This window comes from Neolewinella aquimaris (assembly GCF_014197245.1).
GTDB classification, from domain to species: Bacteria; Bacteroidota; Bacteroidia; order Chitinophagales; family Saprospiraceae; genus Neolewinella; species Neolewinella aquimaris.
In genome coordinates, this window is sequence record NZ_JACIFF010000011.1 from 57,672 (window position 1) to 115,342 (window position 57,671).

The 57,671-nt window shown below is 58.5% G+C and carries 46 protein-coding genes and 1 tRNA gene (2 of these 47 cut by a window edge); 25 read left to right on the plus strand and 22 right to left on the minus strand.

The window, feature by feature from the left end:
- On the plus strand, nucleotides 1-834 hold the 3' portion of the coding sequence (locus GGR28_RS17980; RefSeq protein ID WP_183497218.1) for a CHAT domain-containing protein. 1,944 nt of this gene lie to the left of the window's left edge; only the last 834 of its 2,778 coding nucleotides appear in the window; its start codon lies off the left edge, out of view; its stop codon occupies nucleotides 832-834.
- On the opposite strand, the gene GGR28_RS17985 is transcribed toward GGR28_RS17980, so the two are convergent.
- The 5 genes from GGR28_RS17985 to ffh all read right to left on the minus strand — a co-directional run bounded on the left by GGR28_RS17985 (nucleotide 801) and on the right by ffh (nucleotide 6,831).
- On the minus strand, nucleotides 801-1,559 hold the full coding sequence (locus tag GGR28_RS17985; protein ID WP_183497219.1) for an anti-sigma factor: 759 nt from the start codon (nucleotides 1,557-1,559) through the stop codon (nucleotides 801-803). The two genes, GGR28_RS17980 and GGR28_RS17985, sit on opposite strands and share 34 nt — an antisense overlap.
- A gap of 2 nt (nucleotides 1,560-1,561) precedes the next feature.
- Nucleotides 1,562-2,392 (minus strand): RNA polymerase sigma factor, encoded by an 831-nt coding sequence (locus GGR28_RS17990; RefSeq protein WP_183497220.1) that lies wholly within the window; start codon nucleotides 2,390-2,392, stop codon nucleotides 1,562-1,564.
- A gap of 223 nt (nucleotides 2,393-2,615) precedes the next feature.
- Nucleotides 2,616-4,187 carry a hypothetical protein gene (locus GGR28_RS17995; RefSeq protein WP_183497221.1) on the minus strand — a complete coding sequence of 524 codons (1,572 nt, stop codon included), beginning with the start codon at nucleotides 4,185-4,187 and terminating at the stop codon, nucleotides 2,616-2,618.
- A gap of 278 nt (nucleotides 4,188-4,465) precedes the next feature.
- Entirely contained in the window at nucleotides 4,466-4,975 is a 510-nt protein-coding gene (locus GGR28_RS18000) for a hypothetical protein (RefSeq protein WP_183497222.1), read from the minus strand.
- A gap of 515 nt (nucleotides 4,976-5,490) precedes the next feature.
- Entirely contained in the window at nucleotides 5,491-6,831 is a 1,341-nt protein-coding gene (gene ffh / locus GGR28_RS18005) for a signal recognition particle protein (RefSeq protein WP_183497223.1), read from the minus strand.
- 95 nt (nucleotides 6,832-6,926) lie between these two features.
- Here ffh and GGR28_RS18010 point away from each other — a divergent pair, with 95 nt between their 5' ends.
- Complete coding sequence (locus GGR28_RS18010; RefSeq protein ID WP_183497224.1) at nucleotides 6,927-7,502, plus strand: OmpA family protein; 576 nt, start codon at nucleotides 6,927-6,929, stop codon at nucleotides 7,500-7,502.
- 28 nt (nucleotides 7,503-7,530) lie between these two features.
- A complete protein-coding gene (locus GGR28_RS18015) occupies nucleotides 7,531-8,139 on the plus strand; it encodes a hypothetical protein (RefSeq protein WP_183497225.1) in 609 nt (202 codons plus the stop codon).
- On the opposite strand, the gene GGR28_RS18020 is transcribed toward GGR28_RS18015, so the two are convergent.
- From GGR28_RS18020 to GGR28_RS18035, 4 genes are read right to left on the minus strand one after another with little or no spacing between them, the layout of a single operon-like run.
- Complete coding sequence (locus GGR28_RS18020; protein ID WP_183497226.1) at nucleotides 8,123-9,229, minus strand: MBL fold metallo-hydrolase; 1,107 nt, start codon at nucleotides 9,227-9,229, stop codon at nucleotides 8,123-8,125. The two genes, GGR28_RS18015 and GGR28_RS18020, sit on opposite strands and share 17 nt — an antisense overlap.
- A gap of 17 nt (nucleotides 9,230-9,246) precedes the next feature.
- A complete protein-coding gene (locus GGR28_RS18025; RefSeq protein WP_183497227.1) occupies nucleotides 9,247-10,968 on the minus strand; it encodes a sodium:solute symporter in 1,722 nt (573 codons plus the stop codon).
- A 37-nt stretch (nucleotides 10,969-11,005) separates the two neighbouring features.
- Nucleotides 11,006-11,155 carry a hypothetical protein gene (locus GGR28_RS18030; protein WP_183497228.1) on the minus strand — a complete coding sequence of 50 codons (150 nt, stop codon included), beginning with the start codon at nucleotides 11,153-11,155 and terminating at the stop codon, nucleotides 11,006-11,008.
- A gap of 15 nt (nucleotides 11,156-11,170) precedes the next feature.
- Nucleotides 11,171-14,104, minus strand: a complete 2,934-nt coding sequence (locus GGR28_RS18035; RefSeq protein ID WP_183497229.1) for a DEAD/DEAH box helicase — start codon at nucleotides 14,102-14,104, stop codon at nucleotides 11,171-11,173.
- 66 nt (nucleotides 14,105-14,170) lie between these two features.
- Here GGR28_RS18035 and GGR28_RS19410 point away from each other — a divergent pair, with 66 nt between their 5' ends.
- The 6 genes from GGR28_RS19410 (at nucleotide 14,171) to prfB (ending at nucleotide 17,060) form a co-directional block, all read left to right on the plus strand.
- A complete protein-coding gene (locus tag GGR28_RS19410; RefSeq protein WP_183497230.1) occupies nucleotides 14,171-14,881 on the plus strand; it encodes a CPBP family intramembrane glutamic endopeptidase in 711 nt (236 codons plus the stop codon).
- Between the two features lie 77 nt (nucleotides 14,882-14,958).
- Nucleotides 14,959-15,035: transfer RNA gene (locus GGR28_RS18045), tRNA-Arg, on the plus strand.
- Between the two features lie 51 nt (nucleotides 15,036-15,086).
- Entirely contained in the window at nucleotides 15,087-15,335 is a 249-nt protein-coding gene (gene rpmB / locus GGR28_RS18050; protein WP_183497231.1) for a 50S ribosomal protein L28, read from the plus strand.
- A gap of 12 nt (nucleotides 15,336-15,347) precedes the next feature.
- A complete protein-coding gene (gene rpmG, locus GGR28_RS18055) occupies nucleotides 15,348-15,536 on the plus strand; it encodes a 50S ribosomal protein L33 (RefSeq protein ID WP_183497232.1) in 189 nt (62 codons plus the stop codon).
- A gap of 53 nt (nucleotides 15,537-15,589) precedes the next feature.
- Nucleotides 15,590-15,763: a DUF4295 family protein gene (locus GGR28_RS18060; protein ID WP_183497233.1), complete on the plus strand. Its 174-nt coding sequence runs from the start codon at nucleotides 15,590-15,592 to the stop codon at nucleotides 15,761-15,763.
- A 207-nt stretch (nucleotides 15,764-15,970) separates the two neighbouring features.
- Nucleotides 15,971-17,060, plus strand: a protein-coding gene (gene prfB, locus GGR28_RS18065) for a peptide chain release factor 2 (RefSeq protein ID WP_183497234.1) whose coding sequence is annotated in 2 segments (ribosomal slippage) — nucleotides 15,971-16,030 and nucleotides 16,032-17,060 — 1,089 coding nt in all. Because the reading frame shifts where the segments join, the coding sequence is not laid out codon by codon here.
- 294 nt (nucleotides 17,061-17,354) lie between these two features.
- Here the strand turns inward: prfB and GGR28_RS18070 are convergent.
- From GGR28_RS18070 to GGR28_RS18085, 4 genes are all read right to left on the minus strand, one after another.
- Nucleotides 17,355-17,999, minus strand: coding sequence for a cytochrome c oxidase subunit 3 (locus GGR28_RS18070; protein WP_183497235.1), 645 nt, complete (start codon nucleotides 17,997-17,999; stop codon nucleotides 17,355-17,357).
- A 5-nt stretch (nucleotides 18,000-18,004) separates the two neighbouring features.
- Entirely contained in the window at nucleotides 18,005-18,142 is a 138-nt protein-coding gene (locus GGR28_RS18075; protein WP_183497236.1) for a DUF2256 domain-containing protein, read from the minus strand.
- Entirely contained in the window at nucleotides 18,123-18,305 is a 183-nt protein-coding gene (locus GGR28_RS18080; RefSeq protein ID WP_183497237.1) for a DUF6435 family protein, read from the minus strand. Before GGR28_RS18080 ends, GGR28_RS18075 begins: the two co-directional genes overlap by 20 nt.
- Before the next feature lie 117 nt (nucleotides 18,306-18,422).
- Entirely contained in the window at nucleotides 18,423-18,794 is a 372-nt protein-coding gene (locus GGR28_RS18085; protein ID WP_183497238.1) for a PRC-barrel domain-containing protein, read from the minus strand.
- A gap of 269 nt (nucleotides 18,795-19,063) precedes the next feature.
- Between GGR28_RS18085 and GGR28_RS18090 the strand changes: the two genes are divergently transcribed.
- From GGR28_RS18090 to GGR28_RS18110, 5 genes are all read left to right on the plus strand, one after another.
- Complete coding sequence (locus GGR28_RS18090; RefSeq protein WP_183497239.1) at nucleotides 19,064-22,753, plus strand: TonB-dependent receptor; 3,690 nt, start codon at nucleotides 19,064-19,066, stop codon at nucleotides 22,751-22,753.
- Nucleotides 22,754-22,800: 47 nt separating this feature from the next.
- On the plus strand, nucleotides 22,801-26,907 hold the full coding sequence (locus tag GGR28_RS18095; protein ID WP_183497240.1) for a hypothetical protein: 4,107 nt from the start codon (nucleotides 22,801-22,803) through the stop codon (nucleotides 26,905-26,907).
- A gap of 37 nt (nucleotides 26,908-26,944) precedes the next feature.
- Complete coding sequence (locus GGR28_RS18100) at nucleotides 26,945-28,009, plus strand: PorV/PorQ family protein (protein WP_183497241.1); 1,065 nt, start codon at nucleotides 26,945-26,947, stop codon at nucleotides 28,007-28,009.
- Nucleotides 28,010-28,239: 230 nt separating this feature from the next.
- Entirely contained in the window at nucleotides 28,240-28,713 is a 474-nt protein-coding gene (gene greA / locus GGR28_RS18105; protein ID WP_183497242.1) for a transcription elongation factor GreA, read from the plus strand.
- Nucleotides 28,713-29,108 carry an HIT family protein gene (locus GGR28_RS18110; RefSeq protein WP_183497243.1) on the plus strand — a complete coding sequence of 132 codons (396 nt, stop codon included), beginning with the start codon at nucleotides 28,713-28,715 and terminating at the stop codon, nucleotides 29,106-29,108. Before greA ends, GGR28_RS18110 begins: the two co-directional genes overlap by 1 nt.
- On the opposite strand, the gene GGR28_RS18115 is transcribed toward GGR28_RS18110, so the two are convergent.
- Nucleotides 29,105-29,740, minus strand: a complete 636-nt coding sequence (locus GGR28_RS18115) for an LON peptidase substrate-binding domain-containing protein (protein ID WP_183497244.1) — start codon at nucleotides 29,738-29,740, stop codon at nucleotides 29,105-29,107. The genes GGR28_RS18110 and GGR28_RS18115 overlap by 4 nt on opposite strands.
- 64 nt (nucleotides 29,741-29,804) lie before the next feature.
- Here GGR28_RS18115 and GGR28_RS18120 point away from each other — a divergent pair, with 64 nt between their 5' ends.
- The 6 genes from GGR28_RS18120 (at nucleotide 29,805) to GGR28_RS18145 (ending at nucleotide 44,084) form a co-directional block, all read left to right on the plus strand.
- The gene (locus tag GGR28_RS18120) at nucleotides 29,805-35,282 is read left to right on the plus strand and encodes an alpha-2-macroglobulin family protein (RefSeq protein WP_183497245.1); all 5,478 of its coding nucleotides are present in this window, start codon (nucleotides 29,805-29,807) and stop codon (nucleotides 35,280-35,282) included.
- Nucleotides 35,283-35,286: 4 nt separating this feature from the next.
- The gene (locus GGR28_RS18125; RefSeq protein ID WP_183497246.1) at nucleotides 35,287-36,669 is read left to right on the plus strand and encodes an ABC transporter permease; all 1,383 of its coding nucleotides are present in this window, start codon (nucleotides 35,287-35,289) and stop codon (nucleotides 36,667-36,669) included.
- Nucleotides 36,666-37,799 (plus strand): ABC transporter permease, encoded by a 1,134-nt coding sequence (locus tag GGR28_RS18130; RefSeq protein ID WP_183497247.1) that lies wholly within the window; start codon nucleotides 36,666-36,668, stop codon nucleotides 37,797-37,799. Before GGR28_RS18125 ends, GGR28_RS18130 begins: the two co-directional genes overlap by 4 nt.
- A 34-nt stretch (nucleotides 37,800-37,833) precedes the next feature.
- Nucleotides 37,834-38,727, plus strand: coding sequence for a cation diffusion facilitator family transporter (locus GGR28_RS18135; RefSeq protein WP_183497248.1), 894 nt, complete (start codon nucleotides 37,834-37,836; stop codon nucleotides 38,725-38,727).
- Nucleotides 38,728-38,742: 15 nt separating this feature from the next.
- Nucleotides 38,743-39,918, plus strand: a complete 1,176-nt coding sequence (locus GGR28_RS18140; protein ID WP_183497249.1) for an AIR synthase-related protein — start codon at nucleotides 38,743-38,745, stop codon at nucleotides 39,916-39,918.
- 167 nt (nucleotides 39,919-40,085) lie between these two features.
- Complete coding sequence (locus GGR28_RS18145) at nucleotides 40,086-44,084, plus strand: family 16 glycosylhydrolase (RefSeq protein ID WP_183497250.1); 3,999 nt, start codon at nucleotides 40,086-40,088, stop codon at nucleotides 44,082-44,084.
- A 27-nt stretch (nucleotides 44,085-44,111) separates the two neighbouring features.
- On the opposite strand, the gene GGR28_RS18150 is transcribed toward GGR28_RS18145, so the two are convergent.
- A complete protein-coding gene (locus GGR28_RS18150) occupies nucleotides 44,112-44,537 on the minus strand; it encodes a VOC family protein (protein WP_183497251.1) in 426 nt (141 codons plus the stop codon).
- Between the two features lie 216 nt (nucleotides 44,538-44,753).
- Here GGR28_RS18150 and GGR28_RS18155 point away from each other — a divergent pair, with 216 nt between their 5' ends.
- Together GGR28_RS18155 and GGR28_RS18160 are read left to right on the plus strand one after the other, a co-directional pair.
- The gene (locus GGR28_RS18155; protein ID WP_406603763.1) at nucleotides 44,754-46,187 is read left to right on the plus strand and encodes a sulfatase family protein; all 1,434 of its coding nucleotides are present in this window, start codon (nucleotides 44,754-44,756) and stop codon (nucleotides 46,185-46,187) included.
- Between the two features lie 152 nt (nucleotides 46,188-46,339).
- Nucleotides 46,340-47,689 carry a BNR-4 repeat-containing protein gene (locus tag GGR28_RS18160; protein WP_183497253.1) on the plus strand — a complete coding sequence of 450 codons (1,350 nt, stop codon included), beginning with the start codon at nucleotides 46,340-46,342 and terminating at the stop codon, nucleotides 47,687-47,689.
- Here GGR28_RS18160 and GGR28_RS18165 read toward each other — a convergent pair.
- Nucleotides 47,592-48,212, minus strand: a complete 621-nt coding sequence (locus tag GGR28_RS18165; RefSeq protein ID WP_183497254.1) for a TrmH family RNA methyltransferase — start codon at nucleotides 48,210-48,212, stop codon at nucleotides 47,592-47,594. The genes GGR28_RS18160 and GGR28_RS18165 overlap by 98 nt on opposite strands.
- Before the next feature lie 87 nt (nucleotides 48,213-48,299).
- Nucleotides 48,300-49,169 (minus strand): sigma-70 family RNA polymerase sigma factor, encoded by an 870-nt coding sequence (locus GGR28_RS18170; protein ID WP_099104997.1) that lies wholly within the window; start codon nucleotides 49,167-49,169, stop codon nucleotides 48,300-48,302.
- A gap of 193 nt (nucleotides 49,170-49,362) precedes the next feature.
- Here GGR28_RS18170 and GGR28_RS18175 point away from each other — a divergent pair, with 193 nt between their 5' ends.
- Nucleotides 49,363-49,743: an START-like domain-containing protein gene (locus tag GGR28_RS18175; protein WP_183497255.1), complete on the plus strand. Its 381-nt coding sequence runs from the start codon at nucleotides 49,363-49,365 to the stop codon at nucleotides 49,741-49,743.
- Complete coding sequence (locus tag GGR28_RS18180) at nucleotides 49,744-52,542, plus strand: PD-(D/E)XK nuclease family protein (RefSeq protein ID WP_183497256.1); 2,799 nt, start codon at nucleotides 49,744-49,746, stop codon at nucleotides 52,540-52,542.
- Between the two features lie 7 nt (nucleotides 52,543-52,549).
- Here GGR28_RS18180 and GGR28_RS18185 read toward each other — a convergent pair whose 3' ends face one another.
- From GGR28_RS18185 to GGR28_RS18195, 3 genes are all read right to left on the minus strand, one after another.
- On the minus strand, nucleotides 52,550-53,722 hold the full coding sequence (locus GGR28_RS18185) for a hypothetical protein (protein WP_246416841.1): 1,173 nt from the start codon (nucleotides 53,720-53,722) through the stop codon (nucleotides 52,550-52,552).
- Between the two features lie 89 nt (nucleotides 53,723-53,811).
- On the minus strand, nucleotides 53,812-54,798 hold the full coding sequence (gene pfkA / locus GGR28_RS18190) for a 6-phosphofructokinase (RefSeq protein WP_183497257.1): 987 nt from the start codon (nucleotides 54,796-54,798) through the stop codon (nucleotides 53,812-53,814).
- A 7-nt stretch (nucleotides 54,799-54,805) separates the two neighbouring features.
- Nucleotides 54,806-55,648, minus strand: coding sequence for a hypothetical protein (locus tag GGR28_RS18195; RefSeq protein WP_183497258.1), 843 nt, complete (start codon nucleotides 55,646-55,648; stop codon nucleotides 54,806-54,808).
- A 228-nt stretch (nucleotides 55,649-55,876) separates the two neighbouring features.
- On the opposite strand from GGR28_RS18195, the gene GGR28_RS18200 reads away from it, so the two are divergent.
- Entirely contained in the window at nucleotides 55,877-56,758 is an 882-nt protein-coding gene (locus tag GGR28_RS18200; protein WP_183497259.1) for a glycoside hydrolase family 73 protein, read from the plus strand.
- Between the two features lie 7 nt (nucleotides 56,759-56,765).
- Here the strand turns inward: GGR28_RS18200 and GGR28_RS18205 are convergent, their stop codons facing one another.
- Both GGR28_RS18205 and pxpB read right to left on the minus strand, forming a co-directional pair.
- Complete coding sequence (locus tag GGR28_RS18205) at nucleotides 56,766-57,614, minus strand: biotin-dependent carboxyltransferase family protein (RefSeq protein WP_183497260.1); 849 nt, start codon at nucleotides 57,612-57,614, stop codon at nucleotides 56,766-56,768.
- Nucleotides 57,599-57,671 carry the 3' portion of a 5-oxoprolinase subunit PxpB gene (gene pxpB, locus GGR28_RS18210; RefSeq protein ID WP_183497261.1) on the minus strand. The gene runs 620 nt beyond the window's last position, so the window shows 73 of its 693 coding nt (coding positions 621-693); the start codon falls outside the window, past its right edge — the gene reads right to left on this strand; it ends in the stop codon at nucleotides 57,599-57,601. The genes GGR28_RS18205 and pxpB overlap by 16 nt, the downstream gene beginning before the upstream one ends.

Sequence of the window (57,671 nt, forward strand, 5' to 3'; positions counted from 1 at the left end):
GTGCGCGATAAGGCCCTCGCCGGGATAGACTTTTCGATTCTTCCGGTCGGGCCGGTGGTCGATCACCTTAGCTGGACGCGTCACCAACTGGTGATCGATCGGGTCAACGTAGTGTACGGCTACAGTCTTTCGACCCTCCTTTCCGGACGCGACCTCCGGGAAAGCCGCCAAAAAACCGAACAACGCTGGGGCGTCTTCGCGGCGACCGGAGAGTTCACGGTCGGCGGACGTAAAATTAGCCCCCTCGACGAGTTGGGTGGCGCAATTCGTGACTTTGCGTCGACCTACTACTCCGGCGGCAACGACCGGGTCGTCCATCGGGCAACTGACCGGGAAGTGATCGAGGAATACGGCGATTCACGTTACGTGATGTTAGCGGCGCACGGGCACAGCGACGAGATCCTGCCCGAGCGGTACTACCTTCAGTTCTATCCGGACAGCAGCGGGAAGCAGGGTAGATTGACCACTCAGGACATCTACGATACCGACTTGAAAGCTGACCTGGTGCTATCCGTCAACTGCGAAAGCGGGCGGGGCACGGCCTTTACTAATGAGGGAGAGAAGAGTATTTCCCGCGCCCTGCTTTTTGCCGGCGCTACGGCCGTGATCGGTGGTAACGACCTGCTACAGGACAACGTCTACCCCGAAGTGCTCGATCTGTTTCACCGGTACTGGATTGTGGACCGCTACCCGGCCGCGCGGGCCCTGCGGATGGCAAAGCTGACCTACCGAAGCTGCAACTTCGATCAGGATCCCGCCCGGTGGGCCAGCCTGGTTTACTACGGCGATCCAAACATTTCCTACTCCGCAGAGACTGCCCTAAGCAGTCGGTAAGCTTCGGGCGGCAGACTGCCGGGGGGTAGATCGGCTGAATCGAACAGCTCGGCTGCGGCGCTCCGCTCGCCCTTGCCGAGGAGCAGTAGAATTTGGGGAACCATTAGCTGGTCCCTGAACCGTGGATCGGAGCTGTTGCGGACGCATGCTAAATGGTCCTCCGAGCTGCGGAGGTCCCGGCTGATGTAAAGCTCCAGCAGGCTGGCAAAGTATTCGTAGCGTACATTTTGGCAGGGCCGCCCCCGAGCAATTTCCGCCTTTAGTTGGGCGAGCGCGTCGCGGTAGTCCTGCGGTCCCTCGGCCCGCAGCAACTGGTTTTCCCAGCTGTCGCCGCCCGCGGTAATGCCGATCTGTCGGGTTACCTCATTTTCGTAGGATACTGCCCGGGCGAGTAATTCGGTTCCTTCCTCGGGCGAAAAAAGGTAGCCGTCCTGCTTGTTCCAGTACATTACCGCCAGGATGATGACCGCCACCGTACAGGCCGCGCCTAGGGCCCACCGTAGTCGAAGGGACCGTACGGGCGTGCCGTTCTTTTCCTGGTATGCTTCCTCCAACTCCGCCACGTAGTCTCGCTGTACCGACTGCCGAAGTGCCAGTTCGAAGCGCAGTTGTTCCACCAGGTCGGGGTCGGTTTCGAGTTCGTGGGAGAGGAGTTTTTTCTCCGCAGGGGTAATGCGCTGATCGAGCAGCTGATCGATCAGCCTATGTTTTTCCTCCTCGGACATGCTTAGGTACTTTGGTAACGCTCGCGCAATTCCTTGCGGCATTTTGAAATCTCATTCCTCAGGGAACCGGCTGTCTTCCTGAAAATTACGGCAAGTTCTTCATATGAGTAGCCCAGGTATCGCTTATGCAGCAGGGTATAGCAACGGCGGTGGTGGTGTTTGATGTGGTCCAGTGATTCCTGGGTAAGGACGGGCGGCGGGAACGTCAGCCGGGCAATTACCCCCTGATCGAATCCGGTAAGGTCGATGTCCGTAGCCGCCCGTTCCATGTGTTCCTTGTGGGTGAGGCGATGCCGGGACTGGGAGGCGCATTCCGTACGAAAAACCGCCCGCAGGTAGATGCCGGATCCCCGTTCGAAACTGAAGGCGGGGTCGAGCGCCTTTTGGTATAGACTGGTCATGGCATTATGGTATGCGTCCAGGCGGTTCGCAGCTTGCGGACAGCTCCGGCTGGCTTCCCCGTCGCGGTCGACCATCCAGCGGAAGGTCTCGTACCAGTAGCGGAAGATCTTTTCCCGCTGCACGGGGTCCTGGCGCACGCACGACAGCAGGCGGTTATCGAATTGACGGGCAAAGGTTCCTTTGATCCGCTTGATTTCGGTGAGTGTACCGGATTTAATGCCGCCCGCCAGTCCGGTGGCAACCTGCAGGGCTGGCCCCCCGGAAGGTGATGTATGGGCCAACCGGGAAATACGGCCGATCGGCTGGCGGTACCACTTAGCAATGAGTTGCAATACGGAATCGCGTATTTCTTCGAGGGTGTAGCGATCGGGAGCGGCAATGATCCGGGCCAGGGGGGGAGTGCCTCGAGAAAACGGATTGGTTCGGAACATATACGGGGCGTGGGGGGGGTGTCTCTGAATAAGAATGGGGGCGGGTACGCAGGAGCAGTCGTTGTAACTAGTCTGTGAAAAATAATATCAAATAAATGGGACCTACGATGACAAATTGAGATTGACCGCAGCAAACGGAGGTGACACTGATTTTTTCACCTCAATTCGTTCGCTATGCAATTTCTGCTTGATCTCTTTTTTCACGGTATTGTCACTGAAGACATTATCGTGGATTAAGCCACGGTTCCTTGCGATTCAGGGTGGGGCGGACTTCTCGGCCCCGTAAATTAAGCCCCGGTCGGAAGTGTAGCATGAGGCTTTGCAGCCACTCTCTGGCGTGCAGGGGTTGATCGGTTTCGATCAACCCCATTATTTTATCGTATTCCAACGTAAGCCGGTGCTGATTTTTCAGGGTATATATGCGCTGTGCGATGTTGGCAAATCGTTTGAAGTACTGTATTTTTTCTTCATTCACCCTTGTTGTACGGCTATTAAGTAGGCTGTGAAAATTGTTCATGGCCCGGGCGAATTCGTCCATGTATTCGTTCAGGTTAATGTACAGGCAGAGAGCGCTGCGGACCCTTAGGGAGATAAAGCGAAGTCCTTCGTCGTCCAGGTGTTCGTGTACCCGTTCGTCAGTTCCCAATTTTCCCAGCAGTTTAATGACGGCCCGGTGTTTGTCCTGGTAAAACATCAGCATGGTATTGGCCAACAGCAGGGTCGTTTGTCGCTGGTGAAAGGTGAGTTTGTGCTTCAGTAGCTCAATGAGTTTCTCAGCGAGGCCGATCTCACCAATGATGAAAGCAATTTGCAATTGATTATTGAAGAACTTCCGGGTAATGGCCGGATATTCCTCGTACAGACGGTGGTCGAGCATGAAGTTTACCCAGAAGGACCACTCCTTGTCCAGGCCGTGTGGAGCAATCAGATTCTTCCGGCAGAGGTAATTGTTGATCAACAGGTAAAAGACAAGGGAATGGTGGCGACTGAGTCGGGGATGGAGTGCCATGAAACCTTCCCTGAAGGATTGATAGGTGGCGTAATCGCCGTCTTCCGGCCCCGCTACGAGCGGTTCGACCAAGCGGTAGAGCTCAATGAGCTGCCGGTGTTCGTCGTGGATTGGAGCATTGTGCACGGCTGCCTCGGTGCTTCCGAAGATCCGATCGCGGTTGATTCTTTCGATACCGTACTGTGCGGTGTATAGGTCGTATACGTCCCGCAACCGCTGCATGGCCTGTGCGGGCTCACTCTGCACCTGTCGATCCTTACGTACGGAAAGCGAGAAGTGGGCGGCGTGCTCTGCCCTCCAGGACTGTACCGTTCGTTCCGATCCCAGGGGCAATTCGGCAATACTCGACCGCCATGACTCCACTGCCTTCACGTATATCTCCGGGTGGGTGCAGCCGTCGAGCTGGTCGACCAGCAGCCTGTCCCGCTGTGCCGGACAGCTCTGCACCCGCAATACCGCCAAAAAATTCAGAATAGCCTGAATCATTTGCCGGATGAGTTGTGCGATGGCGCGTTCGGGATCCGGACAGTTCCCCCCCGCAAAGAGTTTCCGTACCAGTGCCTTACCCTGTAAAAAACTTGCCGTCCCCTTACTTTTTTGGTAGAGGATAGGAAACAGGACCGATAACCGGCTGCTGTGCCCGAAAAAGGGGGACGCCAAATACTGCCGAAACGATTTGGCGCGGTCCTCAGTCAGTAAATCAAAATGACGGCAAAGGTCACCCAGCTCTCTACCCAGGCAAGCCTTGCCGTCGATAACAATGTGAAACGGATGCTGATACTCCACGGGATAGGGAGGTACTGAGCCGGCATCGCTCACCCGCTATTGAATTATAGCATTCGTGAGGCGATACAAATTCAATTAACCTACCTATGAAGATGCGATATGGATGTTAAAACGGCAAGCATCCGCCGAATTAATACCCCAATTGTTATGCTTTAAAAGCTGATTTTGTTCTCCCTCCCGGTAAATGGGTTTGCATCGATGATCTTCCCACGGTAAGTATGCTCGGATAATGTTGGAATTACCGTACCCAGTACGGGGATCATGAATACTGCCACGTCCTACCGTCCGAGAACGTACCGGGCACTGAGGGCGTAGTGACTACTGAAGGAACTCTCCAGGTATTCCTCGCCCACGAAGAAGGTGGGTACGTAGTCGATGCTTACGTTGATGGGGGTATCCGGGAAGGCATAGTCCAGGCCGATATTGCCGTGAGCCCCCACCCGAACGTCGCTGGAGCCGTCGCCGAAGATGTCGTCGTTCCATTTCCAGACGTAGGCACTGGCGCCACCCCCAATGTAGTAGCGCAGGCCGTCCAGGATCTGGGGATCACCGTGCCACTGCAGCAGCCCCCCGGCACTGTACTGGCTGTATTTGTAGCCGAAGTAATTGCGATTGCGGTAGCCAAGCATCGCTTCGATGGCCAGGTGGTCGTTGAAGGGAAAGGCCTTGAGGCTCAGCGCGAGGGGCGAACCCAGCCGGATGCCGACGGCCGTCTTGTACTCCTGGGCGGAGACTTCCGCCTGCCCAACGAAGAGGCAACAAAGCAATAGGGTAAAAATGAATTTCATAGTGCGTTAAATTGTGCCGGAACAAGACCGGCGGGTGAAAAATAGTGGAGGTAAAGCAAGGTTGAGTGATGCAAGCGATTGAAAATCAAATAAATAGGTGTAATTAGGTGATTAAATCCGGACGCATTTCAATGCCAAAAACTATATTCTTCTATCCGCTCCGCCGGGTATGCCGACCGGTCACGGACCGGCAGGGCACGACGGGATCGCGCGATCCCGGGATCGCTATTGCGTAATCGGCTTGGTGTGCGGAATTGGACGGCATCCGCGGCCCCGCCCCTGTGTTGGCAGACGCGCTGCCGAACTCGCCTCTCTAAGTGTTGCATAGCGTTGAATGATTCCTATCACCGAAATGACAGAACCCAACGCGATTATTTATGGATAGAAACCACCTGCTAAGGGGGATAAAATGCCGAAAAATTGGATTTTATCGTCCGCAAATGGTTGAAAGACAGCATACTGCCCGACCATCAGGATCGGGCAGTACTGGATAAAATTTTACCGGTTGAGCGCGATTACCGCCGCTTCCCGCCCTTAAAATTACCCGCCATCTGGGCCATCATCGGGTTATTCGACATTTTGTGCATCATTTTCCGCATGCCGTCGAACTGCTTGATGAAACGGTTCACATCCTCCATGCTTTGTCCGCAGCCGAGGGCGATCCGCTTTTTGCGACTCATGTTCAGCAGGGCGGGGTCGGCGCGTTCCTGCGGCGTCATGCTGTAGATGATGGCTTCGACGCGACCGAAGGCGGAATCGTCGATGTCGATGTTCTTCATGGCTTTCGACATGCCCGGGATCATGTTGAGCAGGCTCTTCATGTCGCCCATTTTCTTGAGCTGAGCCAGCTGGCTGAGAAAGTCGTTGAAGTCAAACTTGTTTTTCTTGATCTTCTTCTCCAGGCGCTTGGCCTCCTCCTCGTCGAACTGGTCCTGGGCGCGCTCCACGAAGGAGATGATGTCTCCCATGCCCAGGATTCGCTGGGCCATCCGGTCGGGGTAAAAAACATCGATGGCGTCCATCTTTTCGCCGGTGCTGACGAATTTGATGGGCTTGCCGACGGTATACTTCACCGACAGGGCCGCACCGCCGCGGGTATCGCCGTCGAGTTTGGTGAGTACGACGCCGTCGTAGTTGATGCGCTCGTTGAAGGCCTTGGCGGTGTTGACCGCATCCTGACCCGTCATGGAGTCGACGACGAAGAGCGTTTCGTTGGGGCTGATGGCCTCGCGTACGTCGCTGATCTCCTGCATCATCTTCTCGTCGACCGAAAGGCGGCCGGCGGTGTCGACGATGACGACGTCGAATTTGTTCTGCCGGGCGAAGTCGATGGCCTTCAGGGCGATCTCTACCGGGTTCTTGTTCTCGGGCTCCTTGTAGATCTCCGCGCCGACCTGTCCGGCGAGGACCGTAAGCTGGTCGATGGCCGCGGGCCGGTAGACGTCGCAGGCGGTGAGCAGCACCTTCATCTTGCGCTTTTCCTTCAGGTACTTGGCCAGTTTGCCGCTGAAGGTGGTCTTACCCGATCCCTGCAGACCGGCGATCAGCACTACGCCGGGCTCCCCCTTGACGTTGATGCCGACGGACTGTCCGCCCATCAGGTCCGTCAGTTCGTCCTGGACGATCTTGACCATCAGCTGGCCCGGCTTGACGGCCTTTAGTACGTTCTCCGTACCCAGGGCCTTTTCCTTCACCTTGTCGGTGAATTCCTTGGCAATTTTATAGTTCACGTCAGCGGCAACCAGGGCCCGGCGGATCTCCTTCAGGCTGGTTGCGACGTTGATTTCGGTAATCTTATTGTCGCCGGTCAGCGATTTAAAGGCGCCTTCGAGGCGGTCGCTCAGATTATCAAACATATACTTTCAACTTTGACCGACAAAGGTAAGAATTTAGGACACTTAAGCGCCCGGATGATTATATTGGGTTACCGCAACCAAAATCCACAGCGCTAATGTCTACTCCCCTGCGCGTGTTATGCATGGCCGCCGCCTGGTTCGTGTTTTACCTCGCGACTTACTACGGTTGTATCCGTTCACTCGCCGCTCTCCCGGTAGCGGAGGAGACCGTTTCGGCCCGACCCGAGAAAACGATCGATCCCCCTCCGGTCGACACTTCAATGGTTCCCGATACCGGACGCGTGGTTGCGGGCGGGGGCGCAGGAGCGGAGGCGGAAGTGATTCAGCTGAGTTCCACGGAATTCAAGCTGCGCTTTCCCTTTAATTCCGAGACCGAGACCATCTCTCCGGAAGTGGATGCGTACCTGGCGGAGATGGCCCGCAACATCGCCCGGGGGAAGGGTAGGGTGCGCATCGTCGGCCACACCGATGATATCGGCACCCCGGCCGACAACCTAAATCTCGGTCGCCGTCGCGCCGAATTCGTCAAGTCTCTGCTCGTCAGCCAGGGTGTTCCGGCCGATCGTATCGAGGTTTCCTCCCGGGGCGAGAGCCAGCCCGAGGCAACGAATGGTACCGAGGAGGGACGGCGGCGCAATCGCCGGGCAGTGATCACTTTCCTGCCGGAGTAATTCCATTCATAGGTCAAAGCAAACGATTATGAGTCCCCTTCTTCTCCAGATCAACGACACTTCCGACACCTGGCTGTGGTGGCTGCTGCTGTCGCTCGGTGCCTTCCTGCTCGGCTCTCTCCTCACCTGGCTCTTCACCCGGGTAGCCGCGGAAAGATTGGAGCAGAGTAATGCCGAAAGGGACCGTTACCACGCCAGTGCCACGAAGTGGGAAAAAGACTACCAGGGGGTCAAGTACCAGCTCGAGGAAGCCCACAAAATGGAAGCAGACCTACGGGCCAGCCTGCAGAGCTGCGAAGCCGACCGGCAAATGCTCCGTTACCGGGCGGAAAAGGCGGAAGCTTCCCTCACGGAGCACGCAACGGAGCAGGCGGGCGGTTTCTTCGAAGACGATAACCTGCGCATCATCTCCGGTATCGGCCCGGTAGCCAATGCCATCCTCCGCGATGCCGGTATCACGTCCTGGCGCGAACTGGCGGCCGCCGAAGTCACCACCCTGGGGGATATCCTCCGCACGGCCGATCATCCTTTCGATCCCGCCGAGCTCGATTCCTGGCCGAAGCAGGCTACCCTGGCCGCCGCCGGCAGGTGGGAAGAGCTGCGGGTTTTTCAGTGTCGTCTCAGGGACGAACGGTGATCGCTTCCCACCAGTGGTCGCGGTATTCGCCGGCCTCCGCTACGTTGAACCGCTGGCCGATCATGGGACTGATGGCCCGCTGGTGGGTGTCGGCGGTCATGATCCGGTCGATGGGGTCGTACCAGCTGTGGTCCGACAGGCTAAACCCGCCCCAGTGGATCGGCATCACGTGACGACCGCCCAGTTCTTCGTTTGCCTTCAGGGCTTCCTCCGGCTGCATGTGTACGTTCTTCCACCGCTTGTGGTACTGCCCCGAGTCCAGCATGGTCAGGTCAAAGGGACCGTAGCGGCGGCCGATCTCGCGGAAGTGCTGGCCGTAGCCGCTGTCTCCACCGAAGTAGAGTTTGTGGTTAGCCGTCTCGATCACGAAGCTGCACCACAGGGTTTTATTCCGGGTGGAGGGGCTACGTCCGCTGAAGTGGCGGGCCGGAGTAGCGGTGTACGTTATGCCGCCGATGGTTGCGGATTGCCACCAGTCGAGCTCGGTAATTTTGTCATCGGGAATACCCCAGTGCCGCAGGTGGGCGCCCATTCCCAGGGGGACTAGATAGGCCGCAGTACGGTCGCGTACGGCCATGAGCGTATCGTAGTCCAGGTGATCGTAGTGGTCGTGGGAGTATACGATCAGGTCGATCTCCCCGATGCTTTCCAGGGGGTGATAGTCCAGGTACGGAAACCGGTGCCCCAAAAACGGTACGGGTGCCACCCATTCGCCGAGCATGGGATCGAAGAGTACGGTATTGCCTCCGCTTTCGAGTCGCACGGCCGAGTGACCGTACCAGGTGAGCTGATCGGTCGCCGGATCGGGACGCAGCAGGGAATCGGTGACGGCTACGGGTAGGGGTAAGGTGGGTTGAGTCTGTTTGGCCTGTATGTAGCCGATGAGGTCGCCCATAAGGCTGCGAAAATCTTCCTGTAGCCGCGTTTTGTCGAGGTTGCGAAAGCGGCCCATTTTCCAGGCGGCCGTACCCTGGTAATCGCGCTCGGCCATTTGGGCGACGGAGGCGCCGAACTGCGGGTCCTTCCGGATCTTTCGGGCAACGTAGCCAATGGGCAGCATGGCCAGACCGATAAGCCAGTGGGGTTTCATAGCATGGCTTCTGAAGGTTAGGACAATTCCGGAGGAGATGGATCCTGCGTCTGGGCACCTTCCAGAACAACCGCTACGGCGATCGTGATCACGCAGCCGATAAGGTTCAGCCACAGAAAGGCCAGGTCGATGAACTCCACCCAATTGGCTACGAAAGTAAGGGTCACGAAGGTTTGCCCGATGATCGCGGCGCGGAATACGGCTTTTCCTCCCACGTACTTGAAGAAGAAGGCCACGGCAAACACCCCGAGAATCACCCCGTAGAACAGGGAGCCGATGATGTTGACGGCCTGAATCAGGTTGTCGAAAAGATTGGCTACCGCCGCGAACCCGAGGGCGACAACCCCCCAGAGAATGGTCAGCCACTTGCTGGCCGCAAAGTAGTGCTGGTCCGTGCGACCGGGTACCAACGACCTGCGGTAAATGTCGACGACGCTGGTGGTTGCCAGGGCGTTCAGTTCGGAGCTGGTACTGGACATAGCGGCCGAAAAGATGACCGCCAGCAGGAGGCCTACCAGCCCGACCGGCAGGTAGTTGATGATGAAAGTGATGAAAACGTAGTCGCGGTCCTCGGTAATGAGTTCGGGGTCATAGGAGGCCAACAGGCCGTCGACCGAACTGGCCACCGCCCGACGCTCGGCCAGGGTGCCCTCTACGGCCGTGCGGGCCGCGGCAATCGCACCCTCATCTTCGGTGCGCAGTGCATCGACCATGGTGAGGGTTGCCTGCTCGTTGCGCTGGTTGATCCTGGCGTAATCCTCCTCCAGTACGGTCAGTTCGGAGCCGTATTCGGAGTTGCGCAGTTTGTCCAAGTTCGCCGAGTTGAAGTGGACGGGCGGTGGCTGAAACAGAAAAAAAACGAAGACCAAAATACCCACCACCAGCACCAGGAACTGCATGGGTACCTTGAAGATCCCGTTGAAGAGCAAACCGAGTCGGCTTTCCGTCAGGCTCTTCCCCGATAGGTAGCGCTGCACCTGCGACTGGTCGGTGCCGAAGTACGACAAGAACAGGAAGGTACCCCCGAGCATGGCCGACCAAATATTGTAGCGGTCGTTGAGGTCGAATTCCAGGTCGACGATATTGAGCTTGCCCAGGTGGCCGGCCACGCCGATTGCATCCCCCAGACCGATGCCCGCCGGTAATTTGAGTACCACTACCGTACCCGCGGCAAACATGCCCAGCAGGATCACGATCATCTGCTGCTTCTGGGTGACGGACACCGCCTTGGTGCCCCCCATAACTGTGTAGAAGATCACCACAACGCCGATCAGGAGAATGGTGAGGCTCAGCGACCACTCCAGAATGGTGGACAAAATGATGGCGGGTGCGTAGATGGTGATCCCCGCCGCCAGCCCCCGCTGTATAAGAAAAAGGATGGCCGTGAGGGTTCTTACCCGTAAATCGAACCGCCCCTCCAGGTACTCGTAGGCCGTGTACACCTTTAGCCGGTAATAAATCGGCAGAACGAAGACGCAGAGTACTACCATTGCAATGGGCAGACCGAAGTAGAACTGGGCGAAACCAAGCCCGTCGTTGTAGGCCTGCCCCGGCGTACTCAGGAAGGTGATCGCGCTGGCCTGGGTGGCCATGACGGACAGGCCGATGGTCCACCACTTGAGGTCGCGGTCACCGAGCAGGTAGCTCTTGACGTTATCGACCTTGCGGGTTTTGTAGACGCCGTACAGCACGATTGCCGCCAGCGTGCCGGTCATGACGAACCAGTCTAGGAGGTCCATACGGTGTGGTTAGACTGGCTAGGAGAAAGGAGAAGCATTAACTGTAGAGGCAAGTGACCAGATAAAAGGTGATGATGAGGGCAAGATGCAGCAGCAACACGAACAGGTAGATGTTTCGCCAACTTCCCAGTACGGGTGGGGCGTCGATGTCCGGTTCGTCGTTCGGGGGAGCGGCCGCTTGCTTCATGCTGCAAGTTAGGAATTACGACGTTGCATCCCCGGGGGAGAGCAAAAAGTCCAGCTCCCCGCGGTCTAGTTGCAACTGATCCTCCCCACCGATGATCTCGTCGGCCAGCCGCTTCTTGCGTTGCTGGAGGCGGTGAATCTTCTCCTCCAGCGTCCCCTGACTGAGGAACTTCCGGGCGAATACGTTCCCCCGTCGCCCAATGCGGTGGGCCCGTGCGATGGCCTGGTCCTCCACGGTGGGGTTCCACCAGGGATCGAGAATGAACACGTAATCGGCAGCCGTCAGATTCAGCCCCGTCCCCCCGGCCTTGATGCTGATCAGGAAGGTCTGTACCGTCGGGTCGTGCTGGAATCGCTCCACCTCCCTCGCCCGTTGTGCGCTGTCGACCGAACCGGTAATCCAGGCGTAGGGCTGCCCGAGACGGGTCACGTGATCCCGGAAAAGTTCCAGAAAGCGTACCATGCTGCTGAAGATGAGCACTTTTTGGCCGGATCGCCGGATGGTGTTCCACTGCTCGAAGGCCTCCGCGAACTTGCCGCTGTCGTGGGAATAGTCTGGGTCCGCGATCACCGGATGGTTGGCGATTTGGCGTAACCTGGTCAGGGTCTGAATCACGAGGAGCTTGTAGTGACCCGTTTCCGGAGCGGGTGCGCCGAGCAGGGTATTGCGGGCGGCCGATCTTTCCCGTTCGTACTGCCTCCGTTGCTGGGCAGTCATTTCACAGTAGAACACCTGAACGTCGAGTTCCGGTAGGTCGGGGGCTACTTCGGCTTTGGTCCGCCGCAGCAGGTACGGACCGACCAACTGCCGGAGCTGAGCTTTTTTCAACTCATCGTCGTGTACTTCGATGGGGCCGACGAACGCTTTTTTGAAGAAGGGATAGCTGCGGAGTACCCCGGGATTTATGAATTGCATCTGTGACCAGAGATCGGAGAGGGAATTCTCGATCGGGGTGCCGGACAGACTGATGCGGTGGGTAGCTTCGAGATCGTTGATCATGCGGAAGACCTTACTCTTCCGGTTCTTTATCTGCTGACTCTCGTCGAGTACGATATAGCTTAGCCCAATCTCACTAAGAATGGCCTTGTCCCGCAGCGCCGTATGGTAAGTAGTAAGGATCACGTCACTGCGCCGCAGGATTCGGGGGTCACGGGTGCGCTTCGTGCCGGTCTGTATACAGACGGTGAGGGAGGGGGCGAACTTCCTGAGCTCCGCGGACCAGTTGTAGACCAGGGACGCCGGGAGGATAACCAGCGCGCGCAGGGGATTCAGAAAGGACTCGTCGCTCGCCGGTCCCCCGAACAGTTCGATCTGCCCGGCGGGTGGGGCATCCGCGGTATCCAAATTTTGCTTTGCGTACAGGAGTACGGCGATGGTCTGAAGGGTCTTCCCGAGTCCCATGTCATCGGCCAGGCAGGCACCCAATCGCTGATGGTAGTGCTTGATGAGCCAACGCACGCCGGTAAGCTGGTACGGACGCAGGTTAGCGCGGAGCTGTTCCGGAGGGTGGTATGCGGCGGCCAGTTCGTCTCCTTCCCGGTCGTAGCCGGTAGCCACGACTCCCGATTGCCGGAGGGCGGGAGCCTGGCTGCGTGCCATGCGTACCGATTTGCCGTTCACGCGGGCGAGTTGTAGGGCGGGGCCGTAGGAAGCAAGCCATTCTTCCGGAACCAAAAAAAGCTCACCATTCGGCAGCGGCACCCGACGTTCACCCCGCTGGATGTAGCGGATCAGTTGCACGAAGGGCATGCGGTGATCTCCGACGGTTACCGTCCCCCGCAGATCGAGCCAGTCGCCGGTTTCTTCCGCGCTCACTTCCAGCGACGCCGGGGCCAGGGTAAAGGGGTGTCCCCCCTCATCGGGTACGGCAACGGTTACACCGCTGGCCGAGAGGAGTTCGTGGTTGCGTAGTAGCCAGGCCAGGTTTCCGAAGGCTCCGGCATCATCCGCTACCGTGAGGGCGGCGGTGCCGGTCACCTCCCGTACTCCCATTTCCCGCAGGGGAAGGAGCAAGCGTTCTTCCTCCCTCCGGTCGCGAACGACCCGCACCAACCGGAAGGGGGGCTCTACGGTGTAGGTCACCTTTACCTCCTCCGGATCCCCCGCGGGTATGGTCACCTCGCCGTACGTAAAGGAAGCATATAGGTGATAAATTTGGTCGAAGGGGTGGGGCCGGGCGGTAAGCGTAAGTTCGGAAGGAGTCCCGATCTGTAGGTAGTCGAATCCCTGCACCTCAATGTCGTGGCCGACGGCCGCGCGGGAAACGAACTTCCGCAGGTACCGGCCCACTTCGCTTAGGGGTATCCTTACCTCGTCTCGCGTAAGGAATGGCCGCAGGGCGTCTCCCCGCAGTCCGGCTACGGTGAACAGGCGCCGGCCGGTGGCGATCCAACCCGGAGCCGGTCGGTTGGTGAGGATGCGGGGGTCCAGGTGGCGCACGAGGTGGACCTCCCGGTCGGCGGAGCGCAGGCGCAGCCGATAGTGCATTCCCTCCTCCGTCAGGGTGAACGACAGAAGCGCCTTCCAGGGCTGGTGATCGAAGTCGACCAGTGCCGACGTAGGGGAGGAGCGTACGTCGAGGTTCAGGGCAAGCCGGAAGGGGGTCTGCCGGCAAAGCTGCAGCAGTGCCGTTGTTCTGGCGTGAACGTACTGTAGCACTGCGGCGCGCTCCTTGCTCTCCTCGCGGATGAGGCCGGCCAGGCTGGGTGTTTTCTTCGACCCCCTGCGAAAGTGTTCGACCAGGGACTTCTCGCGGAGGCTTTCGGCAAGTTCCAGGGCGTGGAGGAGTTCCGGCACGGCTGCGATCCCGTAACTCTGGAGGGAGGCTCGTTTTGCTGCCTGGTGAACGACCTGGGGGCGCCCCGCCCGGTCGATTCCGCACACGTAGGCCTTCGGTAACCAGAATCCGGTACGGAATTCGAAAAAGTTAAAGAGGATGGCCGACTGCAAGCGAGCTAATTTACGGGGGAGAGGTGCAAAAGGTGGTAAAGGTAAAGGGAGGCCGTATTTTGCGGCGTGTCTCTCTCGCTTCATCTTCTTTTTCTCGTGCTGGGCGTAATCCTGCCCGCCTTTCTCTTCTTCAATGCGCGCAAGTCGGGAAAGGGAAAACCGATCTACTGGTCTCCACGCCTTAAAGTGCGGATGTACTACGGGAATGGGGTGTTGCTGCTCGGGCTTTCGGTGGTCGTGCTGATCTTCTGGTACTTCAACGGCCGGCCGCTGACCGACCTGGGACTGGGATGGGGGAGGACGCCCTACGAACCGGTAGCCATCCTGGTGATCTTCGCCTTTTTGTTTCTCTATGCGGTGGACCTGTTCGCCGAGATTGGCAGTCGGGCGAGACAGCAGGACACGCGAGAGAAGTTCAGGGAGTTGGGCTTCCTGCCGAGCAACGGGATGCAGTACTTACACTTTTTGTTCCTGTGCGCCTGTGCCGGCATCGGGGAGGAGATCGTGTACCGGGGGTTTATGATCACTTACCTGCAAGAAGTACTGGAGCAGCACTCCTGGGGCATTGCCGCTACCCTGATGATTCCGGCCGTTTCCTTCGGGCTGGCCCATATTTACCAAGGCGGGCACGCCGTGGCCAAGATCGTAGCCATGGCGCTGCTGTTCGGGTTTTTCTTTTACCGGACGGGTAGCCTGTGGCCCCTGATCCTGTTGCACACCGCGATTGATGCCGTAGGCGGGCTACTGAGCTGGTATCTGGAGGGGCAGGAGGAGTGAGGGATTGTTTTTTTTAAATTTGCTTGTCGAGTTTAAAAAGAGTTATTACCTTTGCGGTCGCTTCAAATGAGGCAGCTGGCTGCGTAGCTCAACTGGATAGAGCACTTGACTACGAATCAAGAGGTTTCAGGTTCGAATCCTGACGCGGTCACCATTTATCGGAAAGCAGGCTACGGTCTGCTTTTTTTCGCAATGCCATTTCGCTATGTCTAAAGTTTGCAATCTCACGGGTAAGAAGCCGATCAGCGGCAACAACGTCTCCCACTCCAACCGGAAGACGAAGCGCCGTTTCGTTCCCAACATTCAGAAGAAGCGCTTCTTCGTGCCGGAACTCGACAAGTTCGTTACCCTGCGCATTTCCACCAATGCCATGCGCACCATCAACAAACTCGGCGTTCACGCTTACATCAAAAAGCTTGAAAGCAAGGGCATCGAAACCGGCGTAAAGCTTTAATCGCAATCCACCATGGCTAAGAAGAGCAAAGGCAACCGCAACCAGATCATTCTGGAGTGCACCGAGCAGAAGGAAACTAACGTACCCGGCACCAGCCGCTACGTAACCCAGAAGAACCGGAAGAACACCCCGGGTCGTATGGAGCTAAAGAAGTACAATTCCAACCTCCGTCGTATGACGGTGCACCGGGAAATTAAGTAAGCACCTCAACCACCTACGGCTCCCCGCCGTTTGCTGACTAAAAGATACGAATTATGGCCAAGGTAAGTAAGAACTCACGGGTAGGTAAGCGTACCGCCAACGCAGGTTCCGGTCGCGACTACGTTAAAGTTGTACAGTCCATCAAGAATCCCGAAACCGGTAGCTACTCCTACAAGGAAGTGATGGTACATAAGGACAAGCTTGACGATTTCATGAAGGACAAGTAGTCTTTCTCTACCCCCAAGAGCTTCGAAAGGCCCGGATCGCGTACTCGCGATCCGGGCCTTCTGTTGTTGCCCTTGCTGAGGTTGACTCCAACAGCGGGATAATGCCGGTTTGCTGTCCAAATCCGATCGCTTTTCCCCGAATACCCGGCACCTGCGTACCCGCCGAAATGAACTACATTTGTTGCCTAACCCTAAAAGAAAGCTGCCATGACGAACGACCAATTGAAGGAACTGCAAACCCGCCTGGGTTTGCTCAAGCAGTATCTTTGACGTCTCCGAGCGAACGTTTAAGATAGAAGACCTCACCCAGCGGAGCCTCGATCCCGGCTTCTGGAACGATTCCAAGGCTGCCGAGCTCGTAATGAAGGAGCTGCAGAGCCACAAAAACTGGGTAAGTCAGTACGAGAAGGTTGCCGATCGGGTCGACGACCTCGAAGTGCTTCAGGAGTTTCTCAAGGAAGGGGAAGGGTCGGAGGAAGAAGTAGACCGACGCTACGAAGAGACGGTAGCCGTACTCGATGACGCGGAGTTCCGGGCTACCCTCAACCGGCCCGAAGACGAACTCGGTTGCATCCTGGAGATCAACGCCGGTGCCGGCGGTACGGAAAGCAACGACTGGGCGGAAATGCTGCTGCGGATGTACACCATGTACGCGGAGAAGTACGCCGGCTACCGCGTAAGCCTGGCCAGTGAAACCGCGGGAGATGTAGTGGGGATAAAGTCGGCCACCCTGGAATTAATCGGTGATTTCGCGTACGGAATGATGAAGGGAGAAAACGGCGTGCACCGGCTCGTGCGCATCAGCCCCTTCAATGCGCAAGGAAAGCGGATGACCAGCTTTGCGTCCGTCTTCGTGCATCCCCGGGTGGACGACAGCATTGAAGTGGAAATCAATACGGCCGACATTCGCTGGGATACCTTCCGCGCTTCCGGCGCCGGAGGGCAGCACGTCAACAAGACTGAATCCGCCGTTCGGGTGACCCACGAACCTACCGGTATCGTCGTGGAATGCCAGGAGGAGCGGAGTCAGCACCAGAACCGGGAACGGGCGCTTAACATGCTCAAGAGTCGGCTTTACGAGCGGGAACTGGAAGCCCAGCGTGCCGAGAAGGACGAGATCGAGGCCGGGAAAACCGCGAATGAGTGGGGAAGTCAGATCCGGAGCTACGTGCTGGACGACCGCCGGGTCAAGGATCACCGCACCAACTGGCAAACCAGCCAGACCGACGCGGTACTCAATGGAGACATCGAGGGATTCCTGAAGGCCTACCTTCGCTGGAGCGGCGAGGCCAAATAAAAAAGCATCTCGCCGTGGACGAAATGCTTTGAATGGTAAAAAGTGCTTAAAACCATGTGTCGTTCAGCTGTCGGAATGTAGCCCAGTAGAAAAGATCAAATCAGATAAGCAAGGAGTGGTGGAAAAATCCACGTAAATATCATCACACATAGTTGTGCACCTATAGCTTAACAACATCCGTGCCAATTTTCCAGCAGGCTGACCGTCAAGAAGTTACCGAAGCAAGGGAAGTAGGTCTAATTAAATGAAACAGGCTATTTATTATATATAGCGAACCTGTTGTATTTAATATACTTACCCGATGTACTGCCAAACTAGTTGATTCAGCAGGAAGAAAAGGACCAAGTAAATCCAGAGTGCATCCAGGAAGTGCCAGTAAATCGTGAGCAGTCGCAGGTTCAACCGCTTATCCGGATCACTGAAGTAGACCAGGACACTTACGGGCTCTTGCATGTACTTCCGTGCCCGGTAGATGAACAGTCCGAGAAAGGGCAAGCCGCCAATCACGTGGGCAAAATGAAGTGCGGAAATCACGTAGAGGTATCCGGCGGAATTGTCGGTATTGATATAGATCTGGTTGCTAAATAACTGGTACCACGCTACTCCCTGCATGACCATGAAGAAGAGGGAAAGTGCCAGGGTATACCAGAGCATTCGTTGGTAGGCGACCGTGTTGTCGGCGAGATAAAATCGCTTGGCCTGTACCATGGTGTAGCTGCTGCCCAGCAGGATGGCCGTATTGAGGAAGAAAAGTAAGGGTAATTTGATGGGAGGCAAATCACTCTGGACCCGGGTATAGACAAACGCAGCCGTCATTGCCAGAAACAGCATGCTGAGGCTGAAAAGCAGTAGGGCCAGGTAGATGTTTTTGGGGTGAAAGGCGAAGTTGTCTTCACTGTCGTCAACCGGCCGCTTGAGTTCGTGGGGGCGTTCGTACATTCCATCTAGGATTTGTTGCGGCGGCATCGCTCGGAGCAATACTTGACTTCTGTCCACACCTTTGCCCACTTTTTGCGCCAGGAAAAGGGGCGGTTGCAGACTGGACAAATTTTCTGCGGCAGGTCAGTCTTTTTGGTTGCCATCTCTACGTGCTATGATCTGGTCCATTACAGCTTCGGCCGCTGCTGATTTACTAGCATACCCTTTGATGTCGCCCTTCCGCTGCAGGGCCATTGCTTCTTCGAGCAGGCGGGAGTAATCGCGTTCCAGTTGCTTTAGCGGATCCTTTTTGAATAGTCCAAACATCAGATGGGTCGTTTTCCACTCTAACGGCAGGGCGGTACTTAGGTTGCGGAACAATAAAAGAACCCCCTTCAGCTTGCTGCTGAAGGGGGTTCCCGGAGTTCATTTCTCAAAAATTGATTAGGCGGTTGTCCGCTGACTCAGGTGAGTGCGGCGTTGGACTCCGTAGTGATCGTGAAGGCTGTCCCAGTACTTGGACTCACTGGTTTTGGGCCAGTTGTCTTTGTCGAACCCGGGGGCATTCTCGAGGCGATCCTTAGAAACATTGAGTACGAAGGTCTCCTTGGTCGTGTTAACGGTAAATGCTTCGAAGGGAATGGCAAAGTACTTGTCGCCCATGCCGAGGAAGCCACCGAAGGAGAGTACGGCATAATTAACGGTGCCGTTTTCGGTGTCGATCATCAGGTCTTTTATTTCTCCGAGGTTTTCACCTTTCTGGTTGGTTACGTTGGTTCCGGTAATGGAAGTGGAAGATAGAATCAGGTTTCTCATAATAATTTCTTTTGCTGCGGACCGTGGGTCAGGTGGTTCAAGTGTGTTTGTGTAAGGTCGTCCGCTTGTTACTAAATCAAAATACACTAATATAACACCACAATGCTTACAAAAGTTCACTATGTAAGCCAAAAAACTCCATTTGAACGGGTGAAAAATTTGTCGTGGCAGCTACCGCGCAGGTGAACGCCGGCGATGTTCCCGCTTTCTTTTGCACTTTTGTACGTACCGGCCAAAGTCTTGCGGCACCCCCGGCTAAACGTCTCCGTATGAAAGGATTTCTACTGTTCTGTTCCTTCTTGCTTGCCGCCGTGACCCTTACTGCCCAGACTGCCCTGTCGGGTAAAGTGATCGACGTTGATGCCGACAATGAACCACTGGCCTTTGCCGCCGTATCGCTGTTTCGGGAGGGTTCGTTCTTCCAGGGGACAACGACCGACCTTAACGGGAACTACTTCTTTTCGAATATCGATCCGGCCACCTACGACGTCGAAGTCAACTTCACCGGCTACCCCCCTACGAAGATTACCGGGATACCCGTGCTGCCGGGTCGGACCAATGTCGCGGATATTGAAGTGACCAACGAGGGCGGGGTAAACCTGGAAGTCGTGGTGGTGACCGATTACCAGATCCCACTGATCGAGATCGACAATACGACCAGCGGGCAGACCATTACCTCCGAGGAAATTCAGCGGCTGCCGACCCGCAACATCAACCAACTGGCTTCGATCACCGCCGGCGCTGCATCGTCCGATGAAGGGAGTGCGATTACCATTCGGGGATCACGCTCCAACGCCACGAACTACTACGTCGACGGTGTGCGAGTACAGGGCAGCCTACTCCCGGAGTCGGAGATCGAACAGCTGCAGGTAATTACCGGGGGACTTGAGGCGCGCTACGGTGACGTTACCGGCGGTATTATTTCAGTCACGACGAAAGGGCCGAGTAGCGAATACAGCGTAAGTGCCGAGGTGGAAACAAGTGAGGGCCTTGACGCTTACGGCAACAGCCTGGCCGGAGTGGCTATTTCGGGACCAATTATCAAGCGGGGAGCGGACCGGGCTATTCTCGGCTTCCGACTGAGTGGCCGCTACACCTACCAAACGGACGACGACCCGAGTGCCGTGCCGGTGTACCGTGCCCGGGAAGACGTGATCAGGGACCTCGAAGCCAATCCGGTGATCGTGCGGAACGGGCTGCCAACCGTAGCCGCGGACTTTCTGAACAACGGCGACGTGGATGCGCTGGCGACCCGCCCTTACGAGGACCGCAGCCAACTGAACTTGAACGGTAAGCTGGATGCCCGTTTAAGTGATGCGATCGACGTTTCGCTTTCGGGGTTTTACGGCACGCTGGACAATCGGTTCACTCCCAGTGAAAATTTTGGCCTGACGTGGCGTACGTACAATGCCGCCCGGAATCCGACGTCGGAAGACAAAGACTACCGGGCCAATTTTCGCTTCCGCCACCGACTCGGGGGAGCGGGCCGTGCCGGTGAGTCCGGCAGCAATGCCAGCCTGATACAGAACGCCAGCTACGTCCTGCAACTAGGCATAGAAAACAACAAGCTCGGTGTCGATGACCCGGTGCATCAAGACCGAATTTTCGACTACGGCTACGTAGGTAGCTTCGACATCGATTACATCCCCGTGTTTAACATCGAGCGGGATGAGACGGGTGCGGCTATCGGTGCCGTCCAGGCGGATTACCGTGGCGTGTTACGCAACTACGATCCCAGCAATTCGGTAAACCCGGTGCTGTCCAACTACAACAACTACTTGGGGTATAGCGGAGATCAGATCTTTACCGACGAAACCTACGGACTGATCGGACTGCAGCAGGTCACGGAGGAGGGCAATCCAATACCAACCCTAGACCAATTTGCCGCGATCAATGGCCGTACCCAGGCGCTATTCCGTGACAGTTGGGGGTTCCACCAGAACGTCGGTACGGTGTACAACCAGTTGTTTAATTCGGACAACGACACCTACACGCTGCAGGCGAACGCAAACTTTGAGTTGGTGCCGGGTGATTCGGACAAAAGCCGACACAGCGTCCAGTTTGGAGTGGTGTACGAACAGCGGGTCAACCGCTCCTACCGGCTCAGTCCGGTTGGGTTATGGACTACCGGCCGCCAGTTAGTCAATCGCCACCTGAATGCGGTCGATCCAGCAAACCGGGTATTGGAGACCATCGACGTCAGCCTGGGGGAGGGGACGCTGGGTTACCGGGGGCCGGCGACGGTAGTGGCACCGACCATCGAGGCGGATGCCGGCACCTTTTACCGGCGCATCCGGGAGGACCTCGGAGTTCCGCTGGATCAGTTCGTGAACATCGACGGACTTACCCCCGACCAGCTTTCTCTCGACCAATTCAGTGCGCAGGAACTCACTTTCGCTAACCTCGTCGACTACGTGGGGTACGACTACCTCGGCAACGAAACCGACGGTACGTTCGAGGATTTTTTTGCCGTCGATCCCGTTACGGGTCAGCGCAACTTTACGGTGGGGCCGAACCGTCCGATCTACGCGGCGGCTTACCTACAGGATAAATTCACCATCAACAATATGATCTTCCGGGTGGGGGTACGGGCCGATCGCTACGATGCCAACACGAAGGTGCTGAAGGATCCGTACAGCCTCTACGATATCATCGGGGCGGAAGATTTTCACGCCAACTTCGGAGGGGAACGCCCGGGAAACATCGGCGCGGATTACCGGGTGTACACCACCGACGAAACGAGCGACCAGGTGCAGGCTTACCGGGACGGGGACAACTGGTTCCAGGCCGACGGTACGCCGACCAACGGTCCCCAGGAGATCGAGGGTATCCGGACGGGGCTGGTGTTCCCGCGATACGCCAACCCGGCGGCGCAGGCTTCCAACAATTTTATTAAGTCGGAGGAGTTTACCGTGGCCACCTCATTCAAGGATTACGATGCGCAGCTGAACGTGATGCCCCGCCTAGCTTTTTCCTTCCCCATTTCCGGAGAGGCGAATTTCTTTGCTCACTACGACGTACTCATTCAGCGCCCCGCGAGCAACACCCTGGCAACCGCCCTCGACTACTACTACTTCGTGGAGCGTACCGGAAGCACCTTCAACAACCCGGCGCTGCGTCCGGAGCGCACGATCGATTACGAAGTCGGGTTCAAAACCAAGATCAGCAATACCTCGGCCCTGACGCTGGCGGCATACTATAAGGAATTGCGGGATATGGTCCAGCTGAGAACTTACTTTCCGGTGCCGATCGTCAATCAGTACACCACCTACGACAACCAGGATTTCGGCACGGTCAAGGGATTTAGCTTTACCTATGACCTGCGCCGGACGAGCAACGTGACGGTGAACGCCAACTATACGCTGCAATTCGCCGATGGTACCGGATCGAATGCGACCAGCCAGCGCGGCCTTACCAACCGGGGCAATTTGCGGACCCTATTTCCCCTAAGTTTTGACGAGCGACACCGGTTCAATCTGGTGCTGGACTACCGCTTCGACAGCCGCAGCGGCACGCCGAAGTGGCTCAACGATTCGGGAATCAATATTCAGGGAAGCAGCGTGTCCGGACGGCCCTACACGGCCACCTTTATCCCGCAGGAGCTGGGGGGAACCGGCACCCGCGGCGCCATCAACGGGAGCCGAAACCCGTGGAACTTTACGCTCAACGGCCAGGTGGAGAAGAACTTCGTAATCGCCGGCCGGTCACGACTCAATGTCTACTTCCGGGTCAGTAATATTCTCGACCGCCGCAACATCATCGGGGTGTACAGCGCCACCGGCTCTCCCGACGATCCGGGTTTTCTGCAGAGCAGTTACGGACGCGAGCAACTGGAAAGCATAGAGAACGAAAGCCGACCGGTGCAGAGTTATCTTGACTCCTACCAGTGGCGTGTGCTGAATCCCGATTTATTCAGTCTTCCCCGCCGCATGTTCGTCGGGCTTCGCTTCGGTATCTGATGCCCTACTTCCACCACCCCCGACCAGTGTATTCTAAACCGTTCGCTATGCGATTGTCCTCCTTACTTCCCTTTCCGCTACTGGTAGCCGGCCTGCTGTTGCCGCTGGCGCTCGGAGCTACGAAAGGTCCGGACGACGGAAAGCCCCGGCGCGTTACCCCGTCCGAGCAGCAACGGATCGAGTTCCGCGAGGCCTGCGACAACGCCACCCGGCAGACGGAGATGGAAATCAACAACGTACGCGCCAGACTCACTACGGGGGGCGATGTTTGGTGGGATGGATCAAATGGACGGTACATCGTGCCCAAGCCCCCGCCCGGCGTTCCCGAGGTGAGCTCTATCTACGCCGGTGCCGTATGGTTGGGTGGAAGGGACCCGGGCGGCGGACTGAAGGTAGCCGCCCAGGACTACGGACGGGGAAGTGGACAGTTTGACTACTATCCCGGTCCGCTTACCCCGCAGGGCACCATTCAACGGGATACCTGCGAGCGCTGGGACCGGTTCTTTACCGTAAAGGGCGACGACATTCGGGCTTTCCTAGCAACCTATAACGCTGCCGTCCAGGCGGAATCGCTACCAATCGATTTGGAAGACATTCCGCGGGCCATTTTAGGCTGGCCATCCGTCGGGAACCCTTACTTCGCGGAGATCAACGGCTTTCAATTGCCCAACCCCAACGAGGGTGGGGGGCTGGCGGGCTTCTGGGACCAGGACCTTGACGGTATTTACGACCCCACCCTTGGTGATTATCCCATCATTGAAGTGCGGGGCTGTAACCAACTTCCCCAGTTTCCGGATGAGATGACTTTCTGGATATACAACGACGCCGGAAATACCCACCGGCAGTCGAATACCCCGCTGCAGATCCAGATGGAAGTACAGGTGCAGGCCTTCGCCTTCAGCTCCTCCGACGATCTTAACAACATGACCTTCCAGCGGTACAAACTCATCAACCGGGCCCAGGAAGACATTCTCGATACCTACTTCGCCATGTGGGTGGATCCCGACCTAGGGTGTGCCAGCGACGATTACATCGGCAGCGACACCACCCGTTCCCTGGCTTACGTATACAACGAGGACGAACTGGACGGTGCCCAGGGGTGTACCTGCGACGGTGGAGTGGAGACCTACTGCGATGAAATTCCCATTCTCGGGGTGGACTATTTTCGGGGACCCCGGGCACCGGTATTTGACGTCAACGGAAACCAGATCGGCGAGCGAGAGCTCGGTATGAGTTCTTTCGTCTACTACAACAACGCCGGAGTCGGTGGTCCGCCGCTGGCCACTACGGACCCCAGTACCGCGGAAGAGTATTACAATTACTTACAGGGAAGGTGGCGGAACGGGTCGCCGCTTCAACGCGCCGGTGACGGGTACGACGAGGGGGCGGTGGCTACCACCAATTACGCCTTTCCCGACCCACCCAACCAGAACGGATGGAATATGACGACCGAAAACCTGCCCTTCGGTGATCGGCGCACCATCCAGGCATCCGGGCCCTTTACCCTGCAGCCCGGTGCGGTCAACGAGCTGATCATCGGCGTAGTGTGGGTGCCCAATCAGACCTATCCCGCACCCTCCATTCAGCGGCTGCAGCAGGCCGATGACCTGGCGCAGTCCCTGTTCGATAACTGCTTTGACCGGCTGGACGGCCCGGATGCACCCGACGTAGACCTCCTGGAACTGGATCGGGAGATCGTGTTGTTGTTCTCTAACGATGAGGTGAGTAACAACTTTGAAGAATCGTACATCGAGCAGGGGTTGGGCATTCCCCGGGGGGAAGACAGCCTCTACCGCTTCGAGGGGTACCGGGTATTTCAGTTTTCGGGCCCGGATGTATCCCTGGCCGACATCGACGATCCGGACCGGGTCCGCGAGGTGGCCACTTACGACCTGTCGAACGGGGTGACCCGACTGTTTAACTGGTCCGGCCTGAGCGAAGACGAGCCCGACCGAAACCCGCTGGACCAAACGTACTTCGTGCCGGAACTGCGGGTGAACGGGCCGGATGCGGGTATTCGGCACAGCCTGAGCATTACCCAGGATGCGTTCGCAAGTGGAAACGATACGCGGTTGATCAACCACCGGCGCTACTACTTTACCGTCGTTGCTTACGCCTACAACAATTACAAAAGCTTCGACCCCTTTGACTTTACCGATCCCGGCCAGCCGATGCAGTACATCGGTTCCAGCCGCAACATCGGTGACCCCCTTACGGGCAGTGATTTCTACACTGCCATCCCCCGTCCAATCCTCGACCGGGATCTGATGGCCAGCTACGGAGATGGAGCTCGCGTGACCCGCCTGAGCGGAAAGGGGAACAACGGTAACTTCTTGGACATCAGCGCTGAAAGTCTGGCCGAAATTGAAGCTTCCTTTGCCGCCGGTGAGGAATACCGGGGCGAAATCACTTACGAACAGGGCAGCGGGCCGATCGACGTTTTTGTCGCCAACCCCCTCAACGTCCGCAACGGCGAATTCGAGATCACTTTCGTCGATGGCAACATGGGCGACGAGGAACTGACGGCCCCGGTCAACTGGACCCTGCGCTGCCTCGACGACTGCGGCGTGCCGACCGTGGTGAGCGAACGGCCCATCAGTACGCCCAACGAGCAGATCGTCGGAGAGTACGGCTTCTCCATCCGTATCGGAGACGTTCCGGAACCCGGTATCCCGGGAACGGGACGCAACGGGGCCATCGGAGCAACCATCACTTACGACAGCTCGGACGCCCAGCCCTGGCTGATGTTCCTGCCGGACGATCTTTCCCTGCGCACGGGGGTAACTTCCGTCGATGAAAACGTATTCGATTACGTCGCCACCGACGATTTTCAGGATCGTTTCTATTCCCTCGATCAGGACCGCGGTCTGTCTGATCTGTTCCCCGGCGTCGTTCCCTACCGCTTGATGAACTGGCTGGAGAAGGACGATCGGGTGCCCTACATTTCGCCGGTTTACCTCTCCGAATTCCGGCTCAACGACGGGGTGTCGCGCAATCAATCGCTGCAGGACCTGAATAACATTGACATCGTGTTCACGTCCGATAAATCGCTCTGGAGCCGCTGTCCCGTGGTCGAAACCAGCAACTACTTCTACCGCGACGCGGCTTACCGTGGGCAAGCGATCAAGCAGGAAGGCGACCGCCTCATGTTCGATACCCGGGATGCGCCGAGCGTGACCCGCGAGGCGGGTGCGAACGGACTGCCGGCACCGGACAATACCATCGATCCGGCCTACCGCACCGGCATGGGGTGGTTCCCGGGTTATGCCATCGATGTGGAAACCGGTCAGCGGCTCGAGATTTTCTGGGGGGAAAACAGCACCTACGACGGTCGCCGTCTGGGGGATGTATACGTCGCACCGAGCAACGGAGACGATATGATCTTCAATCCCTCCAACTCCACATTTATCAAGTCACCGATCAACGGACTGAGCATTTACGACTTCGTGGCCGGTGCCCAGCACTTCTTTTACGTGACCAAGCAGCCCTACGATGGGGGCATCAGGCTCTACAACCGCCTTTCCCCCCGTACGAGCCCGAACTCTACCAGTAAGGTGCGCGCCTTGCAGGAGGTCACCTGGGCCGGCTTTCCCCTGCTCGCCCCCGGTGCTCAGTTGAAGTCTTACGCGGACGGCATCATTCCCACCGACGTGACGATCAAACTACGGGTCAACAGCGCCTTTGCCTATGCGGAAGGGGTACCGGGAAGCAACGGCTATCCGACCTACCGGTTTGTCATCGAGGGCAAACAGCCGACAACGGAACTCGACGAGGCCCTCACCAACCGGGCGCTCGACATGATCAACGTCGTGCCCAATCCGTATTATGGGTTCAGTGTCTACGAAGACAGCCAGTTCGAAACGAACGTAAAGGTGACTAACCTACCGGCCAAGGCCACGGTTACAATTTACTCCCTTGACGGCAAATTCATTCGCCAGTACAACCGCGACGAAACCGCAGCCATGCTCCGCGGTACGAACCGACCGGTGGGCGAGCGACAGATTTCTCCCGCGCTGGAGTGGGACCTAAAGAACCAGAAGGGCATCCCGGTTGCGAGTGGCGTATACCTCATTCACGTGAATGCTCCCGGCTACGGCGAACGGACCCTGAAGTTCTTCGGTGTTCAGCGGCAGTTCGATCCTTCGGGTTTATAATTCATTGCACCTGCGTCCCCGCAAAACGATGTACGAAATGAAGCATATTTACTTCTTTGCGCTCTGTAGCCTGTGGTCGCTAAGCGTGCTGGCGGGCAACCCCGATCGGCAGGGAGAGGCCGGTGCCGCCCAGCTGCTGATGAATCCGTGGGCGCCCTCCGCCGGACTTCACTCCCTCGGTACCTCCTACGTGACCGGGGTAGAAGCGATGCGACTCAACCCCGCCGGTGTGAGCCGGTTTGCCGGCACCCAGGTCATGCTGGGCTACGCCAATTACCTGCAGGGCACGGATATTTCCATGCAGGCCATCGGCGTAACCAGTCAGGTAGGCAACGGTGGAGCCCTGGGGTTCAGCGTCATGAGTCTCGACTTCGGGGATATTGCCGTTACGACCACGGACCAGCCCGAGGGTACCGGCGCGCTGCTGAACCTGAGCTTCATCAACGTCGGACTTACCTACAGCCACCAGTTCGAAAACAAGGTGTCGGTGGGCATTACCCTGCGCGGGGTAAGCGAGGCGACCAGCGACGTAAGTTCCTTCGGCTTCGCCATCGACGCGGGGGTACAGTACGTTACCGGGGAAAAGGAGGAGTTCAAGTTTGGACTAAGCCTCCGCAACGTCGGCTCCCGCATGGCCTACGGCGGTCAGGCGCTGGCCACGGAGGCGCCGAACCCGGATCCCTCCGCAGACTACAAACTGACCCTCGAACAACGCTCGGCGGGCTTCGAAATGCCTTCCGTGCTTAACATCGGGGCGAGCTACGACTTTTTGTCCTCGATCGAAGACCAGCGGGTCACCCTCGTAGGCAACTTTACGGCAAATTCCTTCAGCCGCGATCAACTGGGCGCGGGACTGGAGTACGCCTTCCGCGAGCAGTTTATCGCCAGGGTGGGGTACCGGACCGATCTGGACGCCTCCACCGCAAGTGAGGGCACGGCCGCCGACGAATCTCCGCTCTACGACGGCATAAGCGCGGGAGCAAGCCTACGTGTGCCGTTTCGAAAGGGGGACCCTACCCGGCGGTTTAGCGTCGACTATGCCTACCGCAGCACCCGGGTATACAACGGCACCCATAATGTCGGGCTGAGCCTGTCGTTTTAGGGGCCGAACGGGGGGGTTGGAATAGTACCCGGAAATCCCTATCTTTGGCATTCAAGTATTATCAGTGGCGTTCCTACCAATCGTGGGAACGTCGCTTTTTTTGGTTCTCTCTCCATTCAACCCTACGCTCACGGGCAGAGGACTTTCACCTACGGCAAGCAGGGTTTTAACCAATCTCCCTCGGGGGGGAAGGGTAGGAAGCGACTGTTTAAACGAATAAACCCACTATCATGGCAGGAATGCATTATCTGTCGCAAGAAGGATTCGATCGGCTTCGTGCCGAACTGGACGAGCTCAAGACCAACGGGCGCGCCAGGGTGGCCAGTGCCATTGCCGAGGCGCGCGAAAAGGGTGACCTTTCGGAAAACGCGGAATACGACGCCGCCAAGGACGCACAGGGGCTACTGGAAATGAAGATCAACGAACTCGAAAAGGTGATGGCCAACGCCCGCGTACTGGACTCCAGCCAGCTGGATACCAGCAAAGTGACCGTAATGAGCAAGGTGACCATCCAGAACGTAAAGAACAAGGCCGAGCTGGTGTACCACCTCGTTGCCGAAAGCGAGGCCGATCTGAAGGCGAAAAAGATCTCCGTAAACAGTCCCATGGGCCAGGGCCTGCTGGGTAAGAAGGTCGGCGACATCGCGGAGGTAAAAACCCCGAACGGGTCCATCAAATTTAAGATCAAGAACATCTCCATCTAGTGGCCTCCATCTTCACCCGCATCATCCGGGGCGAACTGCCTTCCTATACGGTAGCCGAAACGGACGACTTCATTGCCTTCCTCGACGTCCGCCCAATGGTCGAAGGACACCTCCTCTGCGTACCCAAGCGCGAGGTCGATTATTATTACGATCTGACCGACGAAGAGCTTACCGCGCTTACCCTATTTACCAAACGCGTAGCCCGTGGCCTCAAAGCCGCCGTCGACTGCGAGCGCATCGCCAATGGCGTGCTGGGCCTGGAGGTTCCCCACGTTCACGTCCACCTGGTGCCGGTAAATCATACCAGCGACTTCCGTTTTGGTAAGGTAATCGAGGTGAGCGAGGCAAGAATGGAGGAACTCCGGCAGCAAATCAGCGCGGCCATCGACGCTTAAAAGTCGGGTGGCCGAAGCTCTTTAAAGTGACCGTTGAGCAGGGCCCGCTCCCGGATGCGCAATGGATCTCCCAGGTGCGGCTTCATCTGCCCCAGATGTTCGAGCAGGTAGCGCTGGCGGTCGGCCGCCGCAATCAGGGTTAGAAAATTATACTCCTGTTCCAGGGTGAAGCCCACGTAGTGGGCGATGTCGTACGTCCGAAAACCCTCGTCCACCGTTCTGATTTCTCGCCCAACCTTTAGTTGTCGGTAGATTTCTAGCGTCAGCGCCACAATGCGTGCATTGATCGCGGGGTCCTCCTCTTCCTCCAGGGGAAGGTAGCGTACGCGCCCGCCCGGGTACGGCTTTCCGGGAGCGATCCGGTCGTAATCCGTAAGGTAAAATATTCTTTCCCCCCGGGTGCGCACGTCGCTTTCTCCGGAAGGGTACCGTTTGGCAACTTCGGTCAGTGAAACCTCCGTAGCAACCGGGCGCAATCTGCCGTCGATCACCGTCGGAATACCGAAGCGAATTCCCTCCCGGTCGGCATCTTCGATAAGTTGGCGATAGCGTGGCTCGAAGATGTGCAAGTTGAGCGTTTCACCGGGAAACACGACGAGCTGTAGCGGGAAAAGGGCCAGTTGATGTTCCATACCACCTTCACAACGGAAGTCGGCTCCAAGTTGCTTACTTTGGTAATAATTAACCGCCCGATCCATGCGCGCAGTCCTGTTCCTGCTTCTCGTCGCCCTTCTTGCCGGATGTAGAGAAAAAACCGAAGCCGTCGCCGCGACCGAAGCCCCGCCCGCCCACGTGCTTTCCCATACCTCGGGGGTCATCGGCCGCAGCGCGGATCTTTTCGTCACCTTCGACACCGTATACACCTTTGGGGAGGGCGAGGGGCCTGCCCTGGAGGTACGTCCGCGGGTAGCCGGAGAACTTACCCTCACGGGTCGCCAGTTGGTGTTCCGGCCCACACAAGCCCTAACCAGTGGCACCGACTACAGCGCCACCGTATCCCTACCCGGAAAACCCGATTTTACCTTCTCCTTTCGGGTGCCGGATCGCCGTCTCGAGGTCGAGTCCGACGGTTACTACATCCCCGATCCGTCCCGGCCCGAGCGGGTCGAAGTTACCGGCCGCGTCGTTACCAACGACGGGGCTGATCCGGACGAAATTCGCCGTGTGCTCCGCATCGAACACAACCGCGACCCCCTCGATTTTTCCCTGGAACAGTCGTCCCAAAACGTATTTTCCTACGTCGGCACTCTGCCGGATCGCGGTAGCGAGCCGTCCATCGTCACCGTCACCGTAGCGGCCGATCAGGGCGGGTTCGCGGGAGCAACGTATACTCGGGAAGTGCAAATACGTCCGGTAGGTGCCTTCGAAGTACTCAGCGTGCAGCTGCGCCCCGACGGCGGCGGTATAACCATCAGGATGAGCGATCCGGTGGAAGAAAGCCAGGACCTGACGGGGCTGTTGCGCTTCCGCCCCGATGTGGCCTTTTCCACCACCGTCGACGGAAACATTATTCACCTGTACCCGACCCAGGCCGATGCCCGGGAAGCCGTACTCGTGGTCGAGCCGCAACTGCGGAGTACCGCCGGACAGGACCTCGGGCAGCGGACCGAATGGCAGGTAAGCCTGGGACATACCGACCCGGGGCTGCGGGCCGTGGGAGAAGGGTCCATTATGCCGCACGAGGGGCAACGCTTATTTACGTTCGAGGCCGTAGGCTTGTCGACCGTATACCTCGAACTCTTCCGGATCGACGCCGGAAACCTCCTGCAATTCTTGCAGGACGAGAACCTTTCCTCCACCAGCCACGAGTGGAGCCTCCGAAGGGTAGGCCGCATCGTCGCCCGTCGGGAAGTACCCCTGACCTCGCTGGCCCCCGGCGCCGACCAAAGCCGGTGGACCCGCTACGCCATCGACCTGAGTAGTTACCTCGAGCGGGACGATGCCGCGGTGTACCAACTGCGCCTGGCCTTCGGCATGGAGTACACCGACCAGGCCTGCGGCGTCAGCACGGAATCATTGGGACTGCAAACCATCTCCGATCTACTGGGCAGGTCCGATCCGCCGCCAACCGGCTTCGACCCCGCCACTTCGCTGCTCAGTAATTATTACGGCATTTACGATTACAGCGACTGGGAACAACGCGACAACCCCTGTTCACCCGCCTTCTACCACCGCGATCGCTTCCTGATCCGCAACGTCCTTTCCTCAAACCTGGGACTGATCGCCAAACGCCAACCCAACCGGGAGACCCTGGTGTTCTCCACCAACCTGATTACCGGCGGACCCCAGGGCGGAGTCAGGGTAACGGCCTACAGCTACGACCAGCGGGAACTCTTTTCCGGAACTACGGACGCCGAGGGGAAAGTCGGAATGACCACGGAGGATGAGCCGGCCTTCATCGTAGGTAGCCTGAACCAAGAAGCGGCCTACTTAAGCATCAACGAGGGCGAAGCGCTGCCGGTCGGCAGGTTTGAGGTCGGAGGAGGTGAGGCAAATAGCGGCATCCGTGGGGCTTTTTTCGGCGAACGCGGCGTCTGGCGACCCGGAGACAGTGTATTCCTCAACTTCGTACTCGCGGATAAGTCAAACCTGTTGCCCACGGACTACCCCGTAGCGTTCACGCTCCGGGACGCGCGTGGGAGGGTGGTTCAGCGGCGCAGGGTGACCAGCCCCTTCGGCAGCGGACTCTATCCCCTGACCTTTCGGACCGACCCTACGGACGTGACCGGCACCTGGTCGGCAACCGTGACCGCCGGAGCGCGTACCTACACCCACCCCCTGCTAATTGAAGCGGTGAAGCCCAACCGCCTGTCGATCGACCTGCGGGCAGCCGAGGGCCGGGATAAGTTGCTCCTTTCGGGAAATTGGCTCTACGGGGCCCCGGCGGCGGGATTGCGGGCGGAGATCAACATGCAACCCTTCGCGCGTACGCTCGACGCCGGCTCCCTTCCTGACTTCGTATTCCAGGATCCGGCCCGCTCGCTCGGCGACGTCCAGGAATCCCAGCTCTTCAACGGAAGGCTCGACTCCCGCGGACGCGCCGAACTTACCCTTCCACCACTCGGTGAGGCCCTGCCCGGCCCCCTGCAGTTGCGACTCAATACGAAAGTGTTCGAACCGGGGGGGAACTTCAGCATCGACCGGACCACCGTTCCCTACGACCCCTTTCCCGTATACGCCGGCCTACGCCTGCCGATGAGCGAATGGGGAAGTAAGAGCCTGCCCACCGAAGGAACCGCGGGAATGGAAGTAGCGGCCGTGGACCCCGAGGGCAGGGGAGTCGCGGGGCGAAAACTAACTATTGGGATCTACCGGGTTGACTGGCGCTACTGGTGGCAGGACGGCAACGACAACGTCGCCCGCTTCGGGAGCAGCCAGCATACGGAAGCATTGGAAACGCGTACCGCGACGACCGATGCCAACGGCAGAGCCACCCTACAGGTCGGCGTGAACGACTACGGCCGGTACCTCATCCGCGTATGCGATCAGGGAGGGCACTGCGCCGGCGACTATTTCTACGGAGGGAGCGGTGAATCCGGGTTAGACGACCGGGAATCCGCCTCGCTGCTTCACCTCCGCGCGGAGCACGAGACGGTCAATACGGGTGAGCCGGTCACTATTAACGTGCCGACGAGCGCGGGGGGACAACTGCTGGTAAGCCTGGAAACCAGTCTGGGAAGCCTGGAACAGTTCTGGGTGCCTGCGGCGGCGGGGCAAACCCAGGTGACCTTCACCACCGACGAACGGATGGTACCCACCGTGTACGCCAACATCACCTATCTGCAACCCTACGCCCAGACCACCAACGACCGCCCCGTCAGACTTTTCGGCATCGTGCCCGTGGAGGTGCTCGATCCTACGACCCGCCTCCAGCCCGAAATCACCGCGGCCAGCGAATGGAAGCCCCGCCAAACCGTAGAGGTGAAGATCAGCGAAGCCGACAACCGACCCATGACCTACGTCCTTTCCGTCGTCGATGAGGGCCTGCTCGGGCTGACCCGCTTTGCTACCCCCGATCTGCATCGCGACTTCTTTAGTAAGGAAGCATTAGCGGTACGGACCTATGATCTATATGACCACGTGATGAGCAGCATAAACGGTGAATTCGGGCGGGTGCTGGCCATTGGCGGTGACGGAACGGTGGTGAACCCGGAGGAGGAAACGGCCAACCGCTTCGAGCCGGTGGTGCGTCACCTGGGACCCTTCCAGCTTGCGGGCGGTACCGCCAGCCACCGCATCTCCTTGCCGAATTACCTCGGGGCCGTCCGCATAATGGTGGTGGCCGTAGGAGACAGGGCCTACGGCAGCGCGGAAACGAAGGTCGCCGTGCGTCAGCCCCTCATGGTTCTGCCAACCCTGCCCCGGGTTCTCGGGCCGGGGGAACGGGTCGATATGCCGGTCAACGTGTTTGCCATGAACGACCGACTAGATCGGGTGAAGGTGACGGTGTCCGAATCTGCCGGCCTGGTGGACCCGGGAAATGGGCAGACGGACCTGCAGTTTTCCGGAGCAGGCGACCGACTCGCTTACCTGCCCCTACAGGTCGGGGAGCGCACGGGGATCGCACGCTTCGACGTCACGGCCAGCGGCGGGGGCGAAGCGAGCAGTCAGCAGATTGAGATCGACGTACGCGAGCCCAATCGGATCACCACCCGAACCAGTACCGTGAGCATCCCTCCGGGAGAAGCGCGGACCGTCTCCTATTCGCTCTTCGGCATTCCGGATTCCCGGTCCGCATCGCTGGAAATGTCGTCCCTTCCAGCCATGAACCTGAACCGTCACCTGGAATACCTCCTGCGCTACCCCTACGGCTGTGCGGAACAAACGATCTCCACCGCGTTTGCGCAGCTGGTCCTGGATCGGATCACTGAGCTCACGCCCGTCCAGGAAACCCGTCGCCGTACTAACGTCGCCGCGGCCGTTGAGACCTTGCGGCACTTTCGGACCGCTTCCGGGGGCATTGGGTACTGGCCGGGCAGCCAGCAAGTCCATCCCTGGGTCACGAGTTACGCCCTGCAGTTCATTCTGGAAGCGGAACGAGCCGGTTTCGCGGTTCCCTACGATCTTAAAGAAGAACTTATATCGTTCCAGGAAACCGCCGCCGCCCGCTGGAACCGTAGCGATGGAGCGTTTTACGCCAGTCTCCAACAACGTAGCCTCGACCAGGCCTACCGTCTCTATACCCTCGCCCTGGCTCAGCGTCCCGACGTGGGTGCAATGAATCGGCTGCGTGGTCTCAGTAAGGAACTGACGGCCACCGCGACCTACCAACTCGCCGGTGCCTACGCCATTTCCGGACGGCAGCGTACGGCGGAGTCGCTGGTCACCGGGCGGGACGTAGCCATACCGCCGTACCAAGAATTGGGGTACACCTTCGGGAGCGAGATACGCGACATGGCGATCGTACTGGAAAGCATGGTGGCAATGGCCGACCGTGGTGCGGTGGACGAGCAGACCCTGCAGCTTGCCCGGGCCATCGGGGAACGACAGTGGCTGAACACCCAGGAGGCCGCCTTCGCTTTTGTCGCACTCGCAAAAACGGGAGCAACCGGAGCCGGCGCCCTACGCGCCGATTTTACTTCCTCCACCGGTGCGACCACGGCAGTGGGTTCTGCTTCGGGAATCTTTACCATCGACCTTCCCATATCCGGCGATTTGAACTATACCGTGTCGAATACCGGTCAATCAACCCTCTACCTGACCACCCACACGAGGGGGAAACCCCGGGCCGGGGAGGAAGAAGCCACCAGTCGGCAGCTGCGGCTGGCCGTGGCCTATACGGATCTTACCGGAAATCCGATCGATGTTGCTAACTTAGCCTCGGGAACGGACTTTCTGGCTAGCTACCGGATCACCAATCCCGGGACTACGGGGCAAGACTACCACCAACTGGCCCTGACCACCTTGCTTCCTTCCGGTTGGGAGGTAGCAAATGACCGTTTGGCGGGAAGGGATAGCCTGAACGCTAGTTTTGAGTACCGCGATATTCGCGACGATCGCATTCACACTTTTTTTGATTTGCCGGCCCGACACACCAAAACCTTTACCTTTCGTATGACCGCCGCGTACCCCGGACGGTACTACCTGCCGACGCAAGTCAGCGAAGCCATGTACGACCCCACCGTACGCTCGGAAGTGAAGGGGCGCTGGGTCGAGGTCAAACGCGAAAGGTAGCGGAATGGCGCAACACAAACTTCTCGGTTACCTGACGCGGAGGTTGCTCTATTTGCCCCTCAGCCTTTTGCTGCTCAGTGTACTGTGCTTCGTGCTGACGCGGCTGACGCCCAATGATCCGGTCAAGCAGCGCATGTCGATCGAAGGCGCACGGTCTTCCGCAAGCAATCCGGCCACTTACGACCGCCAGTACCAACGACTCGCGCACGAACTGGGCTTCGACCTCCCACTCTTTTATTTTTCGGTAACCAATGCTGCCGTACCCGACACCCTGCACCGTATTGTCGACAGCGAACGGAGGCGCACCCTGCGCACCCTTACGCAACGGTACGGAAACTGGCCGGCCGTTGAGGCATATTACCACCGCTTACTGGACGCTGCACTATTACCGGTCGGGGTGGACGACCCCCTCGCCGTCGCTGCCCGCAAATTGTTGGTTCACGAGAGCCCGAAGTACATCGAGCGGCAATTGAGCGCACTGAGCACCGAACGGGCCCGGCCACTGCGCGACGCGTACGAACGAATGCAGCGTGAGGCTACCCTTTACCGGGTGCTGTACCCCCGATTGTACTGGCACGGCAGCAGCAACCAGTATCACCGCTACCTGCTCGACCTCCTACGGGGAGAGTTCGGCACTTCGTACATTGACCGGCGACCGGTCGTCGATAAGGTAGCCGTAGCGATGCCCCGGACCATACTGCTTAACGGATTAGCCATTCTGCTGGTCTACCTGCTGGCCGTGCCCCTGGGGCTGTACATGGCGAACTACCACGGCAGTCGCTTTGATCGGTGGGCCACGCTCCTCACCTTCGTGGCCTTTGGAGTGCCGAGTTTTTGGGTGGCTACGCTGCTGGCAAATTTTTTCACCACTCCGGCATTTGGACTGAATATTTTTCCGAGTGTGGGATTTGGGAGCATTCCGGTGGGTGCGGACTGGTTTACGGTGCTGAAGATTCGCGCGGGTGACCTGTTTCTGCCGGTGCTATGCCTGGCTTATCCTAGCTTTGCCTACGTTTCACGGCACCTGCGCAGCGCCGCCCTGGTTGAACTGCACAAGCCCTACGTGCTGACCGCCCGCATGAAGGGTTTGGCGGGGTCGCAGGTGCTGTGGAATCACGTATTTCGCAATGCCGCTTTTCCGCTGATCACCATGCTCGGGGTGCTGTTGCCCGCCTTGCTGGCCGGAAGCGTAGTGATCGAGCAAATTTTCAATTTACCGGGAATGGGGCTACTGCTGTATAGCTCGGCCACCGCCCGGGACTGGCCCGTCGTCACGGCACTGGTACTGATCAACGGGCTGCTCACCATCATCAGCCTGACGCTGGCCGATGTCGGGTACGCCCTGCTCGATCCACGGGTTCGGCTCGATAAAAGCGGCAACCCATGATGGCGCGCGTATGGCCATATTACTACCTGGGCACGCTGCTCCTGATTGCACTGTTCGCGGACGTAATCGCCAATGACCGCCCCTTGCTGGCACACTATGCCGGCGAGCTTCATTTACCGGCATTTTCCCAGGGGGAGGGTAGGGATGCCTGGCGCGAAGCGGATGTAGCGTGGGTGATCTGGCCGCCGATACAGTTCAGCGCCGAAGCAATGAACCTCGACCTCCCCGCGTACCTGGGGCCCCTTTCTTCCGACAAAGAGGGCGGATTTCACTGGCTGGGTACCGACCGGTTGGGGAGGGATACGGCGGCCGGTCTGATCAGCGGTACCCGTACGGCGGTGCTTGTCGGGTTGGGAAGCTTGATCATCGCGCTTATCGTAGGCGTACCGCTGGGAGCCGTAGCCGGTTACTTCGGCAACGAAGGAATCCGGACGCCCCGCTACCTTGGGGGGAGTTTGATCGTGGGTATCGTCGTTGGTAGCGGCTACGCTATCGGTAGCCTGCTGCCCCTGGCGGGGAGCGGGACTGAATTCGTGCTCATGGCGGTGCTCGTGGTGGGTGCAGTCGGGTGCGCGGCGTATCTGTTGCTGCGGGGATTGAGTACCGTGAGCCCGTGGTTGCGATCGCGTGCGGCCGTCCCCATCGACCGCATGGTGCAATTCGTTCTCGAGATGAGCGTCAGTATTCCAGGCCTCGTTATGTTGATCGTGATACTGAGCTTCGTGCGCCGCCCGACGATATGGACCCTGGTGCTCATCATCGGGCTGTTTGGCTGGACTTCCCTGGCCCGGTTCCTGCGGGCGGAGTTAATTCGCATTCGGTCCCTGCCCTACATCGCCGCGGCGCGGGTCAGTGGAGTGGGGGAGTTGCGCTTGCTGTTTCGGCACGCACTACCCAATGCGCTCGGTCCGGTTCTGGTTGTAGCCGCCTTCCTCGTAGGGTCGAGTATTCTGGCCGAGGCGGTGCTGAGTTTTCTGGGTATCGGGGTACCCGCCCAGCAGGTGACGTGGGGCAGTACCCTGCAACAGGCACGGATGCGGCCGGCGGCCTGGTGGCTGGCGGTTTTTCCCGGTCTGATGCTCACCTTTACGGTACTCGCCTGCAATAGCCTGCGGACTTTTCGGCGGTAACCCGCGGCGCCCTACCGCACCGTATGTTTGTCCCGTGGACAATGAGCAGATCGCGGTACGGACCAGCTACTTCAGCATTGCGGGCAATACCGCTCTGGCCCTCATAAAGGGTGCGGCCGGCGTCTTCGGTAATTCCTACGCCCTCATCGCGGATGCGATCGAATCCACCACCGACATTTTTTCCTCCGTTCTCGTGTTGGTGGGGATCCGGTATGCCCACCGCCCAGCCGACGAAAATCACCCCTACGGTCACGGAAAGATCGAGCCCCTCATCACTTTTATGGTGGTCGCCTTCCTCGTTTTTTCCGCTACGGTAATTGCCTACGAAAGCATCGAGCACATCCGGACGCCCCACCGGACACCGCGGGCCTGGACGCTCATCGTACTCGGCCTGATCATCATCTGGAAGGAGGTCTCGTACCGCATCGTAATCCGTCGCAGTCGGCAAACCAACAGCTCCTCTCTGCGGGCCGATGCCTGGCACCACCGGAGTGACGCCATTACCTCCGTTACCGCCTTTGTGGGAATCACGATCGCCCTGATCGGTGGTCCGGGCTACGAAAGTGCCGACGACTGGGCCGCCCTGCTCGCCTCCGCCTTCATACTGTACAACGCCTACTTAATCTTTCGGCCCGCCCTCGGGGAAATTATGGACGAACACGTCTACGATGAACTCATTGAGGAAGTGCGGCACACGGCCGCTGGAGTAAGGGGGATCCGCGGTACGGAAAAGTGCTACGTCCGCAAGTCCGGCATGAGCTACCACATCGACCTGCACGCCATGGTTGATGGTGATCTTACCGTCACCGAAGGCCACGATCTGGCTCACTTGCTGAAGGATACCCTGCTGGAACGCATCCCAAATCTCGGGCAGGTACTGATTCATATCGAACCGGCCGAGCTGGGGGGTGAGAGATTAGGGGAATGAGGCTAACTTTGCCGCATGTCCAGTAAATACGAGCAACGCGGCGTCAGCGCGACCAAATCCGAAGTTCACCAGGCCATTGCGGGCCTCGACAAGGGGCTTTACCCCAAGGCATTCTGCAAGGTGCTGCCCGACGTGGCCGGTGGCGACGCCGAATGGTGCAACGTGATGCACGCCGACACGGCCGGGACCAAAACCAGTCTGGCGTACGTCTACTGGCGGGAAACCGGCGACCTGAGCGTGTGGGAAGGCATCGTCCAGGACAGCCTCGTCATGAATCTCGACGACATGGGTTGCGTGGGCGCGGTCGACAACATCCTCATCTCTTCGACCATCGGCCGGAACAAGAACTGCATTCCGGGCGAAGTGCTAAAAACCATCATTCAGGGGGCGGAGAAGTTCAAGGACCGCATGGCCGATCAGGGCGTCGGCCTACACCTCACCGGCGGGGAGACGGCCGACGTCGGTGATATTGTACGGACGATCGATGTCGGATATACCACCTTCGCACGCCTGCGCCGCGACCAGGTGATCGTGAACGACATTCGTCCCGGCAACGTGATCGTCGGGCTGGCCAGCTACGGACAGGCCACCTACGAAGACGCCTACAACGGTGGTATGGGCAGCAACGGACTGACCAGTGCCCGCCACGATGTATTCAAACACGAGTATGCGGACAAGTATCCCGAAAGTTTCGATCCGGCGGTGCCGCGGGAGGTCATCTATGCGGGCAGCCGCTCCCTGACGGAAAAAATTACGGTGGAGGGTACGGAAACTACCGTTGGCAAACTCGTTCTCAGTCCCACCCGGACCTACCTGCCGGTGCTGAAGCGGATGCTGCAGGAAGTCGGCCCCGGAATAAGCGGCCTCATTCACTGCTCCGGTGGTGCCCAGACTAAAGTGGTGAAGTTCATCGAGGACGATGTACGCGTGGTGAAGGATAATCTGTTCCCCGTTCCACCCCTCTTCGAGCTTATCCGACAGGAGAGCCAGACCGACTGGCGGGAGATGTATCAGGTATTCAACATGGGCCACCGCCTGGAGGCCTATGTGGGGGAGCGCGACGCACAGACGGTGATCGACATTGCCCGCTCCTTTAACATTGACGCCCGGATCGTAGGCCGTGTCGAAGCAGGCAGCCGGGCCGCGGTGCGGGTGACTACTCCGGAGGGTGTTGAGGAATACTTCGAGTAAATTGATGCCGGTGGGTAATCATGTTCACTATTTTCTGCGCGATATGGGTATTTAATCATACCAGCTAGTATAGCTACCAATAGTGGCAGCTTGCCGGTACGCGGTGGCGGTACTTGAGGACCTCGTTCGACCGTGTGGGAGAACGCCTCAATCTAACCGCCATTATCATGCAGAAATTCTACCGTGCTTTACCACCGAGTTTGTGGTGCTGTTTCCTCCTCCTGGGCTGGGGAGCAACCGCCTTTGCTCAACCTACCTTCGTCGATGGGGACGACCCCCGGCCTGCGGGAATGACTTGGGTTCCAAATGAAGCTTTCTCCGATGAGTTTAACGGAGCATACCTCGACGACAACAAGTGGTACGATTACCACCCGAACTGGGCTGGGCGGCCGCCGGCCCGCTTCAAACCCGAAGCCGTGACCGTGAGTGACGGCACGATGAAGATCACCAACTACATGTTACCCGCCGCCGAAACGGTGAACGGCCAGACCTTTACCATCGCCGGCGGTGCGGTAGTGTCGAAATCCGCCGAAGCGCTCTACGGCTATTACGAATGCCGGATGAAGGCCTCGGACATCTCGATGTCGTCCACCTTTTGGCTGATCAACCAGTACGAGAACAGCTGCCCGGGCGCCAAGACCGAACTCGATATCCAGGAGTGTATCGGCGGAGCCAAAAATGTCCCCAGCTTCCGCAATACCATGCACTCCAATACCCATTACTACAACCGCGGCTGCGGCGAAGACGAGCAAACAATGTCGGTCGGCGGCAATGCCACCGTAGACGGAAACGTAAGCGACGCCTTCCATATTTACGGCGCATACTGGGAAAACGCCAACAGCATTCATTTCTATATCGACGGCGAATACCGCTTTACCATCAACCCCTCGACCCACTACGACGGTACCCCCTTCGACCAACCCATGTACATGAACATGGTCACCGAAACCTACGACTGGGAAACCCCACCCACCGCCGAAGAGCTGGCCACCCTCAACGCCACGACCGAGTACGACTGGGTACGCTCCTGGAGCCTGGCTCCAACCACCGAACCAACCGACGAGATCGGGACGGCCGACGTTGCCCGTAAACTGGTCCCCTCAACGGAATATTCCGTCGACGTAAGCTACACCGCCTCCGATACGCGCGACCTGTCCGTCGAACTCTACGGCCCGAACGGCTGGGTGGGTGCGAAAACCGTTCAGGTAACCGCAGGTTCCGGCTGCGCGAACGTAAGCCTGAATCTTCCCAACCCTACAACCGTCAGCGACCAGTACGAATGGCGCATCGGACTCCGGCCGGTGGGTAGCACTTGGCAGTCAAACCTGGATTACAAGGTCGTGGACGGCGTCAGCATTGAGCCCACCGGCTTCGAAACGATCAGCTTACAGGGCGGCCCCGCCGTTGTCTTTACGGCAGACAGCTACACCATCAACGTGGCTTACACGGCCGGTGCAAGCCGCGACATTGTCGTTGAACTGCTCAAAGGCGGTACCTGGCAGGCCTCCGGACTCGTCACCGTAGCCGCGGGCTCCAACAACGCTTCCGTGCCCGTCAACCTTCCCGCGGCCACGGAAGTGGGCGACAACTACACCTGGCGGGCTCACCTGCGCGAGGTCGGAGGCAACTGGACCACCAACGTCGCAACGGATGTCGTAAATGACGTCAGCGTACGGCCGGTCCGGGTCGAGGGCATCTCCTTCACTGATGCACCGACGGAGATTGAGAGCCGGAATAATTACAGCGTTACGGTCGACTACGTAGCGGCCGGTCCCCGCGACATCGTCGTGGAATTCTGGTCGGAAGAGCGCTGGATCGGTGGTGGTCAGTACGCGGTGGCGGAAGCCGGCAGCGGGTCGGTCGACATCGGCGTGTACGTAGCCAACGCGCCGCCCCCGGGTACGAAGTACGTATGGAAAACGAGCATCCGTCCGGTGGGCACCACCTGGCGCGAGAACCTGGCCGGCGATCAGATAAACGACGTCAGGGTACTCGGCGAGCTGACCGAGCGGATCAAATTTGTAAACCCGCCCGCCAAAGTAGCACCCGCCACGTCCTACGATCTACACCTACGTTACGAAGCAAATACCGACCGCGATTTATACGTGGAACTGTGGAAGGGCAACACCTGGATCGCCAGCTCGGTCGTGGATGCAGTTGCCGGAGCCCGCACCATTCCCGTGACGCTCACGCTGAACGACCCCCCCGCACCCGGGACCGACTACAGTTGGAAAACAAGTATCCGTCCCACCGGGGGCACCTGGCAGGACAATATCGCCACCGATCAAGTCGACCAAGTGGCGGTGCTGGATCCGGCCGCCACCTCCGTCACCCTCGCAAATCCTCCGCTTAGCGTACTGCCGGCAACGAGCTACGCCGTTTCGGTCGATTACGTTTCCGTAGGTGCCAGCGACATCGTCGTGAGTCTCTGGTCGGCGGACAACCGCTGGCTCGGAGGTGGAACCACAACGGTCCCGACCGGCAACGGATCCGCAACCGTCAACCTGGCCCTGACCGCCGCTCCTGCAGTGGGCGAAGGCTACTACTGGAAGGCCGTGATCCGCCCGGCGGGTACCGATTGGACCCTGGACCGGGACGAAGATATCGTGCGCGACGTAGCGGTCACGGCGGGGGTAGACGATGCGATCGGCCTCGACGGACTCCCCGGCGTGCTCAGGCCGGCAACTTCCTATACTGTCTCGGTCCCTTACGGCGCTTCCCAGCCCCGGGACATTGTGGTAGAGCTGTGGTCGGCGACCGGGTGGCTCGCCGCTACCCGCAAGACCGTTGCCGCCGGAAGGGGCACGGAAGCTTTTACCCTCAATCTCCCTTCGGCACCGCCCGTGGGCGACGGATATATCTGGAAGGTGAGCATTCGCCCGGTAGGAACCACCTGGCGCGACAACATCATTCTCAAGGAGTTGCCGAATGTCCTTGTCCGGCAGGAGATCGTGGAGACCGTGTCGTTTACCAACCTGCAGACCACCTTCTCCCCAGCTTTGTCGTACACGGTCCCGGTCACCTACCTGGCCGGTGAGGAAAGGGACTTGATGATCGAATTCTGGAAGGCAAATACCTGGGTCGCCGCAACCCGGGTGACCGTGCCGGCGGGCGAAGCGACGACGGACGTCACGGTGAACCTCACCAGTTTGCCTGCACCGGGCACGGACTACGTCTGGAAGGCGAGCATCCGCCCCGTAGGAACGACCTGGCGCGACAACATCTTTCTCACCCAGATCGAAGGCATTGGCGTCACAGACAACGTGCCGCCCCTAGCGACTTGCCACCCCCTGACCGCATTCCTTGATCAAACCGGCACCGCAACGATTGTAGCGGCAGACATTGACGGTGGCTCCTACGACGAATACAGCCCGGTTACGCTGGCCGTCGATCACGATGAGTTCGACTGCAGTCAGGCGGGTACCGAAGTATCCGTTGCGCTTACCGTAACCGACGCGGCGGGCAACCGGAGCGTTTGCCAGGCGGCCGTAACGGTAATGGATTCCATCGCCCCTACGATCACCCCCCAGTCATCCACGGTGCTCTGGCCCCCGAACAATAAGTTGGTGTATTACGGACTGGAAGATATGATCGCGGATGCTCAGGACAACTGTGGCGTCACCCGCAACTGGATCGCCTCCGTAACCAGCAATGAGGAAGCGAGCGACGGAAATCCCGATATCCTGATCAGCGACAATGGCAAGTCGGTGCATCTGCGAAGCGCGCGCGATGGAGCCGGCAACGGTCGACAGTATACGGTTACGCTCGCGGTCAGTGATGCCTCCGGAAATACTGCCTACACCGATTACCTCGTTCACGTCCCGCATTCCGCGAATTCAGGAAAAGCGACTTCTACTGCTGCCGCCCAGTCCCGAAAATTAACCGATTATGGTACACCCTCGACCCTGGCGGTATTTCCCAACCCGGCTACGCGGCGAGCCACGATCGACCTTGAAGTAGGTAAGCCCACGCAAGTCTGGCTGGACGTCCTCAATGTAAGCGGTCAACGCGTCATTTCCGTGCTGGACGGAGTCGCCGTGGAACATTCAACCCGGATCGAGTTCGATCTCACTGCATCCGGCGGACGACAACTGACTCCCGGAGTTTACTATTTACGTATGATCAGCGCCGACGAAACGCAAGTTATACCACTGGCAGTCCGCTAGTTCCACCGTTTGCGATCGTTCCAGCCCCTAGTCATTCAGACTCTTGGCGAACAGGCGGGTAATGTCCTTGAAGGCTTTAAATTCGAGGGCATTACCCGCCGGGTCGTAGAAGAACATGGTGTTCTGCTCACCGGGCAAGCCGCGAAAGCGCACATAGGGTTCGATCTCGAACTTCACGCCCTGGCTGCGGAGACGCTCCGCGAAATCCTCGAACTGCTGCCACTCCAGCACCACGCCGAAGTGAGGCACGGGGACGTGCTTTCCGTCGACTTCATTGCGGTGGTCGGGAGCGTCCTTCTTTGGCGCCAGGTGGGCGACGAGCTGGTGGCCGAACAGGTCGAAGTCGATCCACTCGGTATCCGTACGGCCCTCGGGGCACCCCAGTACGGTACCGTAAAAGTGGCGGGCGGCCGTGAGGTCATCGACGGGAACGGCGAGGTGGAAAGGCTGCATATGACGTACGATTTTAGTTTTAGGGCGGCGGAGCGCGGGTGCAAGGTAAATCCGGTTGAGCAATAGTAGTTGGTCCGTATCGACGACCAGTATGGTACAGGATGGTGCGATGCTCGGGACTCGGTATTATGGGGCAGAAAAGCTACGATCATGCTCTCGATAACCCTATTCCGGTGCCGATCACTTCGGTCCGGTCCCTTGTCTTTGAACTGCGCCTTGGTCATTCTATGCCTTGTAATTTTATCGGCTTGTGGGAACCGGGATAGTCCGGGTACTGCGGCCGAAAACCACCCTCGCCCGAATGTCCTGGTGTTGCTGACCGACCAGTGGCGGGCCCAGGCCACGGGCTACGCCGGCGACCCCAACGTCAGCACCCCCAATCTGGATGCACTGGCCGCAAGCAGCGTGAATTTCGAGAATGCCGTATCGGGAATGCCGGTGTGCTCACCCTTTCGGGCTTCCCTCCTTACCGGTCAGCGCCCCCTCACCCACGGGGTATTCATGAATGATGTGCAACTGGACACCGCCGCCGTGACCATCGGTGAAGTGTTCGGGGAAGCCGGTTACCAAATGGGCTACATCGGCAAGTGGCACCTAGACGGGCACGGGCGGCTCCAGAACGTAGCCCCCGGACAGAGAAGGCAGGGGTTTGACTTCTGGATGGGCAACGAATGCACCCACAACTACAACCACTCGGTGTACTACGACAACGAAGATCCGACCCGGAAGATCTGGGATGGTTACGACAGTTTCGGGCAGACCGATGCCGCCCTGGACTACATCACCGACCGCCAATCTTCGCCGCAACCGTTCATGTTGATCGTATCCTACGGGACGCCCCACGCGCCCTACCACACCGCTCCGGAAGCGTACCGGCAACGCTTCGACCCCGGCGAGATCGAACTCAGGGAAAACGTCCCGGAGCACCTACACGAACAGGTACGCAAGGACCTGGCCGGCTACTACGCCCACATTGCCGCCCTGGACGATATGATGGGCCGGGTGATGGACACCCTGAAGCAAACCGGGCAGTGGAAGAACACCATCGTGCTGTTCACCTCGGACCACGGGGACCTGCTCGGCTCCCACGGGGCCTATAAAAAGCAGCAGCCCTACGATGAGTCCATTCGCGTGCCGATGTTGTTCCGTATTCCGTCGGAACTTGGATTGGACATACCCGCCGGAAAGCGACAGGCCGTCATCAACTCCGAAGACATCATGCCGACCCTGCTGGGCTTGTGTGACATTCCGGTTCCCGCTCCGGTGGAGGGCGTCAACTACCGGGCGTACCTGGAAGGGGCGGATGGGGACGGCATTGGAGCGTCGGCCGTGATCACCTGTGTTCAACCCTTCGGGCAGTGGAACCGGCTTATGCATGGCGGTCGGGAGTACCGGGGGTTGCGGACCCAGCGCTACACCTACACCCGTGACCTGGACGGCCCCTGGCTACTGTTCGACAACGAGCAGGACCCCTACCAGATGACCAACCTGGTCGATGATGCGGAGCACACCGCCCTGCGGAAGGAACTGGATTCGCTACTTCAGGACAGGCTCACAGCCCAGGGGGACGAATTCCGGCCCGGTATGGACTACATCGCGGAGTGGGGCTATCCGGTGAATGAGACCGGAACGGTGCCGTACACTCATTAAACCGTCACTCCATTCGCTATACGTGCAACGGTGGGTTGACTTACCGACAATCCCGCATGCTCCCCTTTCCTCCTATAATTTTCAGCCCTATTTCGTCGAGCAACAGAAGAGAACGAGCGAACAGTAAGAACCGTAAAGAACAACTACCCGTAATGAAACCACTACTAATACTGCTACTTACCCTACCGATCGCGAACCTGTCCGGACAGGAGGTTTCGGATACGGTCGATTACTTCGCCGACAACGGGCTGAGCAACACGGTGAAGACCATGCAGCACCCCGCGGGGGAACACCACGACGGCATCACCTACGTGTGCTACCAGGGTCCCCTGGAAGACCCCTACGTGGCCGCGTACGATCACGATAAAAAAGAATGGTCCGGGCCCTACAAGGCGGGAGAAAGCCTACTGGGCAAGGACCCTTCCGCCAAGATCGACAACCACGGCAAGCCGGCGATGATCATCGACGATGCGGGCTACATCCACCTCGTATTCGGCGGGCACGGCGGCTTGCCGGAGCAAGGGGTCAACCCCCTGGGCAATCACCACGACGGAGCCATGAAGCATGTAGTATCCAAGCGACCGCTCGACATTACGGAGTGGGAGGAGTTGAACAACATTCCCACCTTCGGAACCTACAATCAGTTCGTGAAGCTGGACAATGGCGACATCTACTTATTCTACCGCCACGGGGCCCACCGCAGCGATTGGGTCTACCAGCTGTCCACCGACAACGGGCGCACCTTCGCCCCTCCGGTATCCGTCCTGAACAGTAAACGGACGAAGGGCACCGAGCAGCACCCGGTCATTTACGATACCTGGTACGCCTGGTTCGACAACGGGGAAGGAAACGACATCATCGCTACCTTCAACTACCACGTGTGTAAGGGTCCCGATCACGACGGCGAACGCCACGATAGCTACTATATGGTATTCGATACGGAGGAGGGCCGGTGGCACAGTGTGACCGGTAAGGAGGTGGCCGCGCCGGTAACCAAAGACATGGCCGACCGCGATTTACTGGTAGAAGACTCGGGCGATCTCTGGACGGTCCGTGGTGCGGTACGCCTCGACGCGGACGGGAATCCTCACCTAATATTTTATCGCGGGGAGCAAATGGGCCTCAAGCACGGTGGTCCGAAGGAAGTCGTCTACTACCGGTGGACGGGCACCGCCTGGATCGAGGACCAAAGTGACGGACTCCCGGTGGCAACCGGCGACCTGGTGGTGTCGGACCCACTACGGGCGGAGCTGTTGCTTGCCGGGAACACGGCCGAGGGGGCAGAACTGGCGTGGTGGCGTACGAGGGATGGGGGCAAAAGCTTTGCGAAGGAAAAGGTACTGTACGCGCTCGGAGAACGGGGTGTGGTCACGACGGCGATCATCCGGAATGCGCATCCGGACGCTAGGGTGGTGATTGGGGGGAAGGGCCAGGGGGAGTTTCGGAGGATGTACCTGGTGGGTGATGGGGGAGCGGTGCGGCGGAGCGCAGCTGCCGACTGATCTCCCACACCGCCATGCCCGCGCTGACGGCTACGTTAAGGCTGTGCTTGGTACCGTACTGCCGGATCTCAATGGTGCCGTGGCTTAGATCGATCACCTGCTGGCTTACGCCCTTCACTTCGTTGCCCACCACGAGGACCAGCGGGAGCGCATCCCCGACCAAGAAAGTATCGAGGGGCGTTGACTGCTCCGTCTGTTCCAGGCATTGCACCTGCGCACCGCCGCCCACTAATTCCTCGATCAGCTGCGCGCAGCTTTGGTGGTACGACCAGCTCACGGTATCCGTTGCCCCCAACGCCGTCTTAAGAATGTCGCGGTGGGGTGGGGTAGCGGTAATGCCGCAGAGGTATACGTGCTGCAGGGCAAAACAATCGGCCGTCCGGAATAAACTCCCCACATTATTGGCCGATCGAATATCATCCAGTACCAGCGCAAACGGTAATTTTTCTACACCGGCGTACTCTTCCGGCGTAAACCGCCTCAGCTCGTGCAACTGCTTCTTCGTCCGTAGAATCTCTGACATAAGCCACAAAAATAGCAACCCCCCGACGCAATCAACGCCGGAGGGTTCCTACCGTACTATTGTACTACACTACTACCGTACTAAAACCTAGTTTCCCAGGTAATTCTTAAGCAGCTTGCTGCGATTTGCACCGCGAAGTTTGTTGATGGCCTTGTCCTTGATCTGGCGAACGCGCTCGCGCGTGAGGCCGAACTTTTCGCCGATGTCTTCGAGGCTCATGGGGTGCTCCACGCCGATGCCGTAGTAGAGCTTGATGACGTCGCACTGCCGTTCGGTGAGAGTGCCGAGGCTGCGGTCGATCTCGCGACGGAGGGATTCCTTGTACTCCAGGGCGGAGTCGGTGCCGGGAGTAGCGGTGTTGGCCAGTACGTCGAGGAGGCTGTTGTCTTCACCTTCGACGAAGGGGGCGTCCATGCTTACGTGGCGGGCGGCGACGCCAAGGGTGGTTTCTACTTCATCTGCGTTGATCTCGAGTTGCTCGGCGAGTTCTTCGCTGCTGGGTTCCCGCTCGAAGGTCTGCTCCAGCTGGCTGAAGGCCTTGTTGATCTTGTTGAGGCTACCTACCTTATTGAGGGGGAGGCGCACGATGCGGCTCTGCTCGGCGAGGGCCTGGAGGATCGACTGGCGAATCCACCAAACGGCGTAGGAGATAAATTTGAAGCCGCGGGTTTCGTCGAAGCGTTGGGCGGCCTTGATGAGGCCGAGGTTGCCCTCATTGATGAGGTCGGAGAGGCTCAGTCCCTGGTTTTGGTACTGCTTGGCTACCGAAACGACGAAGCGCAGGTTGGCTTTGGTTAGTTTTTCGAGGGCGATCTGGTCTCCCTGCTTGATTCGCTTCGCGAGGTCGACTTCCTCTTCGGGGGTCAGCAGGTCTACTTTACCAATCTCTTGCAGGTACTTTTCGAGCGACTGACTCTCGCGATTCGTGATCGACTTCGTTATCTTAAGCTGTCTCATGTAAGGGGGACGTTTTCTAAAATTGGCCGCAAAATTAAGCGGAATGTTGGTGGTAATCAAGGCCCTAGGGGACATTCGGGCGTAACATGTAGCTAACAGTGCGAATAAACATTAGGTTGGGGGAGGATAAACTTTTGGTAGTCTCGGTTAATTTAACTTATTTGCCCGCCACCTATACTTCCAACCCCCCGATATGGAACGCGTTAAGTTTACCTCGGAGTTCATCTTCCGTGCCTCCCCCAATATTGTGTACCAGTTCCTGACGGACCCGGCCTGCCTCACCCGCTGGTTCTGCGACGAGGTCGACATCAACGACAGTACGTACACCTTCGTTTGGAGCGGTTCCCCGGAGGGCGCCGAACTCATTGAAGACAGCGAGGGGGACATGGTCCGATTTGCGTGGGAAGAGGCCGAAGACGAGGATGAATACCTCGAATTCAACATCACCAAAAGCCCGGTCACCGGGGAAACCATCGTGTACGTTACCGACTTTGCCGACGACGACGAGGTGGAAGACCAAAAGGCGCTCTGGGAAACCCAGCTTACCCGCATGCGCGCCGAAATGGGCGGCTAAATGATTACCGTATACCTGGGACTCACCTTCTCCGGTCCCGTACTGCCCCGACCACCCGCCGCTGCCATCCGCGAGCTGTACGTCGACTATCTGGGCCTGCTTACCTATCTAGAGCGGTGCTACGCCCTCACTCACCCCACGGCCAATCGCGATGCCCTGCGCACCGAGCAGTACCGCCAAGCCGTCGAACGACACTTGGAAAACCGGGAGCGGGAGGAGCCTTTCTACGCCGCTTCTTTCGCTGCCGACCGGATCGCCACCGCCGAAGAATTGCTTTCCCGCCGCGATGAATTATTGGAGGCGGGCTATTCCCTGTCCCGATCGGCTACCGACGATACCCCCAGCCGCATTCGGGTACTCCACGAGATCGAAGCGCTCGTCCTGGATCGCGACAACGATATCGATCTGATGCCGGGAGTAGCGGACCGCCTAAACATTTTACTTGCCGCATTGCTTGACCGCCGCCACCCCCGGCTAAAGCTGTACGTTCACGAACCCCTTGCTCTCCTGCCTACCGGTTTGCGCCGGCTACTGGACCGGCTGCGGGAAGGTGGCGACACCATTGAACAGCTTCCCGAACCGGAGGCGGGTACCGGTACTTCCGACCTAACTCGCTGGCAGCGTAAGTTGCGCTTGCTGCTGACCGGCGAAAGCGATCCGGAAACCATCGCCTGGACCGGCGACGGCAGCCTCGTCGTCCTGCGCGCCGAACGGGAAACCCACATTGCCGCATACCTGGCCCGCACCGTAAAGGAGAACGAGCACTGGCGCCCGGGGGTACTCATGACGGTCCGCAACCAGACCCTCGACAACGCCATGCTCATGGAGGGCCTGCCCAGTATGGGTATTCCCTCCACCAGCCTGGCCCGCCCCAGCCTTCAGGTGCTCAAACTGGTTACGGCATTTCTGTGGGAGCCGGTCGAGGTAGAGCGGATCATGGAATTCGTTAGCCTGGTCACCAAACCCCTCGAGCGGCGGTTGGGTCAAAAACTGGCCACCCACCTGGCCGACACCCCGGGGCTGTTCGGAAATCGCTGGACCTACGCGGTCGAAGAAGCCTTTCGCGACATGGAGGCCCGCAATTACCCGCCGGCCCGCATCCGGCGCGCCCGCGAGCAGTACGATTTTTGGTTCCGTCGCCGCCGTCACCCGCGCGATGGCCGGGTGCCGAAGGCGGAAGTGCGCAGCCTGTTCGTCTTCCTGCGCAACTGGGCCATCGAAGCCTTCGACGAGGACAAAAACCAGTCCGGCCTGCTCGTCCTTTCCGCCCAGGCAGAGCGCGCCACCGAGTTGCTGGACGCGCAGCCGGAAACCGAACTAAGCTACCTCGACGTAGAACGACTGGTGCGTACCGTGTATCAACCGGCCCCCACCCAGTTCAGCCCCCCCGAGCAGGGCGGATTAGAAACCTCCTTTGCTCCTGCGTCCACCGCCCAACTTGCCGGCAGCGGACAACCTCCCCTGGACCGGCTCGTCTGGTGGGACTTTATCGAATCCGACCCCAACTATTTTTTCAGCCGGTACTACCCCGAAGAATTGGCTTTTTTACGGGAACGCGGGAGCGAACCGATGAGCTCCGAGCAGCGCAACCAACTCCTGGTCTGGCAAAACCTGCGCCCGCTGTTGCACACCCGCCGGCAACTTATCCTCTGTCTCCCCCGCCGCGTAGACGGTACGGAAGTGGAACCCCACGCGCTACTGGGCGATCTGGAGGCCGCCTGCACCGAAGCCGCGCTAAAGACCATTACGGTCGATATCGATGAGTGCGGGACGCCCGTCAACCTGCTGACCGACTTGCAGTTGCCCGGCTTCGCCCCCGTGCCGATCCGGGAGCTTGACCCACCGGTGCCCCACCTTGACATTGCACGACCCCAGGCCATGCAACCGCGCGACCAGGAGACGCCAACCGCAGTGGAGGATCTGCTGTACTACCCGCACAAGTGGATTTTTCGGCATCAACTCCGGTTACGCGGCACCCCGATTTTGTCCATCGCCAGTGAAAATCGACTGAGGGGCAACCTAAGCCACCTCTTCGTCGAACAACTACTGGACGATATCGCCGCGGCAGGTCGACCCTTTGACCGCAATGAGGTTGAAGCGTGGATCGACGAACACGCAACTCGCATTTTCCGGCAGCAGGGAGCCGTACTGCTCGAATACGGACAGGAACCCGAGCGCGTTCAGTTTTTACTGACCATGAAGAAGTCGGCCTGGACCCTGGTCAGCCTGATCCAGCGCAACGGCTGGACCATCCGTGGGTCCGAACAGGAAATCGGCGGAGAGCTGACGGCAATGGGCGGGCAGGTGGTTGCGGGGCGCGCGGATCTCGTGCTCGATCGCGTCAATCACCTGGGGCAGGCGGAAACGGCCGTCGTGGACCTCAAGTGGCGCGGCAAAACGGTCTTCCGGAATCTGCTCCGCAACGCCAGCGACATTCAACTGTGCCTGTACGCTGAATTTTTACGACAAACGGGCAGCGCACGGGTGCATACCGCTTACTACATTCTACGGGATGCGAAGATGATCAGCCGCAACGAACTGGCCTTTGCGGGCGCGGATGTAGTGGCCGACGACACCGACTTTACGGTCATCCAGCAGGAGACGCTGGCCCGCATCCGGGCAACCCACGACTGGCGTTGGGAACAATTTGCCGACGGTACCCTGGAGGTGCGTTGCAAGGAAACCGTACCGTTCCTGGAGGACCTGTACCTCGATCTGCCCCACGACAGTCTCCTGAGCATGAAGGACGATACCTCCCCCTTCGACGACTACCGGAGCCTGATCGGATTGGTGCGGTAGGCAGGTTCTACCCTACGTTACCGAGAAAGGTGCCCGTGGTGAGGAAGCGCATAATGTAAACCAGGGCGATACTCACGACCAAGCCGAAGGTCACCTTACCGAGGTCGCTGAAGATGTTGCGGAAAGCAGCCGTGAGGTTCTTTTGGCCGGGCATGGTCTCGAAGTACGCTATGGCAGCCCGGGCGATCATGGCGGCAGCCATTACGACAATAACAAAGTCATTGACCTGGTCGCGCAGGTACACCACGTATCCGATCAGCAAGAGGAGCACCACGTTCAGCACCATGCCGGCGTAGTAGGCCAGTGGGGCCCTTAGGCGGTCGCTCGGTTCTTCGTCCAGCTCCAGGCGGTACCGGATGGCGATCTCACGTCCGGCCAGTAGACCGAGAAACACCCAGGTCGTAGACATCGGCACGTTGCTGAATTCCTTGAAGAACAGCAACACGATGCCGTAAATAAAGTCGATGATGGTGGCCGAGCGAATGTCGGTAGTGTTGGTTTTTGCCTTGACGATCTTCTGAATGTTGCCCCCCTTGCTGTAAAAAATGAAGGCAAGCATCAGCAGCAGGATCGTGAGCGAGACCCCAATCTCCGAGCCGGTGAGTGACCGGGGGAGGTAGACGTAGATGTTGGCAAAATCCTGGATTAGCCACTGTCCCCACAAAAATCCGGTACTGGCCCACTGTAGGATGGTCCAGGTCTGCGTCTCCCGGTCCGTGATGTTGTTGTGGATGAACCGCTTATCGAGCCACCGGGTAACGAGTTGCCAAACAATGATCGCTACACAGAAAGCCAGCGCGTAGCCCAGGATAGACTTCATGGTCATGTCCAGTAGGCCCTTTGGCTTAAAGAAAGTCAGGATCAGAAACGAGGTGGACACGGGAATTCCGGTCCGGGTAAGCAACATGAGTACGAGCGGAGGAAGGAGATAGGGCCAGCCCATGTCGTCGACGAACTCGTAGCTCTCGAGACGGCCGTAGCTAACGTCACCGCTGTAGGTATACCACCCGTAGAGCAGCGTAAAGGCCAGGATCGATCCTGCGAAGGCCCACAGGACGTACCAGGGTTTATTTTCGTTGGAGGCGAGGAAGGTGCCAAGCGTCTGAATGGAATCATTGCCAACAACGGCGTAGCCGGCCAGAATGAAGCCGGTCCACATAATAATTAAAGATGCATCCATTCGTGTACGTACTGGGGAACGGGGGTGGAAGGTCGCTACCGCCGCTCAAGTTCGGGCCGGCACGTAAATTGTACGTTAAGCCGGTCGGACTAGATGGCCAGGATACTGGCCATCTTGATCAGTTCCTCCATTGGCATCTTCTCCCGCGTGATGGAATCTTCGAAGGGATAGCAGGTCACCTTGTCGTTGACGATGCCGACGGCAATGTTCTCCTTGCCCTCCAGCAACATCTCCACGGCCGCATGACCGAGTCGACTGGCCAACAGGCGATCGGCCGCGGTGGGCGATCCGCCCCGCTGCAGGTGTCCGATCACGGTAACCTTGGGTTCCATGCTCGCCAGTTCGTGTTTGATCTTTTCGGCAATGCCGGTCGCACCACCCATCGGATGGCCCTCGGCTACGATCACCACGCTGAAGAGCTTGCCCCGTGCCTTATTCTTGCGCAGCACCGACTTCAGGTCTTCGAGGTCCGTCTCGGCTTCCGGAATGAGCACGCTGCTGGCTCCCGAACCGATGGCCGTATACAGGGCAATGTAACCGGAGTTGCGGCCCATGACCTCCACGAAGAACAGTCGGTTGTGGCTGTCGGCCGTATCCCGGATCTTGTCTACCGCATCGATGGCCGTATTTACCGCCGTATCGAAGCCGATGGTGTAGTCCGTTCCGAACAGGTCGTTGTCTATCGTACCGGGAATGCCGATGAAGGGGATGCTGTATTCTTCGCTGAATACCTTGGCGCCGGTGAAGGTGCCGTTTCCTCCGATGGCAATGCAGGCGTCGATATCGTAGGCCTTGAGGTGCTCGTAGGCGGCCTGCCGCCCCTCGGGGGTCATGAAGCGCTGCGAGCGTGCGGTGCGCAGCATGGTGCCGCCGCGCTGGATGATGTTGGCCACGTCACGGCGTTCCAGCCGTTGGAAGTGACCGTCGATCATGCCTTCGAAGCCCCGCTCAACGCCGTAGACGTGCAGCTTGTTCCAGGCCGCGGTGCGAACGACGGCACGCAGTGCAGCATTCATGCCCGGCGCGTCTCCGCCGGAAGTGAATACGGCGATACGTCGAATATCCTTTCTATCCATACATTGATTACTTGCCGGCGTGGTAATCCGCCAGGGCTTCGATGGGCTTCTGTACGAAACGACCGGCAGTCAGATCGCGTTCGTGCAGCGCAGCCAATAAAATGTCCTTAAAGTGGAACGCGATGCTTCCAATGAAGTGAACCGGCAATTCCAGATGACCGCGGTACTTGCGCACGTGACGGTCCAAAAACTCCGCAAAACTAGCAAATACAATCTTCTGAATGAGCGGATGGTTCTGGTGAGCACCCATAAATCGGGTAAAGCCGGCCAGATAGGTGTTCGGCATCTCCGATTCGTACACGTTGTTGATGATGGTCATCCGATCAACGGTCGTATACGCTTCGAACGCACTATTCAATTCCTGGTCCAACTCACGGTAGAAGTAGGCACGCAGGAAGGCCTTTCCGAGGTGTGAACCACTGCCTTCATCCCCCAGCATGAAGCCCAGGTTGGTCACGTTGTCGATCACCTCCTTCCCGTCGTACAAACAGGTATTACTCCCCGTACCGAGGATACAGGAGATGCCGGGATCATTGCCGCAGGTGGCCCGGGCCGCACCCAGCAAGTCATGCATTACCTCAATCTTGGCACCGGGCCAGGCATTGCTGATGCAATCCACGATCACTTTTTTGCGCCGCTGGTCCCAGCAGCCCGCCCCGTAGTAGTGTACTTCGCGCACGTTGACGTTCGGCAACAGGTCACGCGAAAGTTTGAGTACCTCATTGTGCAGGAGATCGTGGGGGTGCACCACGGGATTGAACCCCCGGGTATTCACGTAAACGTTCTCTCCATTCTCGGGCAGTAATGCCCAGTCTGCCTTAGTGGACCCCGAGTCCGCAATTAGTACCATGATCAATGAATTAGCCCCGCGAATGTAGTGTAAAATCTACACTAAGCACGGCTTACGGGCGGGGACGCAGGTGCAAAGGAACTTAAAGCGAGCAATGGTTTGAGGCAGCTCAATTTTAAAACAAATAGTTTGATATTACGGTTTTGGGTGCTATCTTTGGCCCAGACAATCGATTTATCCAGCAGGTTCCACACTTTTCTGATACCGTCACGCTAAAATTACGCACGGATGCCTGCCAATCAATCCTCACCCCTTCCTTCCGATCTCGGCCGTCGCGCCGCCCGTCTGATGGATTACGCGGTGCACTACAGCATCGAACTTTTTCTGATCGCACTGATCCTTTACCTCTGCATTAGCCGCGGCCTTGCCGTCAGTGTCAATGTCCACGACCCCGCCCCCACCCCCAGTCAGGAAGCCGTTTCCGAAGCGGGTATAGGTGGCTGGTTTTCGAGTTTGGGCCACCGTGTGATTACGCACGTCGCTACCCGCCGGGAGACCAACGTGCTCCACCAATACGATCAAGACGGCGATGCGCTCGACGAGTTCACCAGCGTAGCGGTAACCGATGATCCCGCGCCCCACATCAGCAACCTGACCCTGGTGCTCAGTCCTGACTACGGTCAGCGCAAGGGCCTACCCGCCGACATTATTGCCGCCAAGCGAGCCCGGGTGACGAATTACCTCAACCGCTACGCTCCCATTGCCCGACGGGAGATGCGCGATCATGGCATCCCGGCCAGTATAACTCTGGCGCAGGGACTGCTGGAGAGCAATGCCGGTGATTCCAAACTTGCTGTCAATTCCAACAACCACTTCGGAATCAAGTGCCGCAGTAAGTGCCTGGGCTGTACCTGCCGGAATTACGGCGACGATACCCGTTACGATATGTTTCGCGTCTTCGATTCGGTAGCCGACAGCTTCCGGGAACACAGCACCCTGCTTGGCACCGCCCGCTACGCCAAATTAAAGGCCCACGGAACGGATTATCGAAAGTGGGCGCACGGCCTCAAGTCCTGCGGCTACGCTACCGACAAACGCTACGCCCAGAAGCTGATCACCATCATCGAGAACCTGAAGCTGGAGAAGTATGACGACGTCGCCGGTGCCTGAGCTCCCTTTACTTTACCCTAAAACCCAGGACCTCGCCGGGTTTTAATTGGAATGCCTCACCAAATTCGCCGGCGAGCAGTACGCGTGGATACCCACCTACGGTCTGTGCATCGGGACCAAGCAAAATCGGACCTTCCGGTGTCAACTGTACCGTACCCGGTAGTACCGGGGAACTGATTAGCGACGGCAAGGCCAGCGGAAAAGGGGTAGGGGAGCACAGCCGTATTCCCTGACGATTCGAGGCTGACGACACGGTAAACTTGGTGCGTTCCAGCCACTGGCGTTCCCGGGCATTGAGTAAGGACCATTCCGGCCCGGTGCAAACTCGAAGTTCTACCCTGCCGGGGGTGGCGCTGCCTTCAAACGGCCAGTCGTTGCGAAACGGAGTCTCTGCTCGGTCCGAAATTTCGACGGAAAATCCCGATCCGATACGGGCAACCCCGGGTAATCCCGCTTCAACGCTGCCGAGTATGCGGGGAAGGTTCCAGTGGCCGCCCAGTCCCACGTATCCTCGGCAGCCCCGGTGGGCGAAACCGCCCGTGAGCAGGTAGCAGCCGTCGAGATAAATCACCTGACAATGGTCTACGGGGGTGCCGTTGAGCCGCCAATTCATATCGGCGCCGGCCACTGCGAGCTGGCCCCTTCCCTCCACTAGCCACCGACCGCCGTTGAGGGTCGTTTCCAGACAACAGTGCGTCGCCGGTTGATCGAGCAAACGATTCACCGTCGCCGCGCTCACCGGATCGGCCGCGCCCCCACTGGAGATTCCGCGGTCCCGGTAACCGGGTCTACCCGCATCCACCAGGTAGGCACCGGCTCCGCTGCCGATACAGGTTAACCTTAGCGCCGCGGCCACGGGGGTGGTGATTCTACGAGGTGTTCGTAATCGCGAGTGGCAATGGGATAAAAGCTT

What these genes read in the sequence shown, in the direction of transcription:
- GGR28_RS17985 (WP_183497219.1), bottom strand. Translation starts at nt 1,559, where the DNA reads ATGTCCGAGGAGGAAAAACATAGGCTGATCGATCAGCTGCTCGATCAG.
- GGR28_RS17990 (WP_183497220.1), bottom strand. Translation starts at nt 2,392, where the DNA reads ATGTTCCGAACCAATCCGTTTTCTCGAGGCACTCCCCCCCTGGCCCGG.
- GGR28_RS18000 (WP_183497222.1), bottom strand. Translation starts at nt 4,975, where the DNA reads ATGAAATTCATTTTTACCCTATTGCTTTGTTGCCTCTTCGTTGGGCAG.
- ffh (WP_183497223.1), bottom strand. Translation starts at nt 6,831, where the DNA reads ATGTTTGATAATCTGAGCGACCGCCTCGAAGGCGCCTTTAAATCGCTG.
- GGR28_RS18010 (WP_183497224.1), top strand. Translation starts at nt 6,927, where the DNA reads ATGTCTACTCCCCTGCGCGTGTTATGCATGGCCGCCGCCTGGTTCGTG.
- GGR28_RS18015 (WP_183497225.1), top strand. Translation starts at nt 7,531, where the DNA reads ATGAGTCCCCTTCTTCTCCAGATCAACGACACTTCCGACACCTGGCTG.
- GGR28_RS18020 (WP_183497226.1), bottom strand. Translation starts at nt 9,229, where the DNA reads ATGAAACCCCACTGGCTTATCGGTCTGGCCATGCTGCCCATTGGCTAC.
- GGR28_RS18025 (WP_183497227.1), bottom strand. Translation starts at nt 10,968, where the DNA reads ATGGACCTCCTAGACTGGTTCGTCATGACCGGCACGCTGGCGGCAATC.
- GGR28_RS18030 (WP_183497228.1), bottom strand. Translation starts at nt 11,155, where the DNA reads ATGAAGCAAGCGGCCGCTCCCCCGAACGACGAACCGGACATCGACGCC.
- rpmB (WP_183497231.1), top strand. Translation starts at nt 15,087, where the DNA reads ATGTCTAAAGTTTGCAATCTCACGGGTAAGAAGCCGATCAGCGGCAAC.
- rpmG (WP_183497232.1), top strand. Translation starts at nt 15,348, where the DNA reads ATGGCTAAGAAGAGCAAAGGCAACCGCAACCAGATCATTCTGGAGTGC.
- GGR28_RS18060 (WP_183497233.1), top strand. Translation starts at nt 15,590, where the DNA reads ATGGCCAAGGTAAGTAAGAACTCACGGGTAGGTAAGCGTACCGCCAAC.
- GGR28_RS18070 (WP_183497235.1), bottom strand. Translation starts at nt 17,999, where the DNA reads ATGTACGAACGCCCCCACGAACTCAAGCGGCCGGTTGACGACAGTGAA.
- GGR28_RS18075 (WP_183497236.1), bottom strand. Translation starts at nt 18,142, where the DNA reads ATGGCAACCAAAAAGACTGACCTGCCGCAGAAAATTTGTCCAGTCTGC.
- GGR28_RS18080 (WP_183497237.1), bottom strand. Translation starts at nt 18,305, where the DNA reads ATGTTTGGACTATTCAAAAAGGATCCGCTAAAGCAACTGGAACGCGAT.
- GGR28_RS18085 (WP_183497238.1), bottom strand. Translation starts at nt 18,794, where the DNA reads ATGAGAAACCTGATTCTATCTTCCACTTCCATTACCGGAACCAACGTA.
- GGR28_RS18090 (WP_183497239.1), top strand. Translation starts at nt 19,064, where the DNA reads ATGAAAGGATTTCTACTGTTCTGTTCCTTCTTGCTTGCCGCCGTGACC.
- GGR28_RS18095 (WP_183497240.1), top strand. Translation starts at nt 22,801, where the DNA reads ATGCGATTGTCCTCCTTACTTCCCTTTCCGCTACTGGTAGCCGGCCTG.
- GGR28_RS18100 (WP_183497241.1), top strand. Translation starts at nt 26,945, where the DNA reads ATGAAGCATATTTACTTCTTTGCGCTCTGTAGCCTGTGGTCGCTAAGC.
- greA (WP_183497242.1), top strand. Translation starts at nt 28,240, where the DNA reads ATGGCAGGAATGCATTATCTGTCGCAAGAAGGATTCGATCGGCTTCGT.
- GGR28_RS18115 (WP_183497244.1), bottom strand. Translation starts at nt 29,740, where the DNA reads ATGGAACATCAACTGGCCCTTTTCCCGCTACAGCTCGTCGTGTTTCCC.
- GGR28_RS18120 (WP_183497245.1), top strand. Translation starts at nt 29,805, where the DNA reads ATGCGCGCAGTCCTGTTCCTGCTTCTCGTCGCCCTTCTTGCCGGATGT.
- GGR28_RS18125 (WP_183497246.1), top strand. Translation starts at nt 35,287, where the DNA reads ATGGCGCAACACAAACTTCTCGGTTACCTGACGCGGAGGTTGCTCTAT.
- GGR28_RS18130 (WP_183497247.1), top strand. Translation starts at nt 36,666, where the DNA reads ATGATGGCGCGCGTATGGCCATATTACTACCTGGGCACGCTGCTCCTG.
- GGR28_RS18140 (WP_183497249.1), top strand. Translation starts at nt 38,743, where the DNA reads ATGTCCAGTAAATACGAGCAACGCGGCGTCAGCGCGACCAAATCCGAA.
- GGR28_RS18145 (WP_183497250.1), top strand. Translation starts at nt 40,086, where the DNA reads ATGCAGAAATTCTACCGTGCTTTACCACCGAGTTTGTGGTGCTGTTTC.
- GGR28_RS18150 (WP_183497251.1), bottom strand. Translation starts at nt 44,537, where the DNA reads ATGCAGCCTTTCCACCTCGCCGTTCCCGTCGATGACCTCACGGCCGCC.
- GGR28_RS18160 (WP_183497253.1), top strand. Translation starts at nt 46,340, where the DNA reads ATGAAACCACTACTAATACTGCTACTTACCCTACCGATCGCGAACCTG.
- GGR28_RS18165 (WP_183497254.1), bottom strand. Translation starts at nt 48,212, where the DNA reads ATGTCAGAGATTCTACGGACGAAGAAGCAGTTGCACGAGCTGAGGCGG.
- GGR28_RS18170 (WP_099104997.1), bottom strand. Translation starts at nt 49,169, where the DNA reads ATGAGACAGCTTAAGATAACGAAGTCGATCACGAATCGCGAGAGTCAG.
- GGR28_RS18175 (WP_183497255.1), top strand. Translation starts at nt 49,363, where the DNA reads ATGGAACGCGTTAAGTTTACCTCGGAGTTCATCTTCCGTGCCTCCCCC.
- GGR28_RS18180 (WP_183497256.1), top strand. Translation starts at nt 49,744, where the DNA reads ATGATTACCGTATACCTGGGACTCACCTTCTCCGGTCCCGTACTGCCC.
- GGR28_RS18185 (WP_246416841.1), bottom strand. Translation starts at nt 53,722, where the DNA reads ATGGATGCATCTTTAATTATTATGTGGACCGGCTTCATTCTGGCCGGC.
- pfkA (WP_183497257.1), bottom strand. Translation starts at nt 54,798, where the DNA reads ATGGATAGAAAGGATATTCGACGTATCGCCGTATTCACTTCCGGCGGA.
- GGR28_RS18195 (WP_183497258.1), bottom strand. Translation starts at nt 55,648, where the DNA reads ATGGTACTAATTGCGGACTCGGGGTCCACTAAGGCAGACTGGGCATTA.
- GGR28_RS18200 (WP_183497259.1), top strand. Translation starts at nt 55,877, where the DNA reads ATGCCTGCCAATCAATCCTCACCCCTTCCTTCCGATCTCGGCCGTCGC.